Annotated in this window: 58 protein-coding genes, 2 pseudogenes and 1 riboswitch (2 of these 61 only partly in view); of the genes and pseudogenes, 37 read left to right on the plus strand and 23 right to left on the minus strand. The window is 38.1% G+C overall.

The window, feature by feature from the left end:
- Positions 1–1,197, plus strand: the 3' portion of a protein-coding gene (locus tag L1999_RS05610) for a SpoVR family protein (RefSeq protein WP_235742655.1). 219 nt of this gene lie to the left of the window's left edge; 1,197 of the gene's 1,416 nt are visible here — the last part of the coding sequence; its start codon lies beyond the left edge, outside the window; it ends in the stop codon at positions 1,195–1,197.
- A 69-nt stretch (positions 1,198–1,266) separates the two neighbouring features.
- Here the strand turns inward: L1999_RS05610 and ald are convergent, their stop codons facing one another.
- Complete coding sequence (gene ald / locus L1999_RS05615; protein WP_235742656.1) at positions 1,267–2,400, minus strand: alanine dehydrogenase; 1,134 nt, start codon at positions 2,398–2,400, stop codon at positions 1,267–1,269.
- Between the two features lie 133 nt (positions 2,401–2,533).
- A complete protein-coding gene (locus L1999_RS05620; protein ID WP_235742657.1) occupies positions 2,534–3,766 on the minus strand; it encodes a PucR family transcriptional regulator in 1,233 nt (410 codons plus the stop codon).
- Positions 3,767–4,077: 311 nt separating this feature from the next.
- Here L1999_RS05620 and alaP point away from each other — a divergent pair, with 311 nt between their 5' ends.
- The 9 genes and pseudogenes from alaP to L1999_RS05665 all read left to right on the plus strand — a co-directional run bounded on the left by alaP (position 4,078) and on the right by L1999_RS05665 (position 11,742).
- Positions 4,078–5,478 (plus strand): alanine permease AlaP, encoded by a 1,401-nt coding sequence (gene alaP / locus L1999_RS05625; RefSeq protein WP_235742658.1) that lies wholly within the window; start codon positions 4,078–4,080, stop codon positions 5,476–5,478.
- Between the two features lie 223 nt (positions 5,479–5,701).
- Positions 5,702–5,980, plus strand: a pseudogene (locus L1999_RS05630) (aldehyde dehydrogenase family protein); the annotation flags it as partial.
- Positions 5,981–6,288: 308 nt separating this feature from the next.
- Entirely contained in the window at positions 6,289–7,338 is a 1,050-nt protein-coding gene (locus tag L1999_RS05635; protein ID WP_235744263.1) for a XylR N-terminal domain-containing protein, read from the plus strand.
- A gap of 9 nt (positions 7,339–7,347) precedes the next feature.
- Positions 7,348–8,175 (plus strand): PucR family transcriptional regulator, encoded by an 828-nt coding sequence (locus tag L1999_RS05640; RefSeq protein ID WP_235742659.1) that lies wholly within the window; start codon positions 7,348–7,350, stop codon positions 8,173–8,175.
- 307 nt (positions 8,176–8,482) lie between these two features.
- Complete coding sequence (locus L1999_RS05645; RefSeq protein WP_235742660.1) at positions 8,483–9,238, plus strand: SDR family NAD(P)-dependent oxidoreductase; 756 nt, start codon at positions 8,483–8,485, stop codon at positions 9,236–9,238.
- Between the two features lie 99 nt (positions 9,239–9,337).
- Complete coding sequence (locus L1999_RS05650) at positions 9,338–10,465, plus strand: acyl-CoA dehydrogenase family protein (protein WP_235742661.1); 1,128 nt, start codon at positions 9,338–9,340, stop codon at positions 10,463–10,465.
- An 88-nt stretch (positions 10,466–10,553) separates the two neighbouring features.
- Positions 10,554–10,841, plus strand: a complete 288-nt coding sequence (locus tag L1999_RS05655) for a hypothetical protein (RefSeq protein ID WP_235742662.1) — start codon at positions 10,554–10,556, stop codon at positions 10,839–10,841.
- Between the two features lie 35 nt (positions 10,842–10,876).
- On the plus strand, positions 10,877–11,365 hold the full coding sequence (locus L1999_RS05660; RefSeq protein WP_235742663.1) for a flavin reductase family protein: 489 nt from the start codon (positions 10,877–10,879) through the stop codon (positions 11,363–11,365).
- A 14-nt stretch (positions 11,366–11,379) separates the two neighbouring features.
- On the plus strand, positions 11,380–11,742 hold the full coding sequence (locus L1999_RS05665; RefSeq protein WP_235742664.1) for a hypothetical protein: 363 nt from the start codon (positions 11,380–11,382) through the stop codon (positions 11,740–11,742).
- Positions 11,743–11,845: 103 nt separating this feature from the next.
- Here L1999_RS05665 and L1999_RS05670 read toward each other — a convergent pair whose 3' ends face one another.
- On the minus strand, positions 11,846–13,777 hold the full coding sequence (locus tag L1999_RS05670; protein ID WP_235742665.1) for a XylR N-terminal domain-containing protein: 1,932 nt from the start codon (positions 13,775–13,777) through the stop codon (positions 11,846–11,848).
- Positions 13,778–14,153: 376 nt separating this feature from the next.
- On the opposite strand from L1999_RS05670, the gene L1999_RS05675 reads away from it, so the two are divergent.
- The 11 genes from L1999_RS05675 (at position 14,154) to L1999_RS05725 (ending at position 25,482) form a co-directional block, all read left to right on the plus strand.
- On the plus strand, positions 14,154–15,389 hold the full coding sequence (locus L1999_RS05675) for a dipeptidase (protein WP_235742666.1): 1,236 nt from the start codon (positions 14,154–14,156) through the stop codon (positions 15,387–15,389).
- Positions 15,390–15,765: 376 nt separating this feature from the next.
- Positions 15,766–17,043: a Rieske 2Fe-2S domain-containing protein gene (locus L1999_RS05680; protein WP_235742667.1), complete on the plus strand. Its 1,278-nt coding sequence runs from the start codon at positions 15,766–15,768 to the stop codon at positions 17,041–17,043.
- Between the two features lie 137 nt (positions 17,044–17,180).
- Positions 17,181–18,590: an amidase gene (locus L1999_RS05685; RefSeq protein ID WP_235742668.1), complete on the plus strand. Its 1,410-nt coding sequence runs from the start codon at positions 17,181–17,183 to the stop codon at positions 18,588–18,590.
- A 72-nt stretch (positions 18,591–18,662) separates the two neighbouring features.
- A complete protein-coding gene (locus L1999_RS05690; RefSeq protein WP_235742669.1) occupies positions 18,663–19,046 on the plus strand; it encodes a VOC family protein in 384 nt (127 codons plus the stop codon).
- Between the two features lie 84 nt (positions 19,047–19,130).
- Complete coding sequence (locus L1999_RS05695) at positions 19,131–20,045, plus strand: catechol 2,3-dioxygenase (RefSeq protein WP_235742670.1); 915 nt, start codon at positions 19,131–19,133, stop codon at positions 20,043–20,045.
- Between the two features lie 48 nt (positions 20,046–20,093).
- The gene (locus tag L1999_RS05700) at positions 20,094–20,420 is read left to right on the plus strand and encodes a 2Fe-2S iron-sulfur cluster-binding protein (protein WP_235742671.1); all 327 of its coding nucleotides are present in this window, start codon (positions 20,094–20,096) and stop codon (positions 20,418–20,420) included.
- A 2-nt stretch (positions 20,421–20,422) separates the two neighbouring features.
- Positions 20,423–20,896, plus strand: coding sequence for a GlcG/HbpS family heme-binding protein (locus L1999_RS05705; RefSeq protein ID WP_235742672.1), 474 nt, complete (start codon positions 20,423–20,425; stop codon positions 20,894–20,896).
- Positions 20,893–22,002: an NAD/NADP octopine/nopaline dehydrogenase family protein gene (locus L1999_RS05710; protein ID WP_235742673.1), complete on the plus strand. Its 1,110-nt coding sequence runs from the start codon at positions 20,893–20,895 to the stop codon at positions 22,000–22,002. The genes L1999_RS05705 and L1999_RS05710 overlap by 4 nt, the downstream gene beginning before the upstream one ends.
- Positions 21,989–22,984 carry a 3-hydroxybutyryl-CoA dehydrogenase gene (locus L1999_RS05715; RefSeq protein ID WP_235742674.1) on the plus strand — a complete coding sequence of 332 codons (996 nt, stop codon included), beginning with the start codon at positions 21,989–21,991 and terminating at the stop codon, positions 22,982–22,984. The genes L1999_RS05710 and L1999_RS05715 overlap by 14 nt, the downstream gene beginning before the upstream one ends.
- An 84-nt stretch (positions 22,985–23,068) precedes the next feature.
- Positions 23,069–24,388 carry an MFS transporter gene (locus L1999_RS05720; protein ID WP_235742675.1) on the plus strand — a complete coding sequence of 440 codons (1,320 nt, stop codon included), beginning with the start codon at positions 23,069–23,071 and terminating at the stop codon, positions 24,386–24,388.
- A 275-nt stretch (positions 24,389–24,663) separates the two neighbouring features.
- A complete protein-coding gene (locus L1999_RS05725) occupies positions 24,664–25,482 on the plus strand; it encodes a 5'-nucleotidase, lipoprotein e(P4) family (RefSeq protein WP_235742676.1) in 819 nt (272 codons plus the stop codon).
- A gap of 159 nt (positions 25,483–25,641) precedes the next feature.
- Here the strand turns inward: L1999_RS05725 and L1999_RS05730 are convergent, their stop codons facing one another.
- The 3 genes from L1999_RS05730 to L1999_RS05740 form a co-directional block, all read right to left on the minus strand.
- Positions 25,642–26,007 carry a cytochrome-c oxidase gene (locus L1999_RS05730; RefSeq protein WP_235742677.1) on the minus strand — a complete coding sequence of 122 codons (366 nt, stop codon included), beginning with the start codon at positions 26,005–26,007 and terminating at the stop codon, positions 25,642–25,644.
- A 123-nt stretch (positions 26,008–26,130) separates the two neighbouring features.
- On the minus strand, positions 26,131–27,387 hold the full coding sequence (locus L1999_RS05735; protein WP_235742678.1) for a DUF445 domain-containing protein: 1,257 nt from the start codon (positions 27,385–27,387) through the stop codon (positions 26,131–26,133).
- 104 nt (positions 27,388–27,491) lie between these two features.
- The gene (locus L1999_RS05740; RefSeq protein ID WP_235742679.1) at positions 27,492–28,013 is read right to left on the minus strand and encodes a DUF3939 domain-containing protein; all 522 of its coding nucleotides are present in this window, start codon (positions 28,011–28,013) and stop codon (positions 27,492–27,494) included.
- A 365-nt stretch (positions 28,014–28,378) separates the two neighbouring features.
- Here L1999_RS05740 and L1999_RS05745 point away from each other — a divergent pair, with 365 nt between their 5' ends.
- The gene (locus L1999_RS05745) at positions 28,379–28,912 is read left to right on the plus strand and encodes a hypothetical protein (protein WP_235742680.1); all 534 of its coding nucleotides are present in this window, start codon (positions 28,379–28,381) and stop codon (positions 28,910–28,912) included.
- Between the two features lie 47 nt (positions 28,913–28,959).
- On the opposite strand, the gene L1999_RS05750 is transcribed toward L1999_RS05745, so the two are convergent.
- Positions 28,960–29,265: a HesB/YadR/YfhF family protein gene (locus L1999_RS05750; protein WP_235742681.1), complete on the minus strand. Its 306-nt coding sequence runs from the start codon at positions 29,263–29,265 to the stop codon at positions 28,960–28,962.
- A 280-nt stretch (positions 29,266–29,545) separates the two neighbouring features.
- Here L1999_RS05750 and L1999_RS05755 point away from each other — a divergent pair, with 280 nt between their 5' ends.
- Positions 29,546–29,842, plus strand: a complete 297-nt coding sequence (locus L1999_RS05755; RefSeq protein ID WP_235742682.1) for a hypothetical protein — start codon at positions 29,546–29,548, stop codon at positions 29,840–29,842.
- A gap of 87 nt (positions 29,843–29,929) precedes the next feature.
- Here the strand turns inward: L1999_RS05755 and L1999_RS05760 are convergent, their stop codons facing one another.
- The 6 genes and pseudogenes from L1999_RS05760 to L1999_RS05780 form a co-directional block, all read right to left on the minus strand.
- The gene (locus L1999_RS05760) at positions 29,930–31,282 is read right to left on the minus strand and encodes a hemolysin family protein (protein WP_235742683.1); all 1,353 of its coding nucleotides are present in this window, start codon (positions 31,280–31,282) and stop codon (positions 29,930–29,932) included.
- Positions 31,283–31,343: 61 nt separating this feature from the next.
- Positions 31,344–31,550 carry a hypothetical protein gene (locus tag L1999_RS29760; RefSeq protein WP_335498171.1) on the minus strand — a complete coding sequence of 69 codons (207 nt, stop codon included), beginning with the start codon at positions 31,548–31,550 and terminating at the stop codon, positions 31,344–31,346.
- 12 nt (positions 31,551–31,562) lie between these two features.
- Positions 31,563–31,745 (minus strand): annotated as a pseudogene (locus tag L1999_RS29765) (MerR family transcriptional regulator); the annotation flags it as partial.
- Between the two features lie 188 nt (positions 31,746–31,933).
- A complete protein-coding gene (locus tag L1999_RS05770; protein WP_235742684.1) occupies positions 31,934–33,244 on the minus strand; it encodes a hemolysin family protein in 1,311 nt (436 codons plus the stop codon).
- 210 nt (positions 33,245–33,454) lie between these two features.
- Positions 33,455–34,006: a GNAT family N-acetyltransferase gene (locus tag L1999_RS05775; RefSeq protein WP_235742685.1), complete on the minus strand. Its 552-nt coding sequence runs from the start codon at positions 34,004–34,006 to the stop codon at positions 33,455–33,457.
- A gap of 116 nt (positions 34,007–34,122) precedes the next feature.
- Entirely contained in the window at positions 34,123–35,280 is a 1,158-nt protein-coding gene (locus L1999_RS05780) for a histidine kinase N-terminal domain-containing protein (RefSeq protein ID WP_235742686.1), read from the minus strand.
- Positions 35,281–35,491: 211 nt separating this feature from the next.
- A riboswitch (TPP riboswitch) is annotated at positions 35,492–35,600 on the plus strand.
- 115 nt (positions 35,601–35,715) lie between these two features.
- On the opposite strand from L1999_RS05780, the gene thiT reads away from it, so the two are divergent.
- From thiT to fumC, 7 genes are all read left to right on the plus strand, one after another.
- A complete protein-coding gene (thiT, locus tag L1999_RS05785) occupies positions 35,716–36,306 on the plus strand; it encodes an energy-coupled thiamine transporter ThiT (protein ID WP_235742687.1) in 591 nt (196 codons plus the stop codon).
- Between the two features lie 150 nt (positions 36,307–36,456).
- Entirely contained in the window at positions 36,457–36,681 is a 225-nt protein-coding gene (locus L1999_RS05790) for a FeoA family protein (RefSeq protein ID WP_235742688.1), read from the plus strand.
- The gene (gene feoB / locus L1999_RS05795; protein WP_235742689.1) at positions 36,681–38,684 is read left to right on the plus strand and encodes a ferrous iron transport protein B; all 2,004 of its coding nucleotides are present in this window, start codon (positions 36,681–36,683) and stop codon (positions 38,682–38,684) included. Before L1999_RS05790 ends, feoB begins: the two co-directional genes overlap by 1 nt.
- A 21-nt stretch (positions 38,685–38,705) precedes the next feature.
- Positions 38,706–38,858, plus strand: coding sequence for a FeoB-associated Cys-rich membrane protein (locus L1999_RS05800; protein WP_235742690.1), 153 nt, complete (start codon positions 38,706–38,708; stop codon positions 38,856–38,858).
- A gap of 171 nt (positions 38,859–39,029) precedes the next feature.
- Positions 39,030–39,485, plus strand: coding sequence for a helix-turn-helix transcriptional regulator (locus tag L1999_RS05805; RefSeq protein ID WP_235742691.1), 456 nt, complete (start codon positions 39,030–39,032; stop codon positions 39,483–39,485).
- A 136-nt stretch (positions 39,486–39,621) separates the two neighbouring features.
- Positions 39,622–41,646 carry a transglycosylase domain-containing protein gene (locus L1999_RS05810; protein ID WP_235742692.1) on the plus strand — a complete coding sequence of 675 codons (2,025 nt, stop codon included), beginning with the start codon at positions 39,622–39,624 and terminating at the stop codon, positions 41,644–41,646.
- 312 nt (positions 41,647–41,958) lie between these two features.
- Positions 41,959–43,338, plus strand: a complete 1,380-nt coding sequence (gene fumC, locus L1999_RS05815) for a class II fumarate hydratase (protein WP_235742693.1) — start codon at positions 41,959–41,961, stop codon at positions 43,336–43,338.
- Positions 43,339–43,417: 79 nt separating this feature from the next.
- Here fumC and L1999_RS05820 read toward each other — a convergent pair whose 3' ends face one another.
- The gene (locus L1999_RS05820) at positions 43,418–43,624 is read right to left on the minus strand and encodes an alpha/beta-type small acid-soluble spore protein (protein ID WP_098529737.1); all 207 of its coding nucleotides are present in this window, start codon (positions 43,622–43,624) and stop codon (positions 43,418–43,420) included.
- 326 nt (positions 43,625–43,950) lie between these two features.
- Here L1999_RS05820 and L1999_RS05825 point away from each other — a divergent pair, with 326 nt between their 5' ends.
- Positions 43,951–44,193, plus strand: a complete 243-nt coding sequence (locus L1999_RS05825; RefSeq protein WP_235742694.1) for a hypothetical protein — start codon at positions 43,951–43,953, stop codon at positions 44,191–44,193.
- 40 nt (positions 44,194–44,233) lie between these two features.
- Here L1999_RS05825 and L1999_RS05830 read toward each other — a convergent pair whose 3' ends face one another.
- From L1999_RS05830 to L1999_RS05865, 8 genes are all read right to left on the minus strand, one after another.
- Positions 44,234–45,346, minus strand: a complete 1,113-nt coding sequence (locus L1999_RS05830; RefSeq protein WP_215040073.1) for an ABC transporter ATP-binding protein — start codon at positions 45,344–45,346, stop codon at positions 44,234–44,236.
- 106 nt (positions 45,347–45,452) lie between these two features.
- Complete coding sequence (locus L1999_RS05835) at positions 45,453–46,355, minus strand: PucR family transcriptional regulator (protein ID WP_235742695.1); 903 nt, start codon at positions 46,353–46,355, stop codon at positions 45,453–45,455.
- 121 nt (positions 46,356–46,476) lie between these two features.
- The gene (locus tag L1999_RS05840; protein WP_235744265.1) at positions 46,477–46,662 is read right to left on the minus strand and encodes a hypothetical protein; all 186 of its coding nucleotides are present in this window, start codon (positions 46,660–46,662) and stop codon (positions 46,477–46,479) included.
- 132 nt (positions 46,663–46,794) lie between these two features.
- Positions 46,795–47,004, minus strand: a complete 210-nt coding sequence (locus L1999_RS05845) for a YheE family protein (protein ID WP_235742696.1) — start codon at positions 47,002–47,004, stop codon at positions 46,795–46,797.
- An 80-nt stretch (positions 47,005–47,084) separates the two neighbouring features.
- Complete coding sequence (locus tag L1999_RS05850; RefSeq protein WP_235742697.1) at positions 47,085–48,128, minus strand: YheC/YheD family endospore coat-associated protein; 1,044 nt, start codon at positions 48,126–48,128, stop codon at positions 47,085–47,087.
- A complete protein-coding gene (locus tag L1999_RS05855; protein ID WP_235742698.1) occupies positions 48,125–49,489 on the minus strand; it encodes a YheC/YheD family endospore coat-associated protein in 1,365 nt (454 codons plus the stop codon). The genes L1999_RS05850 and L1999_RS05855 overlap by 4 nt, the downstream gene beginning before the upstream one ends.
- Positions 49,467–50,570 (minus strand): YheC/YheD family endospore coat-associated protein, encoded by a 1,104-nt coding sequence (locus L1999_RS05860; RefSeq protein WP_235742699.1) that lies wholly within the window; start codon positions 50,568–50,570, stop codon positions 49,467–49,469. Before L1999_RS05860 ends, L1999_RS05855 begins: the two co-directional genes overlap by 23 nt.
- Before the next feature lies 1 nt (position 50,571).
- The gene (locus tag L1999_RS05865) at positions 50,572–51,951 is read right to left on the minus strand and encodes a YheC/YheD family endospore coat-associated protein (RefSeq protein ID WP_235742700.1); all 1,380 of its coding nucleotides are present in this window, start codon (positions 51,949–51,951) and stop codon (positions 50,572–50,574) included.
- 151 nt (positions 51,952–52,102) lie between these two features.
- Between L1999_RS05865 and L1999_RS05870 the strand changes: the two genes are divergently transcribed.
- The 4 genes from L1999_RS05870 (at position 52,103) to L1999_RS05885 (ending at position 56,122) form a co-directional block, all read left to right on the plus strand.
- Positions 52,103–52,450 carry a YlbF/YmcA family competence regulator gene (locus tag L1999_RS05870; protein WP_215040089.1) on the plus strand — a complete coding sequence of 116 codons (348 nt, stop codon included), beginning with the start codon at positions 52,103–52,105 and terminating at the stop codon, positions 52,448–52,450.
- A 117-nt stretch (positions 52,451–52,567) separates the two neighbouring features.
- Positions 52,568–53,437, plus strand: coding sequence for a Cof-type HAD-IIB family hydrolase (locus L1999_RS05875; RefSeq protein ID WP_235742701.1), 870 nt, complete (start codon positions 52,568–52,570; stop codon positions 53,435–53,437).
- Between the two features lie 217 nt (positions 53,438–53,654).
- Positions 53,655–55,166: a coproporphyrinogen III oxidase gene (locus L1999_RS05880; RefSeq protein ID WP_235742702.1), complete on the plus strand. Its 1,512-nt coding sequence runs from the start codon at positions 53,655–53,657 to the stop codon at positions 55,164–55,166.
- A gap of 164 nt (positions 55,167–55,330) precedes the next feature.
- On the plus strand, positions 55,331–56,122 hold the full coding sequence (locus tag L1999_RS05885; RefSeq protein WP_235742703.1) for an enoyl-CoA hydratase: 792 nt from the start codon (positions 55,331–55,333) through the stop codon (positions 56,120–56,122).
- 36 nt (positions 56,123–56,158) lie between these two features.
- On the opposite strand, the gene L1999_RS05890 is transcribed toward L1999_RS05885, so the two are convergent.
- Positions 56,159–56,344 (minus strand): YhzD family protein, encoded by a 186-nt coding sequence (locus tag L1999_RS05890; protein ID WP_235742704.1) that lies wholly within the window; start codon positions 56,342–56,344, stop codon positions 56,159–56,161.
- Positions 56,345–56,510: 166 nt separating this feature from the next.
- Between L1999_RS05890 and L1999_RS05895 the strand changes: the two genes are divergently transcribed.
- Positions 56,511–57,410 carry an ABC transporter ATP-binding protein gene (locus L1999_RS05895; protein WP_235742705.1) on the plus strand — a complete coding sequence of 300 codons (900 nt, stop codon included), beginning with the start codon at positions 56,511–56,513 and terminating at the stop codon, positions 57,408–57,410.
- Positions 57,403–57,671: the beginning of an ABC transporter permease gene (locus L1999_RS05900; protein ID WP_235742706.1), read on the plus strand. It continues 985 nt past the right edge of the window; 269 of the gene's 1,254 nt are visible here — the first part of the coding sequence; its start codon is at positions 57,403–57,405; the stop codon falls past the right edge of the window. Before L1999_RS05895 ends, L1999_RS05900 begins: the two co-directional genes overlap by 8 nt.

The raw sequence follows: 57,671 nt of genomic DNA on the forward strand, positions 1-57,671 counted from the left end.
AAAATTTATGAGCTCGTTATAAACTCAAACCCTTGTTATGCATTCTTGCTTGATTCAAACACACTGATACAAAATAAGTTAATCGTTGCGCACGTGTTGGCTCACTGTGATTTCTTTAAAAACAATGTCCGTTTTCAAAACACCAAGCGGGATATGGTGGAAAGCATGGCTGCTACTGCTGAACGAATCCATAGATATGAGATTCAATATGGGAAAAAGGAAGTCGAAACCTTTTTAGATGCCATCCTGGCTATTGATGAACATATTGATCCTTCGCTTATGCGGCCAAAGCTTTCTTGGTCCATTGGCGATGATGAGGAGGACGAAGAATTAGATCCAATTGCTGTAACGCCTTACGACGATCTCTGGAAATTGGACGAAAAAGATCAAAAGGTAAACAACCAACCGAAGAAAAAGAAATTCCCGCCACGGCCTGAAAAGGATCTTTTGTTATTTATTGAAACTTACTCTAGAGAGCTGGAAGATTGGCAGAGGGATATCTTAACGATGATGCGTGAGGAGATGTTATACTTCTGGCCTCAGCTTGAAACGAAAATCATGAACGAAGGCTGGGCTTCCTTTTGGCATCAACGAATCTTAAGGGAACTGGACTTAACTAGTGGTGAAGCAATTGAATTTGCTAAGTTAAATGCTGGGGTAGTCCAACCATCAAAAACAGGAATAAATCCTTATTATCTCGGTATTAAAATTTTTGAGGATATTGAAGAGCGATATAATAATCCAACAGAGGAAATGAAACGAAGAGGAGTTCAACCTGGCTCAGGCAGGGAAAAGATGTTTGAGGTTCGTGAAGTGGAATCGGATATATCCTTCCTGCGTAATTACTTAAATAAGGACCTTGTTATGAGAGAAGATATGTATCTTTTCCAAAAGCAAGGGAGGGATTACAAAGTCGTTGATAAAGAGTGGGAGCATATTCGGGATCAGCTTGTAAATATGCGGGTTAACGGGGGATTTCCATATATTACTGTTAATGATGGCGACTTCTTGAAAAACGGTGAACTGTACTTAAAGCACTGGTATGAGGGTGTTGAATTAGATGTGAAATACCTCGAAAAAGTACTTCCCTATATTCACCAGCTTTGGGGTAGACCGGTCCATATAGAAACCACGATTGAAGAAAGAAAAATGCTGTTTTCCTATGATGGGAAGGGTGTTCATCGGAAGTACTTATAAAGCAAAGGCAGCTATCGATTGATAGCTGCCCTTTGTTTTATCTATATTACGTCGTTTGATAATTTGTATTTAGATGGAAGCAAGTTCCTTTACCAATGCTTCTTCTACCGGTACATATGGATAATCTAAATCCTTTGCCACTGCTTCATAAGTAATTTCTCCGTTTGCCACATTTACGCCAAGTTTTAAAGCGGCATTTTCTGAAATGGCTTTTAATACCCCTTTATTAGCAATTTGTAATGCGTAGGGAACGGTTACATTTGTCAGGGCAATGGTAGATGTTCTAGGAACCGCACCAGGCATGTTAGCCACTGAATAGTGAACCACACCATGTTTTACAAAAGTAGGGTTATCATGTGTTGTTACATGGTCACTAGTTTCGACAATTCCACCTTGGTCAATCGCAACATCGACAATAACAGAACCTGGCTTCATTGATTTCACCATGTCTTCTGTTACTAGTTTTGGAGCCTTAGCACCTGGGATTAACACAGCTCCAATGAAAAGATCGGCTTCCGCAACCGCCTCTGCGATATTAAATGGATTAGACATGAGCGTTTTAACTTGATTTCCAAAGATATCATCCAGCTGGCGTAAACGGTCCGCACTTAAATCGATGATTGTCACATCTGCACCTAGACCAATGGCCATCTTTGCTGCATTGGTTCCGACAATACCACCGCCGAGAATGGTTACCTTACCACGATTAACACCTGGAACACCAGCTAAAAGGATTCCTTGACCCCCGTTATTCTTTTGTAAAAATTGTGCACCAATTTGTGCAGCCATACGTCCTGCAACTTCACTCATTGGAGTTAACAGCGGCAGGGTGTTATTCACGGAGACTGTTTCATAGGCAATGGCAAGTACACCTTTATCTTTTAGTGCTTGTGCAAGTGCAGGTTCAGCAGCAAGGTGTAAATAAGTAAATAAGATTAATCCTTCGCGGAAATACTGATATTCGCTTTCTAAAGGCTCTTTTACCTTCATTATCATTTCTGATTTTGACCAGACATCTTTACGATCTTCGATAATTTTCGCGCCAGCCTCTAAATATTGTTCATTAGTGAAACCGCTTCCATTTCCAGCGTCCTTTTCGATTAATACCGTATGACCAGCTTTAACTAATGTAACCACACCGGCTGGAGTAAGTGCTACACGACTTTCGTTATTTTTAATCTCTTTAGGTACACCAATAAACATATCTAAATTCCTCCCTAATACTGTAAAATATCCTTGCTATGGGTATAGTATAAGACGTTTTTTGCAAAAATACTTTGTTTAGAAAGGAAAAAATTTTTTATCCTTTTTGGGGATTTTCACAAAATGTTCATATCTATTTGTATTTCAAAAGCTTTAGGTCAAGATACAGAAGCATTTTCTGGTTTGGATCTTTGAGATTCACATCGCCAATTTCAGAGATACGCTTTAGCCGATAATTAAGGGTGTTGGCATGAACATTTAGTTCCTTAGCGGCATCATTTATATTGTTATCTTTATTTAAGAAGACTTCTAGCGTTTCAACTAAATTACTATGATGTTTCTGGTCGTATTCTTGCAGTTTTTTTAATGAATCATTTTCATATGCTTCACTTTGTCTTTTTTCCAAAATGAGTTCAAATAATTGGTAAATCCCCAGCTTGTGATAATTAAAAATATTTTCTGTCTCGAAAGGGAATTTTTCTTTAATTGTTAAAACTCTTAATGTTTCCTGATAGGCTTGGCCGATTTTTTGATAATCTTCATAAATGCTGCTGTAAACAGGGGTGATTCCCTTGAGATCGTACCGCTCGTTCATGGTTAATACAAAAGTTTGAACGAAGCGATTAAATTCCTGATAAGGCTCTTTAATATTATCAGCAGAGAGTAAGATGATTAATTGATTACAGTCAATGGTATAAAGCAGGATTTTCATTAGTTGGCCTGTTTTTAATAAATACGAGATGTTTTGTTCTACTTTATTTGTTATGTTTTCAGGAAATTGAAATACTGCAATGGCAAAGGAAGCTGAGGGTGTAATTTTCAGCGCATGAAATCGTTCATATATTTCCCTTTCACCTTTCAAATGTCCTGTTAGTAGTTTCCAAAAGAATTCCTGCGAATGTTCTTCCTTTTTATTTTTTCTGGTTTGAAGCTGTAAAAGTTTATTTTTCGCCGAATCTGCTGCTTTTTTGAGTAGGTCAAAATCTTTTTCTGTTAAGATCTTGTCAATCTCAATTGCCCAAATAAAGCCTAATACTTCATCCTGTTTCCAAATAGAGATAGCAACTCGATTATGAAGTCCGATCTCATCTATATTTTTAACACGGACTGGTTCACGAGTTTGCAGCAGTGCAGGAATGGTACCTTCTTTCCATAATTGATTGATCACTTTTTCAGGCACTCTTCTTCCAATGATGGTATAGATCCTTGCGGGATCTGTCCGTTCATCATGTGTGCTATAGGCAAGTAGTCGATGGTTTGCATCCTCAATTGTAATCGGGCAATTTAAAACTTGGCTTATCAGATCAACAAATTCTTCTAAACTATCAAAAGCTGCTTTAAATGGATCATGGTGTCTAGTATTCAAAATAATGACCTCCAAAATATCTGTCACGAAAAGATGGTATGCTTTAGTTTAATTCTACAAAAAGTTACGGTAAATTTCTCGTTTTTCTACAAAAAAAGTTTGTTCACAAAAATGTTAAAATAATGTTAGAAAATGTTCAAAAAAAAAATTAAATAAATTTGAAAACGCTAACAATCTGAAAAAGGGAAGATGTGCAGTCGCATTATTTGCGGATAAGTAGTATCATATTTATTCGTAAATTATTTTTATTTAAAGTCATGAACAAGTGGATGCATGGGAAATTGAAGTTTTGATCAGGAGGAGATTCATAGATGAGTAAAGGCACTCAGGACAAAGAACTTCATCGCGGTTTAGAGGAAAGACATATAACGTTAATGTCTCTCGGCGCAGCTATTGGGGTAGGATTATTTCTTGGTTCAGCGTCAGCTATTAAAATGGCGGGACCAGGTATCTTAGTTGGTTACGCATTTAGTGGGTTAATCATGTTTTTCATAATGAGAGCCTTGGGGGAAATGGCCATACAAAAGCCGGTAGCAGGGTCATTTAGTAAATATGCGCGCGATTATTTAGGACCGCTGGCTGGGTACATAACAGGTTGGAATTATTGGTTTTTATGGGTTGTTACCTGTATGGCGGAAATTACAGCCATTGGTATTTATATGGAGTACTGGTTTCCGTCTGTTCCAAGATGGGTTTGGGCGTTGGCGGCACTTGTCATCATGGCTGGAGTAAACTTTCTTGCTGTTAAAGCATATGGGGAATTAGAATTTTGGTTTGCTTTAATTAAGATCGTTACGATCATCGCCATGATTCTCATCGGGGCCGGGATGATTATCTTTGGACTTGGTAATGGTGGAATGGCAACGGGTATCAAGAATCTATGGGAACATGGAGGTTTCTTCCCAAATGGGATAAAAGGTGTGTTATTATCTTTGCAAATGGTTATGTTTGCCTACCTGGGAATTGAAATGATTGGCGTTACAGCAGGAGAAGTGAAAAATCCTCAAAAGTCGCTTGCACGTGCAATTGATACAGTATTTTGGCGGATTCTTCTCTTTTATGTGGGGGCCTTGTTTGTGATTATGGCGATTTATCCATGGGAAGAAATTGGTACAAAAGGCAGTCCGTTTGTGCTTACTTTTGAAAAAATTGGTATCCCAGGGGCAGCGGGAATTATAAACTTTGTTGTTCTAACTGCTGCTCTTTCATCTTGTAATAGTGGTATTTTTAGTACTGCACGGATGCTATTTAACCTTGCAGAGCATGGGGAGGCCCCTAAAAACTTTGGGCAAATTACAAAAAGCGGGGTTCCTGGAATCGCCGTCCTTGCTTCGGCAGCTGCTCTTTTAATTGGTGTGGTCCTTAACTATATTGTTCCTGCAAAGGTCTTTACTTGGGTGACGAGTATTGCTACATTTGGAGCCATTTGGACTTGGGGAGTCATTCTTTTATCACAAATTCGCTATCGTAAAACCCTAGATATGCGGGAAGTAAAGGCTCTTAAATATAAAATGCCGCTATTCCCCTTTACATCTTATCTAGCTCTAGCCTTTTTAGCGTTTGTAATTGGTTTAATGGCTTATAATTCTGATACGAGAATTGCCATAGTTATTGGTCCATTATTTCTTGTCTTCCTAGTGGCTGTTTATTATATAAAAGGCTTCCATAAAAGAGATAATATAAAAACCACCGTAAAAAAACGAATTATATAAAGAGAATGGAGCAGCAAGTCTATGATGGACTTGCTGTTTTTTTGCGGAAATCGGAGACTTACAAAAATTTTAACCACCCAAATCAAATTATTAAATGATCCGGTTCTTTAGACAAAAAGGCTCTTCTCCTCACATGGCAAATGATTCGATTGTTGCTGGAGCACATTTATAACAGCTATTAAAAAACAATTATTAGCCGTCGATTAATCCATTTGATGTCGGGGTTGTCACCATCCAGCCATTTGATACAGAAAAAGAAGTATTAGAAAAAGTAAATGATACCAACTACGGATTATCTGCTACTATTTGGACGACTAACTTGAATAAGGCACATATTTTTGCCGGGAAAATCGAAGCAGGTATTGTGTGGATTAATACATGGTTCCTTCGTGACTTACGCACACCATTTGGCGGCATGAAGCAATCTGGAATCGGCCGTGAAGGAGGACATAATAGTTTCGAATTCTACACCGAAAAAACCAATATCACCGTTAAGCTTTAGGGGGAGGCAAAACATACAAAACCTTTGGGTAGATAAATAAGGATCTTCATTGCTATATGTAAATGTGAGCACGGGGACGTTTCTTCAGTTTCCAGAAACAGATGAAACGCCCCTTTGTTTTATTTTCAATGGACTTTAATTGTAAGAAAAGCTCATTGTATGTGGGGGTTGCGTTTTCCAAGGTTTCGTAACTTCCATAAGTCCGGCAATAAGCTGCAAAATGGTATTGTAAAAAAACTTTGTTATTTTGGGGATAATTCAGTAAACTGAAATGATAGAGTCTAAAATAATGGGGTGAAATTGTGAGTATGAAAGCAAGCGATTTAAGTTTAGATCACTTTATGCGTATTTCGGAAAGAACTGGCATGAAAATGCGGGAACTTCAATTATTGCTTACGAGTGCTGATGCTCAGGGAATGCTTTGTAAAGATCTAATTACAGCCCTAGGAATTGAGCGGGCTAAGAGATTTCAACTCCGATATGGTTATCATTGTGGTGTCCATGAGGCACGTTTGCTAAAAGATTCTGTCCAATGGCAAAGCGACCTTGAATGGTTAATTGCCGGTTCCAAAATGCATCAAATTACGGGGAGAGTGTTTTCCTACCCGGAGAAATTTCGTGTGGATATGGAAAAAGGGATCTTTGATGTGGCTGGATACTGGAACGACTCCTTTGAGGCGACGCAATACTTAAAGTACTTTCCGCTGCATAATGAACCCATTTGTTATTATATGGTCGGTTATGCAAGCGGATACAATACTGAGTGTATGGGGAAAAAGGTTATTTTCAGAGAGACGAAATGCAGGGGTAAAGGTGATGATCACTGCTGCTATGTCGGAAAAACGTTGGAACAATGGGGAGACGAAATCAAAGAAGATCTTCTGTTCTTTGAGGATGATGATATGTCTGCCGAGCTGGATCAGATGTATAGAAAAGTAGAGCAGGAAAAAGAAAAATTAAAGATTGGTTATGCCCTAAGTCGTCATTTAACGCAAGTCATGCTGCAAGGAAAAGGGTTTAAGACCTTTGCGAAGCTTTTAGGAGATAGTCTTAATTGTCCAGTTTTAATAGAAAGTAATAATTTTGAACCCCTTGCGCAGTACGGGGAAATCCCTGGGCTGGTTAATGACATGACTGTTAGAGGCCAGCAAGAGAAGATAGACAAGGTGTTCCGGCGTAAATCAATTTTTAAAAGGGAACCCGAAAATAAACCGATAAAGTTTCTAACAACGGCCATTATGATAAAAGATAAAATACATGGTTATGTAACGATTGCTTCAGTGCAAAGATTTACTGACTTTCATTCTGACCTACTAGAACGAACAGCCACAACAACGGCATTATACATGCAAAACTAACAGGTTGCCTTGGAAACGGAACAACGTTTAAAGGGTGATCTTCTAGAAGAGTTAATTAATAATAAAGAAGCAAAAGCAGAAGATATTCATGCTCGCCTCGCCATCCTTGGATATGATATTAGAGAGCCGCATTATGTAATTCATTTTGAAATGAAAGAGAAAAATAAAGAGAGAGCATCCTCTTTAAATTCTGATTATTTGAAAATATACAATAAATTTACCGATATTTTTAAATTTGTTATTAATAGAAATGGTCCTACCGCACTCATGCTTCCTAAATTAGATACGGTCCAGGCTATCATTTCTAAAAAATATATTGATGCTGAACATATGACCGTCAAAAAGTTCGGTGAAAGGCTACTAAGGGAGCTCGGGGGAAATAATCATAAGGTGTATATCGGGATTAGTGAGGAAACTAGTACCCTATCAGACTTCTATCAAAAAGCAGTAGAAGCAAAGAAAGCTGTCGAATTGGCGAAGGTAAGGTCCTCTGATTCTAAAGTAGTTTTAGCAAGTGAACTGGGACATTTAACATTGTTTTTAAATGCAAGGGCTCCCGAGGAATTGGAAGCGTTTGCTATTGGAAAATTGCAAAGTCTCTTGGATTATGATGAAAAAAAGAATGCGGACCTACTTTTGACACTGTTTTACTATTCTCAAAATGAATTTAATTTACATAAAACAGCGCGAGGTATGACCATTTCTATCAGTGGAATGAGATATCGTCTTCAAAAAATAGAAGATTTACTGAACATTGACCTATCTAATTCAAATGATCGATTTGAAATACAACTTGCACTGCAAATACTTTTATTGTTGGGGAAAATCAATCTATAGGAGAAAAGCACATGGATGAAAAATAAAAGAAAGTGATTTGCATAAAAGGGATAGTCTCTTATTAAAGTATCTGGTATCCGCAAAACACCTATTTAGTAACCATTATGATCAGTTACTAGAAATCGTTCTGCGGTGACAGGTACTTTTTTTTGAGATTTCTTTTTTTACTTTCGGTACTAATAGTACAAAATTTATAGAATATTCAAACCTAACTTGCTGTGGTTAAAGTTTTTTAAATATTCTACTATTATTATAGTGATTATGTGAACTATAGGATTTTTAGTTTTTTGAAAAGGAGAGGAATATAATGCAAATGAGTGATCAAAGAGTCGCAATCGTTACTGGAGCAAATAAAGGGCTCGGGTTAGCTATTGCTGAAAATTTTGTGAATGAAGGAAAAAAAGTCGTTTTCGTGATTAGGAACAAGGAGAACCTTGAACAAACAAAGCAGCGATTTCAACCGGAAGTCGTAGAGGAGCAAATGATGTTCATCCAATTGGATGTATCTAGTATTAACGGTATTAAAGAGGCAGTCAACCAAGTTTTAAACCAATGGGGGAGAATCGATATTCTCGTAAATAATGCAGGAATTCGCTTTGAAACCCCGATAGAAGAAATCAATGAGGAAGAATGGGATCAAGTTTTATCTGTAAATTTAAAAAGCACATTCTTTTTTTCACAAGCTGTCATTCCTGCCATGAAAGAACGAGGGTGGGGACGAATCATTAATTTGTCCTCATTTGGAGGACAGGCTGGTCCATTAACTTCTGGCGCTCATTATTCTGCTTCTAAGGCCGGACAAATTGCCTTGAGTAAATCCTTTGCTAGATCGTTAGCGGCCGATGGCATTACAGTTAATGCCGTTGCGCCAGCGTCTGTTCGCACACCAGAGATGGATAAAATGGATCCGGATAAATTAGCCCAAATGATAGAGACGATTCCACTCAAACGTGTCGGAGAGCCGCAAGAGGTTGCTGACTTAGTTTCCTATTTAGCCTCTGATTCTGGTGGATTTACCACCGGGGCCACGTTTGATATAAATGGCGGCAGGCTTATGAGATAACGCAGCCATACGTTTCATCACTTAGATGAATCGCTTTGTCCTATTATAGAACCACTAATTATTAGATGAAAAATACAAAAGATGTAGGGAGGAAAAAACATGACTGTTGAAATGCAACGTAAAGACCTGCTCAATCAAGTGTTAACTGAAATCCGCACCCGCCGGGACGAATTCGAAGCGAAGCGACACGTGCCTCGGGACATGGTCGAACAACTAAAGCAACTGGGTGTCTATCGTGCTCACTCACCGCGTTGCTTTGGCGGCGATGCCCTCTCGCCTTCTGAGTTTCTCAAACTGATTGAGTCCATCTCCGAAGCTGATGGGTCCGCCGGATGGGTAGCAAGCTTTGGCTCTGCCTCACTCTATCTTGCAGCACTGCCTAAGGATACGCTTGCACGTCTTTACGCAAATGGTCCGGATGTTGCCTTTGCAGGCGGCCTGTTTCCGGTCCAGCCTGCAGAAAAGGTTGAAGGTGGCTGGCTTGTTAACGGTCTCTGGAGGTTCGCAAGTGGCTGTAAGGGTGCAGACATTCTTGGTGTCGGTATTGGCGCCGGAGAAGGTGGCAAACCACTTACCGCTGTGCTAAGACCTGAGGACGTGGAAATCATTGAGAACTGGGAAGTGATCGGGATGCGCGGAACGGGCAGCCATGACTTGCGGGTGAAAGACGCCTTTGTCTCTGACGAATGGACCTTTGTCCGTGGCGGTGTGCCTTCTATTGAAGAACCAATCTACCAATATCCATCTATCGCTTATGCAGCGCAGGTACTTGCAGTGGTCAATCTTGGCATAGCCCGTGCTGCGCTTGATGAAGTGACTCAAATGGCCGGTGGCCGTTCGAGCATTACTGGCGCACCGAAGATGGCTGATCGTGCTTACTTACGAATTTCTTTAGCAAAGGCAGAAGCATCACTAAGATCAGCCCGTGCTTTCTTCTATGAGACCACTGATTCCGTTTGGACTTCGATCCTAAGGGGTGACGGTGTTTCTCCTGAACAAACAAGTATGCTGCGCCTGGCGGCCACTCAAGCTGCCCGTGAAGGCGCAAGCGCTGTGCAGTCAGCCTACCTGCTTTCGGGAACCGCCGCGATCTACGACGGGCACCCAATGCAGCGTTATCTGCGCGACGCGATGGTCGTGACACAGCACGCATTCCTCAATGAAAGCATGTACGAAGGAGCCGGCTCGGTATTCCTGGGTGTGCCGCCAATGCGTGGTTACATCTGATCCTGCTAATCAGCACTGGAGCCCTGATGTCCATTCTGCATAGAACAGCATGTTTTCAAAATTATAGAAACGAGGTGTTTAAAGTAAAATGGAGCGAAATTTAAGCGTTGTGAAAGAACCATTATATTTCAATCTTCCTGATAAAAATTTCTTTGATCTATGTAATGACCGTTATGGGATCAACAGGGGTGTCTATAATGTGATCGATCATTGGTTCTTTCTCAATGGATTTCAAGATATTAAATCAAGAAGGGGTACCATTCTTAAATTTTTAACTTTTTTGCATAAACATCAAATTAAAAAGTTTGGTAAAGGCGGAGTTAAAAATAGTCTGGAATTATTTTTGGCAAATCGAAGGGAAAAAGAGGTAGGTTGACTCTTGGGAAAAATTAATCTATAGGAGGAAAGTACATGGATCCGCGTCAATTTAGAAACACACTTGGACATTTTGCAACTGGGGTAACGGTTATTACAACTAAGAATGAAGAAGAATTAATTGGTTTAACAGCCAATGCATTCTCATCGCTTTCATTAGACCCGCCGTTAATCCTAGTTTGTATTGATAAAAAGGCTGGTAGTTTATCGGCTTTTAAACAGGGGCATTCCTTTGTCGTTAACATTCTTCAGGAAGGACAGGAAGAAGAATGCTGGAGATTCGCAAAAAGATCAGAAGATAAGTTTGCGAATTCAAGTTATACCTTATCAAGTCATGGCATTCCTGTTTTAAATGATAATCTTGCTACGCTTGAATGCACCGTAGCGGAACTGCTTGAAGGAGGAGACCACATTATTGTAACAGGAAAGGTCGAAGCCGTTTCCTATGATGAAGAAAAGAGTCCGCTGTTATTTTTCCGTGGAAAGATTGGCCAAATGAAAAAGGAAGAACAAGTAATCAAATAGAAGGAGGAATATAAATGGGAGAGATTAAGCACGGAGCACCTCAAGTGCCAAGCCCGCTTCGAGTATTCATTACATTTGAATCAACTGGCTGGTTTGATACGACACAACAACAAAAGGAAAAAGAACTTTTACCACAGTTGAAAACTGTTTTAGAAGAGTGGGGAAGCAATGGCTCGGAGTTACTTGGAACCTTCGATCGTGATATTTTAACAGCGGGTCATTCGGGCCCGACATTTTGGCACGCATGCTTTTTATACAATGTGCCTGATTTGCAAACGGTTGCAGATATGACTCATTCTTTCCGAGCAACAGGCCTTGACCGCTATTTTCGACTAGAAGCATCCATTGGACGACCATTTTTCTTGCTGGAACAATAAATAAATATAGAAAAGAAAACGAAGAGAAAAAGTCTTGTTTCTCTTCGTTTATATACGAAAAGAGGGGGCAGTCATGAAAGAGATTGCCCCCTCCTTATCTTTCTTAATCTAAATGAATCGATGTGAGTTTGCCAAATGCTAGATAGATGTCTAAGGCCATTTGGACTTCACGGCGGGTATTAGAATTCATCATATCTATGTTAAATCGCTCTTTTAAACTAGCAAGGCGGTAACGCATTCCGCCAATTGAAAAATTCATGCAACGTGCTGTTTTATGCAAATTACATTCATTATTCAAATAAAAATAAAGAGTTTTTAATAGTTCCGCTGATTTCTCAACATCATAAGCATAAATCGCACCTAGAATTTGATCTGCATAGTTCTCCAATTCTTTTGGATTTCGTGCATCTAATAAAATGGAAATATGTCCAATGGATGAAAATAAAATGACTTGTTGTTTCTGATTATTAAATTGAGTAATTTCCAACGCTTTTTTAGCTTGTTTATACCCTTCATTAATTTCAGTAATTTGGGTGCAAATGTTACTTATTCCGATTAATAATTGGGAAGAAGGAAACTTTTTCTTAACCTCTTTCAAAACGATATCTCCAAATTTTTTAGGATTCCAATTATGTGAAGATAAAAATTCTTCGGAGATTAGTGCCTGAATTTGTTCAAACGAATTGGAAACGAGCATATTTTCTTTTGCAATAGCGGTATATTTTCTCAGGATATTAGTAATAAAATCTTTTTCTGCATCTAAAGATTCGGTTTGTTGATAGTCTTGATTTTGTAAGCGGAAAATAAACAAATAATGAGGTTTATTAAGATTATATCCTAAAAAGGTTAGTTTTTTCATAATGTTAGAATCTAGTTTATTCTGAAGAATGATTTCGTCTAGTAATTCCCCTTTCATTCGTTGTTCTGTATCAATCGCTGTTTTTTCATTTAAGATATGGAGAGCGCAAATATTTGCTGCCCGTTCTATTAAAGAGGATTCAAGTTCTTCAATTTCCTTCGATTTTTTAATTATTGATATATATCCATAAACATCGTTTTGGACAATAATTGGGGTAATTAACGGATAATGTAAAAGACCATGTTCTTCTAAAGAATTTAGCTGAATGGTTATTCGATTCGTAATCATTTCATTGATTTTTTTTCTGTCAGAGGCGTTAAATATATGCTGATTTTCAACCATGTCTTTTAGAGAATAGTCGACCGCTTGTCCATATTCTGTAATCGTTTCAAAATGCTTATTGGATATAACAATGCCGTAGCCAAGGCTTCGTCCAAGTGTTTGAGCAATCGAATCTAGCCCTTTTCCTTGTAAGACAATTTGAGTTAATTGGTTACTTATCAAATTCCCGCGTTTAAGAATTTCACTTTGCCTTTCAATTCGTTTATAAGCCCGGTCTAACTCATCTCCAATATCTTCTCGTGCGTAATCAACCTCTTCGGGAGAAATTTCGTCTCCCCATAAATCCAGTGTCTTTCCTACGAAATGACAATGCGGATCACCCTTACCGATACATTCAACTTCTTTAAAAACAACTTTTTTGCCTAAAGAAGTACTGCAATAACCGCTAGCATACCCTTCTAAAAAATAGCAAACTGGCTCAGAATGAACAGGAAAATGTTGTAAGTATTGTTTGGCTTCATAAGAATTATGCCAGAAACCTTCTACATCAAATTCTTTTGTTTCTGGATTAATATTGGCCTTTATGGGAACGGATGTGGAACGGCCTGATAAACCATGCATGGTAACACCGCCCATGATCCATTCCTTCGTATTTTCCCAATTAAACATATTTTTTAACATCATGGCCTCATGTTTCCCACACTGATATCCATAACGTAATAAAAAATGTTTTGCTCGTTCTATTCCGAGTGCCAAAACTAAATCCTTGATTAAGGCTCCCCAAGCATCTGCACTAGAAATAAACATTCTTTGAGACTGTAGAAAGTTATTCTTCTTGGTATCAACGCCAAATAAATCGCTTAAGGTAATAGTGTTTGCTTTTTTTGTAGACATTGGAAACCTCCCCGTATAAAAAAACAAAACTAGTATAACAAATGAATTAAATCACCTCATTATTATACAACACATTAATACAGAATAATTGAAATTTTCCTACTACAGTATATAAGCAAAGGATTTTTGGCATTGAACATATATGATGAACTTACATTAAAACTTATTGAAATGGTAGGTACTGGATGATTCGGTTGTAAAAAATCAATTTTTCCAACCTGAAAATAAATTGTATTCTTTTCATTTTATTAATAGTATGTACGTGAGAAATGAATCTTCTAAATATTTTAAAAGTTAAAAAGCATGAAGCTTTTGTTGCAGGAAAAGTGTTGAAAATAAAGGTGTTCAAAATACGAAATATCTTGGGGGGAAGAAAATGTATAAGACGCTGCAAAAAAGTGTGTTAAAAAATAGGATTGTAAAAAACTTTGATGGATACAACTCTTTTCAATACTTAATTCCAGGAAAACATTACAAACCTTTCGGATTGCCGCAGTCAGAAAAATATCGACAGACAGAAGAGATAAAACTAAGAGAAGATCAAGAAAGGATTTTTGAAACGTTATTGAAATACTACCCAATTGTGTCCCTTAGAGATCATGGTTTTGTAGTTCCTAAGAACCAAGAAGATATTATTCCGTATTGTCGTCAACTCCATACAGTGTATGATTACGAAGGATTAGCCATATCGGGAATAGATGTACTATTCGAAAACTTCATGGATGGAATCTCTATTTTGACATCATCAAATGGATTAAAGTGGGATGACGTGATTTTAACATTAGGCATTAGATATTGTGATATTACTAAACAAAATACTGCATATATTGCTAAAAATTATCATGATTTAACTGAGGCAAAAAAGACAAAGCGAATCGCGATTCTGCCCGCATTGGAAGCAGCAAGTATTTTAGAGAATGAAGTGGACCGTGTAGATGTTTTATATGGATTAGGGGTTCGCTGCATGGGCATTACCTATAATGAAGCAAATACATTAGGATCAGGTCTAATCGAAAAAAATGACAGCGGATTAACTAAATTTGGTTCCAAAGTAGTGGAAAGAATGAATGTGCTGGGAATGGTAATTGATATCTCTCATTGTGGCGATCAGACAAGCCTGGATGTTATTGAAGCAAGTCGAGCCCCTGTCTTTATTACACATGCGGGTGCGCGTGCAATCTGGAACTCTCCAAGAATGAAATCTGATGAGGTATTAAAGACCTGTGCATCTAAAGGCGGAATAATCGGCGTCTGTGCAGCGCCCAATACTACGCTGTCATCTAAAAATCCTAATGAGCATAGCATTGAGTCCGTTATGGAACATTTAGAATACCTAATTGATCTTGTAGGAATTGACCATGTTGGACTTGGGCCCGATACATTTTTTGGAGATCATGTCGGGCTGCAACACGCATTTGACGACATGTTGTCCCTTAGTGAATCACATGGAGAAAGTTTTGAAGAATCTCCATATGTTAAAGGTTTAGAAAATCCGACAGAAGCAATGAAAAATATGATCAAATGGATGATTAAACATAACTATAAAATTCAAGATATTCAAAAAATTATTGGCGGAAATGCATTGCGGGTTTTAAGAGAAATTTTAAACTAAAGGGTATCAAGTACGAAGATGGGAATAGTCCCGTTTTTAAACAGGAATGATGGTTCCAATTGTCATTTTCGGGGAATGTATGTAATCCTTTCAATCCTAGTAATCTTAATATTATTTGGTATTATTTGCTTCACGGAAAAGATGAATCTTTAATAAATTACTTGAACATCTCTGTTTGGTGGAGATGTTTTTTTTATCAAAAGATTTTAAGGATTTAACCTTTAATATTGAGTGATGATGCCATACTGTACGAATCGGTTGTAATATTGAAAATTTTAGACCTAAACTTAAGTTGTTTTGGTATGCCGAGATTTATTAATATGTCAGTAGTGGAAATTAGAATTTTTGAAAGATTCACAAATAGGGGGATTTTTGCATGTTATCAAAAGAAGATAATCATTTATTAACACGCACGGGACCAGGTACACCAATGGGTGAATTATTTCGTCGATATTGGCTTCCTGCACTAAAGTCAGATGAATTAAAAAGTGATGGTAAACCACAACGGGTCAAACTGCTTGGCGAGGAGCTAATTGCTTTTCGGGATACTGAAGGAACTGTTGGGCTAATTGAAGAAAGTTGTCCTCATCGCGGAACTTCACTTTACTATGGGATTAATGAAGGATGTGGAATCCGCTGTATGTACCACGGTTGGAAATTTGATACGAATGGCGATTGTACAGAAATCCCATCCGAAGAAGGCGATCCAAAGTTTAGGACAAAAATCAAGATAAAAAACTATCCTGTAAAAGAGGTAAAAGGGATTGTCTGGACTTATATGGGGCCGCTTGAGAAACAGCCTCCATTTCCTGAATTTTATTGGGTGGGATTGCCAGATGAAAATACAATGGCTGAACGTGTATGGCAGGAATGTAATTACGCTCAGGTAATGGAAAATGATCTAGACTATGTACATGCCGCTTTTCTTCATAAAGCACATGGAAAACAGGAAACGGGTGAAGGGATTTTAAGTACGGATTTAGGAATTGATCCTGACCATCCACTTGTGAGGAATCCGCCTGTAAAACAAGATGTTGAAGACGCAAATTATGGGAAACGCTGCGTGGCTGTCGGGATTGGGAATGAAACCGAAAATGCATTTATGGAAATTCATTTTATCTTTCCATTTTATACATTTCCCCCTAGATTTGGCGGTGAGGATGGTATGTGGCACGCATTTATTCCGAGAGATGACTACAGTACATGGTCTTGGGATGTACAATTTGCCCACAATCGTCCGATTGATGTAAAAGCAAATTATGAGCGTCGCGGCTTACGGTTAGATGAGAATTTCAAAAAACGAATTAACATTGAAAATGAGTATGAACAAAGCCGTGAGTTACAAAAAACAGGAAACTTTACCGGCATTCGCGGAATAGCCAATCAGGATCATGCTGCAACTGAAACCATGGGAGCCATAGTGGATCGTTCAAAAGAGCATCTTGGAACAAGTGATTTACCGATTATCCATATGCGACGTCTATTGCTTCAACAAGTCAAAGCTTTCCAAGAAGGAATGGAGCCGCTCCAGTTAGATAATGATTCATTAAAAACATTGTTCAGTGACGGTATCTATGATGAAAACCATAAAACTTGGCAAGAAGCCTTTCCAATGAAAGAACAGTTTCAAAAAAGTGCGACAGTAAAATCTTGATAAAACTTATAGCGAAAGCAGGGGTTGGATGTCCTTAGATGAGTATTTGAAAATGATTCTAGATGATGGGGAAATAGATATTGTCAACGTAGAACCTGCCTTTTCTTTTAATCTAGAAAGTTATGAGGTTTCAGACAATGACTGATATTCTCTTTGAGCCGATTGAAACGGTAGTGACTCATATTAAAAATAATCAGTTATCACCAGTCGAATTGACGCAATTAACCATCAACCAAATTCACGAACATGAACCTAGGTTAAATGCCTTCATTACTGTTATGGCGGAAGAGGCAATGGTTCAGGCGAAACAGCTTGAAAGAGAGATGGAGAATGATCAAATTAGGGGACCATTGCATGGGATTCCTATTGCTGTAAAAGATATTTTGCAAACAATGGGTGTTCGAACGACCAGCGGCTCTAAAATTTTTGAAGGATGGATCCCTGACGAAGATGCTGCAGCGGTTCAAAAATTAAGAGAAGCTGGTGCTATTATCATTGGGAAGGCAAACTTGCATGAATTCGCAATGGGGGCAACTACAGAAAATCCGCATTATGGAAGTACCAAAAATCCTTGGGATGGCACTAGAATTCCCGGAGGTTCAAGTGGCGGATCTGCAGTAGCAACTGCAACGGGTATGGCCTTTGGAGCGGTGGGTACTGATACAGCAGGTTCCATTCGCCTCCCAGCAGCAATGTGCGGAACTGTCGGATTAAAACCGACCTATGGTTTGGTTAGCAGGGCTGGCTGTCTACCTTTCAGTTGGTCATTGGACCATGTTGGCCCGATGACAAGGACGGTAAAGGATGCTGCAATTATGCTTGAAGTTATGAAAGGGCACGATCCTAGAGACCCTTCAACGTTAAAAAGAAATGATTCAATATTATTTAAACCATTAACCGATTTAAAAGGCGTAAAGTTTGGTTTTTACGAGCCATATATGTTCTCAGGGATAGATGATGGAGTTAAGAATGTCATTGAACAAGCCTTTCGTCAATTAGAATTGCTTGGAGCAGAAATTGTGCCAATTGATCTGCCTGGAATCGAACAAGCTTTAGATGCTCTTAAGGCTATTGCACAAGCAGAGGTTGTCTCTGTTCATAAGCCAATGTTAAAGAAATTTAGTCATCTATATGGAGATGATTTAAAGTATCGCTTTGAATATGGAAGTGAAGTTTCAGCCGCCACTTATATTCATGCTCAAAGAAGAAGAGATCAGTTCGTTAGAAAAACTCTCAAACAATTGAGTGGTCTTGATGCTTTAATTGGACCGACGAATGTTAAAATACCATTTGAAATCGGTACAATGGTTCCAGAAATGGCTATTAGCAACATGTTTACACTGGGGAAAACTCCGCTTGCAAATATTTTGGGCTTCCCCGCTTTATCGGTTCCATGTGGATTCACAACAGAAAACCTTCCTGTTGGACTGCAATTCATTGGAAAACCTTTCACAGAGCGAAGGCTGTTGCAAGTCGGTGATTGCTATGAGCAGTCAGAGGATTGGTTCAAGGCATTAAAAAACAAATTTACAAGGGAAGCGGTTTAGCTTCCTTCATGCCCTTAAGAATCAGCGACAGTACTAATTCGAAATGTAGATAAGTGGTTAGGAGAACAAACTATGATTAGTAAAATGGAGCATGTAGCTATAATCGTTAAGGACTTGGAGCAGTCCATTCAATTTTATTCGGAAATATTTGGGTTTAGGGTTCGCCTTCGCGGAAGTAAGCCGGATAGAGAAATGGCTTTCTTATTTCTTGAATCACAGTCTGACATAGAGATCGAATTAATACAAGAGATGAACGTAACGATTGAAAATAGCGAAAATGGAATCGTAAATCATCTTGCATTCACGGTAGAAGATATTGAAACGACAATAAACTATTTAAAAGAAAAAAATATAAAATTTACTTCTGATGAAGTTAAATCCACCCTTGAAGGGGGGCGAATGATCTTATTTTGGGGGCCAAACCGAGAATTACTACAACTTGTTGAACGTTTATAGCCCATTTTTGAAAGTGATTTTGATTTAAAAGAATACAAGCTAGATGTTATCTCTTTAAATAACTTTTGAGCAGGAGGAAATAGGATGGGGAGAGTATTACGTATTGGTCGAGTAGAATTAAAAGTCTTGGACTTAGAAAAATCAGTAGACTACTATACAAATATTATTGGTTTAGAAGAAACAGGTCGTATGGGTGACAGTGTCTATTTAAAAGCATGGGATGAGTTTGATCATCATAGTGTTATTTTGACAAAATCAAATTCTCCTGGATTAGCACATATGGCCTTTAAAGTTGAGACAATGGATGATTTAGCTTATTACGAGAAGAAAGTCGAAGAGTTTGGATGTACAACGACAAGAATTTCAAATAATACAAGACTAGCTGAAGGGGAAGCTGTTCATTTTATTTTACCAACAGGCCATCACTGTGAACTTTATCATGAAATTGGTTTCCTTGGAACCGCCGTTGGATTTAGAAATCCTCATCCATGGCCATTAGGCTGGAAAGGAATTGCACCACACCGATTAGATCATATTCTATTAACGGGAAATGATTTGAAAACGGTTACTAGATTCTTTGTGGAAGCGCTTAATTTTGGGCAAAGTGAAAAAGTTGTAACGGAAGGTGAAGAAGAATTACTGGGAAGTTTCTTATTTACAACCAATAAAGCTCATGATATTGCCTTTGTTAAGGGGCCTGATGCTAAACTCCATCATGCAGCATTCCATGTTGATTCTGTTCATGATGTCTTTAAAGCTGCTGATCTTTTGTCTATGTATAATGTTCCATTTGATGTCACCCCTACCCGTCATGGTATTTCAAGAGGGGAAACGATTTATTTCTTTGATCCGTCTGGAAATCGTAACGAAGCCTTTGCCAACGGATATATGAGCTATGCAGATATGCCAACAATTACTTGGGACGCTGCTAAAATTGGAACTGGTATTTTCTATCATGCAAGAGAATTATCAGAATCATTTATGAAGGCGTTGACTTGATATATATTTCGAATTATTGGAAATAGCAAAAACATAGGGGGTAAACGAATGTATAAAGTAACTTTAAAGGCTAGGGGGCAACAATTTGAATATAACACTTTGCCTGAGCAATCGCCTCTTCAAGCAGCTCGAAATGAATTTATACCTTTTCCAACTGGATGCAGGCGAGGGGGGTGTGGCCTATGCAAGGTTAAGGTATTAAGTGGTGAATACAAACAAGAATTGATTCGATCGCATGAGGCGCTTCCCGATGAAGATTTAGAAAATGCCTTTGCCTTAGCATGTTGTATGACTCTTAAGAGCGATGTTGAGCTCGTTACAGTTGAGGACTATCAAAAATCTATACAGCCAGCTGCTTTGATAGAGACTAAATAACAATGTTATATCAAAAATATGCATTAACCCAGTCACTAGCTTTAAGAATTCTCGAGGCCGTTACGAGCGAAGCGGAAAAATTACAAATTACAATCAATGTGGCAGTAGTAGATGAAGGGTCAAATTTAAAGGCATTCATTCGGATGGATGAAGCTCCCTTGCTTAGTGGAACAATTGCGCAAAACAAAGCTTATACATCTGCGGCCTTTGGTAAACCCACCCATGAATGGTATTCGATGATTAAAGACGACCCGGCCTTATTAACCGGAATTGTCCATACAGATAGACTAGTCGTATTTGGGGGAGGAATTCCACTAATTTTCAAAGGGATAATTGTTGGAGGAATAGGGGTTTCAGGCGGTACAGCTGATCAAGATCTCCAATGTGCGCTTATAGGTTTAAAAGTATTTGAGGAAGATTGTCAAAAAGAAGAAATAGTCTTTAACGTAAATAAATCATATCGAGAATGGGGATGAAGTCATTGGAAATTGCTGTACTTGGCGGTGGAAACGGCTCCTATGCAGCCGCAGTAGATTTAACTGAAAAGGGCCATGAGGTAAGGCTGTGGAGAAGGGATGCAGAAGCATTTCAGGAAGTACTGGCAAAACAGCAGATTATTTTAAAAGATCACAACGGTTCTAGAGTGGTTTCCTTAAGTCTGGCAAGCACTGATATAAAGGAGGTTATCCAAGGAGCAAAGCTAATCGTGATCCCACTTCCGGCTTTCGCCCAGCAGGCTTTGGCGAAGCAGCTGGCACCCGTACTTGAAGATGGACAAGTTCTTTTCTTGCCGCCCGGAACATTTGGCAGTTTCCTGATGGCCAAAGTATTGGGCGAAGAAGGTTGTAAAGCAAAGGTAAGTTTTGCCGAGACTGGTACCCTCCCATATCTGGCCAGGAAATACGATGAACAATCGGTTTCGATTTCAGGGAGGGCGACCCGTCTTCCAACAGGTGTATTCCCAAGTAATCAATCAGATGATGCATTGGAAATTTTAAAGATAGCGTTTCCAGCCATTGAGCCGATTCAAGATGCACTAGATGGCGCTTTAATGAATGCCGGTTCGATCATCCACCCTCCGCTCATTTTAATGAATGCCGGCCCAATCGAGCATTTTGATCGGTGGGATATTCATAATGAAGGAACTCAACCATCGATACGAAATGTTCATAAGGTATTAGATGAAGAAAGAGTGAGGGTACGTGAGGCTTTGGGCTATTTAGCGCCGCATTTTCCGCTTGATGATCATTATAATGTAGAGGGAGAAGAATGGATGTATGGGAATGGGGCCCATGATAAACTCGTGGATGGAAAGGATTGGTTTGAGCCGCTGAATTTAAACAAACATCGATATATGAGAGAGGATATTGCCTGCGGATTAGCCTTTCTCGTTTCATTGGGAGAATGGTTAGGTGTTCCTGTTCCAACGGCAGCTGGGCTGTTACAAATCGCATCAGCAGTGATTGGTGAGGATTTGCGAACCACAGGAAGAACATTGGAGAATCTTAACCTGGCATCAAAAACAAAAGAGGAATTGAAAGAGATTCTGAACAAGGGACTGCACCATTATGAAGTCAGCTAAAGATCCCATTTTTATTGCGGGCGCCGGGCGAATGGGCCGAGGAATTGCGGTTGCATTTGCTTATCAAGGGCATCAAGTTAGGCTGATTGATATCAAAAAAAGAAATCGGGAAGAATTTGAGGAATTAACGTCAGCTGTCATGGCTGAAATAAACAACCATTTGCAAATTCTGTCCGTTTCCGATGTAGTACCGAAGGAAATGGTCCCGTATATTACCCAACGGATCAAAGTGTATAGTATGGATGAACAGCCGGGTATTTGGAATAAAGCAAACATCATTTTTGAAGCAGTCCCGGAAGTTGCAGCAATAAAGAAAGAAGTGTTCAGTAGGATTTGTGCAGCAGCTTCAAAAGACGCCTTGATTGCATCGACAACTTCTTCTTTTTTAGTAAATGAATTAGCTGAATTTGTCACCCATAAAGAGCGATTTTTGAATACACATTGGTTAAATCCTGCCTACTTAATCCCGCTCGTGGAAGTAAGTCATGGGAGCGAAACGAGTGAAGAAAAGCTTGATCAGATGGTTCAACTGCTTGAAATCATTGGGAAAGTGCCGGTGAAATGTGGACCATCTCCAGGGTTTATTGTGCCAAGAATACAGGCTCTTGCCATGAATGAGGCAGCACGGCTTGTGGAAGAGGGAGTTGCATCGGCAGAGGATATTGATAAAGCGTCCCGGATTGGCTTTGGGCTTCGGTTTGCAGTGTTAGGACTTTTAGAATTTATTGATTGGGGAGGGGCTGACACACTTTTCCATGCTAGTCATTATTTAAAACAATCATTAAATTCCGACCGTTTTTCACCACCCGCGATTGTCATAGAAAAGATGAAAAGTGGAAATATTGGCTTAAAAACCAAAACAGGTTTTTACCATTTTGATGATACTATGGTAGACGATTACCAACTGGAAACTTTGAAAAAATTTATTGATTTGTTAAAACATCTTGGACTTATTAGCGCTCCTAAAGAACATGTACTTTAATCTTGAAAAAGTCTCAATTTAACTTACAGAGTAGTTAGATATTAAATTATAAGTCTGTGATTAAACCATTTTAGGGGGATATAAATGTCAAGTAAAACAAATCAAAAAATGAGAACAAGAGCAGCTGTTGCTGCAACGATCGGTTCAGTTATTGAATGGTATGACTTCTTTCTTTATGCTACAGCTTCCGCATTGATTTTTCCAAAAATATTCTTTCCTTCGGCTGATCCTTATTTAGCCATGTTGCAATCCTTTGGCGCATTTGCCATCGGTTTTATTGCACGACCGATTGGAGCTGCCATTTTTGGTCATTTTGGAGACCGTATTGGCCGTAAAACAGCCCTTGTGTTAACGATGTTTTTAATGGGATTAAGCAGTTTAGCGATTGGGTTGCTGCCGACCTATGACAAAATTGGATTATGGGCACCAACCTTGATTGTGATATTGCGTTTAATTCAAGGGATAGGCGTAGGCGGCGAGTGGGGCGGTTCTGTCCTCCTTTCAATGGAATGGGGACAAAAGAAAAGACAGGCTCTTATGGCAAGCTGGCCGCAGATGGGTGTTTCCGCTGGACTTTTAGTATCGTCCATTATGGTTTCAGTGTTTATGACTATATCCGGTAACGGATTCTATACGTGGGGATGGCGCATCCCATTTCTGTTTAGTTTTGTCCTTCTCATTGTCGGATTGATTATCCGCGCAAAAATTCCTGAGACTCCATCATTTCAAAAAGTTCAAGAGGGGAACCAAGTTTCCCGCTTACCGGTATTAGAGGTAATCAGGAATCATCCTAAAGAGATTCTTTTAGCCGCTTTAGTAAGACTATCTGAAAACGGTCCATTTTATGTATACACTGTGTTGATAATTAATTATGCAATGGAAAAGTTTACGATGAATAAGCAGTTTCTAGTCAATGCCAATACTGCAGGTGGCGTGGTAATGGCAATTTGTATTCCGCTCTTTGGTTATTTGGCAGATAAATTTGGTATTAGAAGAATGTATTTGATTGGTGTTGTGGCCACTCTTTTATGGGCTTTCCCATACATTCGACTTATTAATACGGGAGTTCCAATGATTGTTTTCCTGGCAACAGCATTGGCAATGATTCCCCACAGTATGCAAGTTGGTCCCCAGGGTGCCTTTGTTGCCAAAAGTTTCCCTGCAAGGCTAAGGTATAGCGGCCTATCCTTAGGGTCCCAGCTAGGATCGATTATTGCCGGAGGGATCGCGCCGTTAATTTGTACGTTTTTGTTGCATCAATTTGGCACTACTTATGCGATTAGCTTCTATATTATTTTCGCTGCGATCATTACCTTTAGCGCTTCTCTTTTAGTCAAATCATACCCTGAGCAGGAAGAGGACAATGCTGTTACTGAACTAAGTGCGGTTTCCTCGACGATATAATCACCAATCGCTTTTTTAATATAAAAGACCTTAAGAATGAAAAATTTTCTAGATTTCAAAGAGAAATTGTTTCTGTTAAAATGGCTGGAAAAAGGAACTGCGTAGCAGCTCCTTTTTTTTTGCTTAACTAACGTTTCATTTAGAAGAATTTACATTCAGATATTAAAGGGACAGCCTTTATTTTTTTAAATGATAATTTTCCAATTTAAAATACGTAGGTTTTATCCTTCTTTCACATACTAATATTGGTCAAACATTCAAGGAGGGTATCATAAATGAAAGGGAAGATTATTTGGATGGTCCTTGTTTTACTAGGACTTTTTATTAACGGTATTACGGTAAAGGCTGAAACACAAGGCAGCCCTTCACAAAACTTGTATGAGCAAAATACCATGTCCGTACTTTGGTTTCAAAACTCAGCAGAGGCAAAAGCATTATATTATCAAGGGTATAACCTGGGCAGAGTGCGATTAGATGAGTTGTTAAAAAACCGTCCCAAAACATCTGTCTTAAAACCTGCCATCGTCCTTGACATTGACGAGACAATACTTGATAACAGTCCTCATCAGGCGTGGTTTGTTCTTTATGGCAAAGGAATCCCGTTCGGCTGGAATGGATGGTTTAACCGTGGAGAAGCAAAGGCCTTGCCAGGAGCAATAGAATTTCTGCAATATGCCAATGCACGGGGAGTAGCTATTTTCTACATATCTAACCGCAACGAAGCACAAAAAGAACCAACCATGAAAAATTTAATAAATGCAGGTGCTCCTCAAGTTAATAGTGAGCATGTATTATTACAACAGCCTGGTGAAAAGGGAAAGGAAACTCGACGAATCCAAGTCGCAAAAACTCACGACGTTCTTTTGTACTTTGGTGACAATTTAGGTGATTTTAGCGGGTTTGAGGGTTTATCGGTTTCTGAGAGATCTCAAGAGGCAGCCAAACGCCAAGCGGAGTTTGGCCGTAAACTGATCGTTTTCCCTAACCCAATGTACGGTGATTGGGAGGGTGCGATTTACCAATACGACTATAGAAAAACAAACGAAGAAAAGGACAAACTAAGAAAACAGCAATTAGAAATTTATAAAAGGTAGAAGCTGACCCAAAAGGTGGATGATGAATAAATTTTGCACACTATGTTGATTGGAGCGGAAATCAACAGACTAGTTTAATGTATAAAAAAAAGAAGGTGCCTCTAAAAGTTATACAAGTGGGACACCTTCGCTTATTTTAGAAGAGAAATATAGAAATGTTTATGGCTTTACATTTTTCAAGATATTTATCGCAAAGACAATAATCGCAATTACCATTAATGTCCCGCCAACAGCAACTACTGGGCCGGCACTCTCTATACCAGAGACCAAAAGGGCAAGGCCAATCATCATAATAGGAAGTGAAATATTATGAAGCCAAAAATGAACCTTCGCAAGTTTGGTTTCAGCTGCACTTGGAAATCCCACATAAATCAATCCAGCTAGTGCTAGTGACATCCATCCTAGTAAATTAATATGCACATGAACAGGTGTGAAATCAAAGGCTTCTGTCATCGACATATACATGCCAATGAGCACTCCAATAACAAAATAAACTACAGAAATCTTAATCAGCTTTACAGCCATTTCTCTGCCCCCTTATGTCGTAAAAAATATGACTATAGTACTAATTATGAAGGGGGAATCTGAAAAAGAACTATTTTTTACTTATGGATGATCACAAAAAAAAGCCTTATTAACTAAGGCAATTTAAAAGAAAGCTCTAATACCTACTAAAATAAGACCAATCAAAAATCCGCACACCGCTCCATTTACTCTTATCCATTGCAGGTCTTTGCCAACATTCGTTTCGACCATGTTAATCAATGTTTTATCATCCAATCTGTCTAAATTCTCTTTGACGAGTTTGCCTATTTTGGAATGATTTTTATCCACAAAGGACGAGAGTTTTGATTTCAACCACGTATCTATTGTCTCTACTTTTTCTTGGTTGTTTTTTAATGCAATTAGATTGACATTTATAAATGGAAGTAAGTAATCATTTAAAAAGGCAGGTTCTCCAACAAAATTAATTACTTTTAGCTGAAATTGTTCTAATATATCATTAATTTGCTCTTGTGGTTCCCATTTAGTAATGGCATGTGATTTCAAATTCGAAAGCTCTTCATAGATCTTTTCGTCTGTTTTGATTGATTCAAGCTTGTTCCCGATATGAATTAATAATGTTTGACGATTTGGATTGTATGGATCGCGGTAACTGGAAACACCTTTTTGAATCAAGTTTTGGATGATATTACCTAATTTTTCCTCGTTAACAAGATTACTAAAAGATTTTAAGGCAAACTGCATAAATCCATCTGCCTTAATGTTTTCCACCGCATCCACAGCCATTCCGCCCAGTTTATATTTAGTGGAATCCTTCGAAGCCCATTCATCAATTTCCTTAAGGATATAATCAAGGGTCTTTTCGTGATATTTTCGTGCTGTTACTTGATCAATAAGTAAAGGAAGATATTTTTTTATATCCCAGTCCATTAATTTAGCTTTTAATTCTTTTTCGATAATTGGTGTTAATTTCCTTACCTCTATTTTTCTAATCAGATGTTGGGCAAACAGAACAATATTTTTTTGTACAGATTCGGAGCTGATTTCAGTCTCAACGATGTCTGCTAACTTATTTGTAAAACCAAACGAATTGATTTTTTTGTGAATACTTTCTTTTGTAAGCCAATCATTTTCAAGCATCGAAATAATTCCTTCAGTAATTCTATGCCGGTTCTTAGGCAGCAATGCAGTATGCGGAATAGGAATGCCAAGCGGATGCCGAAAAAGAGCCGTTACCGCAAACCAATCTGCTAATCCCCCGACAAGACCTGCTTCAAAACCACCTTGGAGGATATTCCCCCAGAATGAATCTTGTAAGGGAAGTGTAGCAATAAATCCGATTCCCATGATTGCGAGAGAAATAGTCGCTAAATGCTGCGATTTATTTTTCTGTTTTATCATCTTTGTACCCCTCATTTTTGAAATATAATTAAATAGTTAGTGCTATTATCTCAATATTGTTGAAAGAAAAGCAAAAATAACCACCCAAAAGAAAAAAATTCCTCTCAGAGTTGAGAGGAGTTTTTATTCTTAGGCTTAACATGTGTGATGAGTCCATCGAGGTCAGTAATGTAAAATTGCGTAACAGGGGATTCTTTTAAGTAGCGTTCTTGTAAAAGCAAATAATAATTTACCCTGCGCTGCGGATCAAATGTTAACATTGGGTACTCTTTATGGTCCTTTACATATTGGTCAACTGCCTTTTGGACCATATCCATTTCAACTGGTATTAGTTTTTCATGTTCTTCGAATAAATCATAGGTTTCCTTCGACATATAGAAATTACTAGAAGGAATTCCGCCAAGATGGGGGGCAAGCTGTTTAAAGTCAATACGGTTATCATCTTGTACTAAAATAGTACGGAAAACACCTTTAGGCAGGTGATCTGAGTATTCTCTTACTGCTTTTCGGACTTGGTCGACTGTAACTTCAACGGTGGGATAGGGCTTGCTTTTATCAGCTTTTGTCATTTTTTTATTCAGTCTGTCTTTTAGAGAAGTAAGGTACTCTATAAACTTGTGTTTCATAACTCCTGCCCCCTTAACCCGCTTGTTCAAATATGTTCTATATCTTTGAGTTTTTTGAAAAATACTAAGAACGTTCAATTGAGTGGGAATTTATGTCATCTTTATTATACATAAAAAATTCATTATTGTAACATATTTCAAACTTTTTACTGTTTATTCTAAAAAACATAGTTTACAGGCTTGGATATAGAGGTAATGTTGGATACATAATAAACATTGTTTTACAAAGTATAGGAATTATTTCAACATATTTTTAAGGATTATTTCAAAAATTATTATTTAAGAAACATATTTTTACTTTTCTCTTAACATGAAATGAGGTAAAATAGTCAAGGCATTAAAAAGAGAAAATGGGGGAAAAACGGATGAAGAAATTTTTATTATCCTTATCTGCCTTAACAATGGCCATAGGGTTAGCTGCTTGTTCAGCAAATGACGAGTCAAAAACAGATAAGAAGGAAACAACGAATGAAACAGCTGCATCTAAAGTGGATGTTAAAAAAGAATTAGTTAAATTTTATATGGAAATTGGCAACAAGGTTAATGCAAAAGATCCTGATTTAAATTCATACATGGCAAAAGCAACTAAGGAAGATGCGACGCCTGAAGAATTGCCAACTGTTGAGGAGAAGACAAAAGCGAGTGCATCTGCTGCTGCCGTTGCCGAAGAATTAAACAATATTAAAGTTCCTGCAGGGCTAAAGGATCAAAAAGCTGGTCTTGAGGCAGCATTAAAGGACTATGCTGCATCCTATCAAGCAAAAGCAGATGAATTGAAAAAAGATACACCTTCACTTACTGCAGGTGATGATCTTTTCGCACAGGGTGAAGAGAAACTTGGAAAAGTTTTTGAAAGCGCAAAATTATTTGCTCCAACCTTAGGTAAGCAAGTAAACTAGCAGGAGAACTAAAAGACCAGCCATGTTAAAAAGGCTGGTCTTTTAGTTTACTGGATGGCTGATGTTTCCTTATAGTTAATTTGAATTTCCTCTATTGCATCATTAAAAGATAAGTATGTCTCGGTATCTTCAAAAAACCAAATGTCATTTCCCTCTACATAAAAGGTTATTCCGTTCAATTCTTGTGTGTAGCCGACATTGCCGGGCTGCTCAGCTGAAAAAGCAAGACTAAATCCCTTATTCTTTTCCCCAAAGCCGGCATATTGGGGAAATAGACGAATATTGATTGGCTTATTCTTTTCAAATTCCCTCATGAACCATAATGCAGCTTTTTCATCGATTGATATGAACATATTTTTACACCAACCTTTTCAAGTTAAAAATCAGTTATAAGGATAGAGAAGTTAAGATAAAAAGGTATGAATCCCTCCGCCTTATAATCTAAGATTACAATATTTATAGTACAAATAATGTGATAATATACACGTTGATATCAGTATTAAATAAATGTTCATTTTTTCGTTGCAGAATGTTCAAAAGTTTAAATGGTACAATGACTGTACTGTTTTTGTAACATTATAATAGTGAAAATGATGTTAAGATATAGGTATTAAAGGAAGGGAGGTTTGTTCAATGGAAAAAGATTTTGTAAAATTACCAGAGAACGAACTGGATTTAAAACGTTTAATTCAAACATTTAACACCACATTGGAAACCATTGAAAAAAGGCTCTCACGATTAGAAAAAATGGATAGTATTGAACATAGAGTGGAAGTTAATCAAATTGATTTGTCAGATATTAAAGATTCACTTCAGCGTATTGAGGAGTCACATAGTAATGAGCTTCAGCATGTTAATAGACGCCTAGATTCTCATTTAGTTAAAATAGCAAAGTTAGAAGAAGAGATGATTATTTCAATAAAAAAATAAACAAAGTGGAGACTGTTTAACCTAAACATCTCCACTTTGATTAAAGCAGCCCCAAAAAAAATAGACCGATAGATTCGGTCTATTTTTCTATGAGAGGACTTCTGAATTTGTTACTGGCACTTGTGGGGATGTTGATTCCTCATTATTTGCATTTTTTGATACCTCAATGTACTTGATATGATGTTCTTCCATATCGAGAATTTTAAAGGTATAGGAATCATGAAGAATGATATCGCCTTCTTTGGCTTCGTAATTCTCAGTTAGAATCCAACCACCGATTGTATCGACATCTTCATCATCAATTTCAACCCCTAGTAAATCATTAATCTCACTCACTAAAACCTTTGAATCGATAATGTAATGGTTTTCCTTAACCTTTCGGATCTCCGGAATCTCATCCATATCAAATTCATCTCGAATTTCACCAACAATTTCCTCGAGGATATCCTCGACCGTAACAACTCCTGAAGTTCCACCATATTCATCCATTAAAACAGCCATATGAACACGGTCTTTTTGCATCTTCACTAATAAGTCATGAATTGGAATTGTTTCTATTACTCTAATAATTGGACGAGTATAACTTTCAAGTGTTTGTGATGAAAGATTTTCATTGCCTATTAAATCAGTCATGACTTCTTTGATATTGATTAAACCGATTATATGGTCTTTATCGCCATCAATAACAGGATATCTAGTAAACTTTTCTTCTCGTAAGACCTGAAGAAATGTTTCTAACGAATCGTCCTTTGATAAAGAAACCATCTCTGTTCGAGGTACCATGATTTCTTTGGCAATTCGATTGTCAAATTCAAAAATTTTATTTACATACTTAAACTCTGATTGGTTAATTTCGCCACTTTTATAGCTTTCAGACAGGATAATTCGAAGTTCTTCCTCAGTATGGGCAATTTCATTTTCCGACACCGGCTTTAGCCCGAAAATACTGGAAACAATCCGTGCAGATTTATTTAATACCCAAATAAAAGGGTACATAATTTTATAAAACATGATAAGCGGACGCGAAACAAGCAAGGTAATTAGCTCTGCCTTTTGAATAGCAAGTGTCTTAGGAGCTAATTCTCCAACAACTACATGCAGGAAGGTAATAAGAGCAAAAGCAATTCCGACCGATAATATTTGTGTCCCGCTCTCAGGGATGTTAAGTTTTAGAAATAGCGGACCTAGAATATGCTCAATGGTCGATTCCCCAATCCAGCCTAATACTAATGCAGTTATGGTAATACCTAATTGACACGCAGATAAATACTCATCTAAATTCGATATTACTTTTTTTGCCGGTACTGCCTTCGAATTTCCTTCCTCAATTAACTGATCAATTCTTGAACTTCTAATTTTGACAATTGCAAATTCAGAAGTTACAAAAAAGGCAGTTAAGGCAATTAAAATGGCTATAATAACCAAGTTAAATATGTCCAAATAAGTTCCCTTATCCCGCTGTTAGACGGGTAAGGTGTCACCTCCCAGTTATTTAAAAAAATTAAGTCGTAACACTTAAAAGTGATTTCATTAGAACTGCTCTAAGCAGACTAAGATTGTTTGTCAGCTTTTCTTTCTGTTCCTCATCCAATTTTTCTAAAATAGGGATGAGGTCAAATAAGTCGCTATGCAGCTGTTTCATTTGCTGCGTTACAGCACTCACATGCTTTTCAACCTCAGATTCACGAAGGTTTTTTTCTTTACGCATCTCTAGTTTTCTTTTAATCTCGTCTAATGGAAAGTGCAGACATTTACATTCCTCTATAAATCTCAAATCATCCAATGCTTCGTCTGAATAAATGCGGTAATTTGATTTAGAGCGTTCTGCCTTTAACAAGCCAATAGACGTATAATAGTCAATCGTGCGTTTTGATAAGTGCGCAATTTCCGCTATTTCACCAATCCGATAAACAGCCCCATCTTACCACCTCAACAATTTACAAATTAATAATAATTATAAAGAAATTAAACCGTACAGTCAAACGTTCTAGTTTAGTTAGTAGTATATACTCATATTTTATGGAAAAAAGCAGTAAATATGAACGAAAAAACGAAGGATTACAAAAATGGATGCATAAAGAAAACGCCCCATTATTCGGAGGCGCTGTTATTATTCTTACTCACTTCAATAAAGACGATATGATGCCCTTCATTTTCTTTTATTTGGAACGTGAAGCCTTCCATATCAATCGAATCCCCTTTTTTGACATCAAATTTTTGTGTTAAAAACCAGCCGCCAATTGTGTCAACTTCCTCTTCTTCAAGTGCTGTTCCCAGGAGATCATTTACCTCGCTAATTAAAACTTTCCCATCCAAAATGTAGTGATTCTCTCCCTTTTTTTGAATAAGGGGGAGCTCATCCATATCAAATTCATCACGAATTTCCCCGACTATTTCCTCGAGAATATCCTCAACGGTAACAATTCCAGCCGTACCACCATATTCATCGGATAAAACCGCCATATGAGAGCGGTTCTTTTGTAATTTCACTAAAAGTTCCTGGATTGGAATATTTTCAATTACATGGATCACGGGTTTGATATAGGGGAGAAGAGGTTGTTCCCCTGTGCATTTCTGCTGAATACAATCGGTAAGGACCTCTTTAATATTGACTACGCCTAGAATATTATCTTTATCTCCATCAATGAGGGGATATCGTGTATATTTCTCCTCGCGGACAATGTCGATAATTTCATCCATAGTGGCATCTTTTGAAAGGGTAATGATTTCAGTTCGTGGCACCATTATTTCTTTTGCGATTCGGTCGTCAAATTCAAAAATATTATTCATATAGCTGTATTCGGAATGATTGATTTCGCCGCTTTCATAGCTTTGGGAGAGGATCATACGCAATTCTTCCTCAGATAAAACAATCTCTTGCTCTGAAGTTGGTTTAATCCCGAAAAGTCCCGTTACAAACCGAGCAGACCGGTTAAGAATCCAAATAAAGGGATACATTAACCGATAAAAAAGGATCAAGGGCTTTGCAAACCGCATAATGATTTGTTCTGACTTTTGAATGGCAAACGTTTTTGGTGCTAATTCACCAATAACAACATTGAAAAAGGTAATGATCGAAAAGGCCAGAATAAATGAGATCACTTGTTTCAATGATTCCGGTAACTCGATCCAAGTGAAAATTGGTTCTAAAATCCCGCGAATGGTTGGCTCTCCCAACCAACCTAGGATGAGAGAAGTAATCGTAATTCCGACCTGTGTGGCGGATAAATACCCATCTAAATTAGAAATGACTTTTTTGGCTGATTCTGCTTTTTTATTACCCTCTGCCATTAATTGATCTATTCTAGTCGTTCTTACCTTTACCATAGCAAATTCAGATGCGACAAAAAATGCGGTAAAGGTAATCAGGATAACAATAATTAAAACGTTCATCCAAATCATTTAGTACCTTACAAAGGGTAAGGCATGCCACCTCACTTACTTTTTACTGTATGTAATAATTATTCCCGATAAATCGAAAATCTAACTTTGTTAAATTGCTCAAGTTTCCTTATATTATTTCAAAGATGATACTTAATAGCAAATAAGCTAACATTTTAACAAAAAAAAACAGCCATTGTGGCTGCTGCTTGATGTTTGTTTTGTTGGGTGTTAAATCTGCACAGGCTTCCATTCCCGTGCCAGCATACTATAAATAATGAGGTCATGAAAATGTCCATTTAAATGTTCTCCATCTCGGACTGTCCCTTCTCTGACAAATCTTAGACGTTCTGGGATGGCCCGGCTTTTTTTATTTTTTACGCCACAGCGAATTTCAATCCGGTTTAAACCTAATTGGAAAAAGCAATAATTCAGTAGTGCTTTAACAGAACGGGTAATGACTCCATGACCTTCCGCTTTTTTAGCTAAATAATAACCGATGCTTGCCATGCTGTTATACCAATCAATTTGGTGTAAACCTAAGGAACCGACAAGTTCCCCCCGATATTGAATGCCCACATTAAGGCCGCTGTTCTCTGCAAACTGATTAAGCCATATGGGGATTACTGCTTCAATTTGATATGGGGTGCTCATACTATCCACCCAGGGCATCCATTCCCGCAAATGCTCGCGATTTTCCTCAATAAGTTGGAATAACGATAAAGAATGGTGCTGTTGAAACAATTGAAGCTCGATTTCATGATCCACTTTTAATGTAAACATAGGCCTATTCTCCCGATGATGATTTTTGGTACATCATATGCGCAGTTGGCCCGGAACGGGAGGAAGAATTTAAAAGAAAAAAATCCCTGCTTTTTAAAAAGGGGGATTTGATGATTTTACGATAGATTAATTTCAGGCTCGTCGATTTGGTCTAAAACTACTGGCAAGAAAATGGAAAAGGTAGTTTTATCTTCAGAAGAATCACAAGTTAATTTTCCTTTGTGTTTTTCAATAATTTCTTTACAGACAAACAACCCTAGACCTGTTCCTAGTTTTTTTGTGGTGAAAAATGGTTCAAAAATGGTTTTATGCAATTCGGAAGGAATGACTGGCCCATTATTTGAAATACTTATTTTAATCGTCGTATCATTTTCTAATGAACTTTTTATCTCAATGGTTGGAAGGGAGACCTCATGATGATTTAAAACATCAATGGCATTGAAAATGATATTGATAAAAACTTGTCTTATTTCATCTGCATAGCCAATCAAGGTAAAATCACCGGTCAAATGATTTTGAATTTTAACTTTGCCATCCAAGATGCTCGGGTAGAGGAAATTTAAAACTTCATCTATTAGGTTATTTAATTTGAAGTATACCTTCTCCTTGCCAATTAACTCTTTTTTTGATAGCAACAAAAACTGTGAGATACGAAAATTTAGCTGATCTAATTCGCTTGATATAATATCTAAATATTTCATATTTGGATAATCAGCCTTAAGTAATTGTATAAATCCTTGTACAGATGTAAGCGGGTTTCTAAATTCATGAATAAAGCTTGAGGTCATTTGGCCGAGAAGTGTTAAGCGATCTTGATGGGTTGAATCAATAAACATCGTCTTTTCTTCAATAATTTTATTTTTTGCTTCAGAGTAATGAGATACAGCAAAATATAAAAATTTATCAAAACAAAAATTAATATCATTAATGGATTTCTGCAGTTCGGACCAGGTGAGTCCGGTTGTACTTAAATAGTTATATAAAACGGTCCTGCCGGTATTGACATTGTAAACAAAATCACCAATGTTAATGTCTGCCAAAACACGTTCCTTTGAAATACCAATGGCAATTTTTTCAATAACAGTTAATAATTCTTCTTTTGAAAGGGTATGCATCGTAAGAATGACATCAAATAGGGCTTCGGCATTTTCACGAATTTTACCTTTAAAAGGATCACCGTCATAAATCAATATTGTTTTTTCCCATTCTTGTACTAATTGCTGCTTGTTCTGAGCAAAAAAGGCGACTAAATCCGTTTGTTCTCCCGTAGACATGTTGTTTCCCCCTATTGGTTTTAACCAAACTGATTACCATGATAATTCGCTGATGATTGTAAAAATCCTTTATAAAATTATAGAAAAATTTTTTAGCCAGTAAAATGTTGTTAATTATCGATCTTTCAGAAGAACATTGATAACATTCGATACAATAAAAACCTTGTTTAATTTAAATAAGAGGAGTATATTTTTTATGGATACAATTGAATACTTCCACAGGGGGAGCTGCTTTTTATGCGGCTGAGAGTGAACGACCGAGTTCTGACCCTATGAACCTGTTAGGTAACACTAGCGTAGGGATGTGGTTTGCTAAATAAAAAAGCAATTCAGACATTCCTTGTCTGGATTGCTTTTTTTCTTATATTTGCAGGGCGCCATATAGTCTTTGGGAAGAAATCAAGAGGTTCCAATTGGATAAAGGGGGAGAAGTTGGTGTATCAAACAAGAAGTAATACATTATTTATCGCAGAGGTTGCTGTATTTACTGCACTTGCTTATTTATTAGATTTTGTAGCAGGGATTGTTTCTTTAAAGATATGGCCGCAGGGTGGGTCCATCTCGATTGCGATGGTACCGATATTTCTGATTGCCTATCGGTGGGGGATAAAAGGCGGCCTTTTAACTGGCTTTTTATTAGGTTTACTTCAGTTTATTATGGGATTTTCACAGGTTTATACGATTGTTCAAGGGATTATTGATTACTTTATTGCTTTCACAGTAGTTGGAGCCTCAGGCATTTTTGCTTCAGCTATCAGAAAAGCTCTGAATCAACAGAACAAAGGGAAATGGATGACGTATGTAATAACTGGGGCATTTTTGGGAAGTGCCTTACGATATATTTGTCATGTAATTTCTGGGATTGCCTTTTTCGGTGAGTATGCTCCTAAAGGTCAGCCTGTAGCTATCTACTCTTTACTTTATAATGGAACCTATATGCTGCCAAATTTTATAATAAGTGCGATCATCACCGTTTTGTTAATCAGTGCACTACCAAAGAAAATGGTTCTGCAAAAAAGTTTATAAGAACAAAAAAAAGGAAAGTATTTACTTTTCCTTTTTTTTCGTGTTTTTTTCGAACTTTTGTCAAATTTATTATGCTTGTTAACTCAAAAAAGTGTTAAAATACATTTAGAAAGATAATCATTCTCAATTAACGTAGATAGGGTGATATACATGTTTAGAGCTTTAAAAGCAGGAGATAAAGGAAAAATAATTGATCTATCTCATGTTGGTCACCTCGTTCAAAGACGCCTACTTGATTTAGGAATTACTGAAGGATCTGAGGTCTGTGTAAAATGTGTTATGCCATTTGGCGGACCGATTATGATAGAATCTTGCGGCCAGTGTGTTGGCCTGCGCCGGAAAGAAGCAGTTCAGATTGAAGTGGAGAGAATATAATGGAAATCGCTCTAATTGGAAACCCGAATACTGGAAAAACCTCATTATTTAATAATTTAACAGGTTCCTATGAGTATGTTGGTAACTGGAGCGGTGTAACAGTTGAAAAGAAAGTCGGCGTTTTTAAGAATAATATTGGCCAATTAATAGATTTACCTGGCGTATATACACTTAACCCTTTATCAAAGGATGAGGGAGTAGTTACCTCGTTCTTTTTGAATGAATCCGTTGATCGTTTATTAAATATTTTAGATGCATCACAATTAGAACGTAATTTACATTTAACGTTGCAATTGCTCGAGTTTGAGAAGCCTGCACTTATCGGTTTAAATATGATTGATGTGGCTAATAAACGGGGTATTCAGATTGACGCCTCTAAGCTTGCCGAGGCCCTGGGCGTTCCAGTTGTGCCTGTGGTGGCCCGAAGCGGAAAAGGTTGTGACAAGCTTGTTGAGGTAGTCTCTACAAAATCAATTCAATCTGTTAATAAACATCTCGTCTATTATGGTAAAGAAGTCGAGGAGGGGATTTCTGCCTTTACCGGGGAGATCATGGGCAAGACCAGCCACTCTACACGTTTTCTAGCCATTCAATATTTTGAAGGAAATCAATACGTTCAAAATTATGTTAACAGTATTGCCAATCCTCTAAGAATAAACGAAATTGTAAACAACTTGGAAAACAAGCTGCAAGCACAGTTGGATAAAAAATCACTCTCCAATTATATTTATTTAAAACGAAGAGAAGTGATTGAAAAAATTGTTGCTGAAGTAGCAAGGAAAAGTAACTCAGGTTTACCACTTTCTGAGAAAATTGATAGTATAGTAACAAATCGCTTTCTAGGGATGCCTATTTTTCTTTTGCTAATGTATTTCATGTTCATGCTGACATTCGATTGGCTCGGAACACCTCTATCAAATATACTTGATGCATTTTTAACAGGACCAATTACTACTGGCTTTGAGGCCGTTTTGAGTGCAATTCATGCCTCAGATTTTATACACGCCTTAATTATTGAAGGATTAGTAGCAGGTGTTGGCGGCGTACTGGTGTTTGTACCGCAAATTTTTATCCTTTTCTTCTTTATTTCCTTATTAGAAGACTCTGGTTACATGGCACGTGTTGCCCTTGTAATGGACCGCATAATGGAATCAGTAGGATTAAATGGCAAAGCGTTTATCCCGATGATGATCGGCTTTGGCTGTAATGTACCAGGGATTATGGCTGCTAGAACGATTGAGACACCTAGGGAGAGACTATTAACCATCCTTTTAACACCACTAATGTCATGTTCAGCACGGTTACCGGTATACGCTTTATTTGTAGGGGCCTTTTTTGCAGGTCATAAGGCATTCGTTGTCCTTAGCCTATACGTGTTGGGAATTGTAGTGGCATTAACGTTGGCTAAAATCTTTTCTAAAACACTACTAAAATCAGAAACATCTTTATTTGTAATTGAACTCCCTCCATACAGACTTCCACAGTTTCAATCATTATGGAGAAGTACGTGGGATAAAGGGAAAGGATTTGTTAGAAAGGCTGGAACCTTTATTTTTGCCGGTTCCGTCTTTATCTGGCTGTTATCATATGCAGGTCCTCAGGGTTTAAAGGTTGATATGGATCATAGTTATTTAGCTGCCATTGGGAATATTATCGCACCTATTTTTGATCCAATTGGCTTTGGTACATGGCAGGCATCTGCTTCCTTAATAACAGGCTTCTTGGCAAAAGAAGCGATTATTTCAACCATGAATATTATTTACTTTGTTCCAAATGACGCAAGCCTGCAGGGGTTATTGGCTCACTATTATACCCCGCTTGCCGCCTATAGCTTCATGGTCTTTATCCTATTGTATATACCTTGTTTGGCAACGACGGCAACGATTTATAAGGAAACAGGTTCTAGAAAATGGACTGCTTTTGCCATGATATATGCGTTTGTGATTGCCTACGTATTATCCTTGGTCATATATCAAGGCGGTAAATTAGTTGGATGGATGTAAAATCTGGAAGGGGTGGGACGAATGATTGCCAGTATCATAATCGGTGTGGCTATTTTTGGATATGCAGCATGGGCTTTAGTGAAGTTTATCAATAAATCCAAAAAGGGAAAATGCGCCGCCTGTGATTTGAAAAATTCTTGTTCAAGTCAGTGCAATATTCCACCACAAATTTAGAAGAGCTCAAGCACCTGGGGCATTGGCGTATGGCCTAGAGCTGGATATTGTAAAATGAATAGGACTTAAAACTGCTATAGTGAATTATAGCAGTTTTTTTTTGTTGAAATTTGAATACTCTTATAATCTTGTGTAAAATTACACTAGAGGAATTTGAAGGAAGGGCTTACTGTGACCAGAGATGAAATTATAATGCAGGTTTCTGAGAAGCTTCGTCTAATCAGGGCAGAAGCAGGTTATACCCAGGATAAGATGGCTGATATTATTGGTGTCTCGAAGAAAACCCTTGTTCAAATCGAAAAAGGGAGGGTTTTAGCTGGCTGGTCGACGGTGGTTTCAATTTGTGCCCTTTTCCGAGAAACGGAGACGGTCCAATTTTTATTTGGAAATGAACCCCTTGAGGTATTAGAGACAGTTGCCTTAAACGGAATTGATCTTCGTAAAACAAAAACGCTTGGAGGCCGAGTTTGGTGGAGGGCTATTTCACAAAAAAACGGCTTTATTCTCCAGCAAAATATTTTAAGTAAGCATTTTCGAATCCTAGATGATCAACACTATCGTATCTTTTCAAGCTTCGATGAAAAGCTTTCCAAACAACGCTTTAAAGAACTGGTAAAAAGTGAATAATAGAAGTAAAAAAAGATGTGGTCCTGACCCATCTTTTTTTAATAAAGATATTACTATCCCCAAGCCTTTATAAAGCCTAATAAATCATCGATAAGTATACCTTTAAAAGAAATTACAACTAAAGGATGTCATCATAATGGTATTTACTAATAAAGTAATCGGGCTCTTTAAACAGCTGAAAAAGTGGCATTTATTTCAAGTGATTGTGTTGTTGATACTGATTCTAATGCTTTCCTTTTTCGGCTTACTTTTCTATTTTACAAAAGATGCAGATATTTCAGGGTTAAAGAATGAGCTGCCGCAGCCAACTGTTTTTTATGATGTTAATGGAAAAGTGGCTAGCAAGGTATCCGCAAATAAGAATGAAGGTATACCCATTAAGGCAGTCCCCGCTTCCTTAAAGAATGCTATTATAGCGATTGAAGACCATCGCTTTTACAAGCATAATGGGGTTGATTTAATCGGAACCACGCGTGCGCTCTTTCGAGACCTGAGGGCAGGCGGGATGGTTGAAGGGGGCAGTACGATAACACAGCAATTAACGAAAAATACCATTCTTACGTCTGAAAAGACCTTAAAAAGAAAGATGCAAGAGGTATTTTTAGCCATTGCAGTTGAACGCAAATATTCTAAATCAGAAATCCTGCAAATGTACATGAATCAAATCTATTTCGGCGATGGAGCCTATGGAATTAAACAAGCAGCCAGCAAATATTTTGCCAAAGATGTACAGGATTTATCCGTAAGTCAATCGGCTTTACTTGCCGGCTTAATCAAAGCACCGTCAGCCCTAAATCCCTATAAGCATATGGAAAAGGCAACGGAAAGACGAAATCTGGTCTTGGCTGCAATGAAGGAACAAGGCTACATCACTAACACTCAGTATCAAAAGGCAAAAACGGAAAAGATTGTCTTAAATAATAACGGTGGTGATCCATTCCGTGGAAAATATCCATATTATGTCGATCAAGTTTTAGATGAGGCCATTAAACGATACGGGTTTACACAGGATGAATTATTAACAGGCGGCTTCCGAATTTATACGGAACTAAATCCAACAATGCAAGCGGCGATAGAAGAAACCTATCAAGATAATTCCCTTTTCCCTAAAGGTACCGACCGCCTTGTCCAGAGCGGCGGGGTATTACTTGACCCAAAAACAGGCGGAGTCAGGGCCATTATTGGCGGAAGAGGAGTGCATACCTTCAGGGGTTATAACCGTGCCTCACAATTAAAGGCACAGCCCGGCTCATCCTTTAAGCCGATAGCTGTTTATACACCAGCGCTAGAGGAAGGCTGGAAAATTACCGATATGCTTAAAGACGAACCAATGAAATTTGGGTCTTATCAGCCTAGTAATTATGACCACCAGTATGCTGGCGAGGTCCCAATGTACGAAGCGGTAAAGGAATCAAAAAATGTTTCTGCCGTGTGGCTCTTAAATGAAATAGGAATGGATAAGGGAGTGGATTCTGTTAAGCGGTTTGGCATTCCATTAGATAAAGAAGATGAAAATTTATCAATGGCACTAGGCGGTTTGCATAATGGGGTTTCTCCTTTAGAAATGGCCGAAGCATTTTCAGTCTTTCCTAATAAAGGAAGCAGAATCAAGGCACATGTGATTAAAAAAATCGTTGATCCAGAGGGGAATGTAGTTTCCGAGTGGAAGGGGAAAAAGGTGAGGGTAACCACGAAGGCTGTATCGGATCATATGACGACTATGCTCCTTGGTGTAGTAGAAGAAGGAACGGGAAAAGAAGCAAAGATTCCTGGAAGGGAAACCGCTGGAAAAACAGGATCTACCCAGGTGCCAATCAAAGGGATAAATGGCTTGAAGGATCAGTGGTTTGTCGGTTATACTCCTCAGTTAGTCGGTTCGTTCTGGGTCGGTTATGATCAAACAGATGCGGACCATTATATGACCCCGACTAGCGGAACTGGTGCTTCTGTTGTCTTTAGTAAGGTGATGGAAAAGTCATTAAGGGGCGCCTCGAACCAAAGTTTTAATGTCCCACATATTGCTCCATTGATTGAAAAAAGAAAAAAAGAAGAAGAAAAAAGTAATTTTCAAGAGCATTTCAACAATGAAGTTCAAAGATGGGAAGACAAGTGGAATAAACAAATCGAAAAATGGAGGAATAAAATAAAAGGCCGGGATTAAAAAAAATATATTCAAAAAGAAATCACATCCAGGTCATAAAAGTGTAATTTTTATCACTTGCTGCATCAGATTTTTATGATATTTTTAAATAAAAATCATAGGGTGGAATGTATATGTCAGAATACTCCATTGTTTTAGCAATTGGCAGTTTTTTAATCCTTTCTTACTTTATCGGTTATACACTCATTAAATCATAAGCTGCAGACAAAGTGTCTGCAGTCTTTTTATTTTTACAAAAGTAATGTGAAGTTTATAAATAAGTCAACAATGGATATATATATTGAAGTAAGCGAAATTGTGAGGTGGATAGTTATGGAGAAGTTTAGGATTGAAAAGGACACGCTCGGAGAAATCCGGGTCCCTGAAGAAAAGTATTGGGGAGCGCAAACCCAGCGAAGCAAGGAAAATTTTAAAATTAGTGAAGAAAAAATGCCGCTTGAAGTGGTCTATGGTTTGGTCTTGATTAAAAAAGCAGCTGCAGTCGTGAATTATCAATTAGGCAAGCTAAGCGAAGTCAAAATGAACGCCATTGTAAAGGTATGTAATGATATAAATAACGGAGATTATGATCAACATTTCCCATTACTAGTCTGGCAAACTGGAAGTGGAACGCAATCCAATATGAATGTGAATGAAGTGATTGCAAATCGGGCAAACCATTGGCTGGCAGAAAAGGGTAGTAAGGAAACGGTTCACCCAAATGATGACGTCAATATGTCTCAAAGCTCAAATGATACGTTCCCAACTGCGATGCATATTTCCTCCTATATCAAAATTACTGAATCACTATTACCAGCGATTGTAGAACTGAAAAAAACATTTCAGGAAAAAGAGAGCGCTTTTGCTGACATTGTAAAAATAGGCAGAACCCATTTACAGGATGCAACACCGCTTACACTCGGCCAGGAAATCAGCGGCTGGAGGGGAATGCTGGATAGAAATGAACAAATGATTAAAGAATCGAGTCAGCATTTATTGAGTTTAGCGATTGGGGGAACAGCGGTAGGGACAGGAATTAACGCGCACCCACAATTCGGACAGATGGCGGCAGAGGAACTTAGAAAGATAACGGGTTATTCCTTCAAATCGTCAGATAATAAATTTCATGCCCTGACAAGTCATGACGAAATTGTTTTTGTTCATGGAGCTCTAAAAGCATTAGCCGCTGATTTAATGAAAATTGCCAATGATGTTCGTTGGCTTGCGAGCGGTCCGCGCAGTGGAATAGGCGAGATTAGTATTCCCGCCAATGAACCAGGAAGTTCAATTATGCCAGGGAAGGTAAATCCTACCCAAAGTGAAGCCTTGACGATGGCAGTTTGTCAGATTTTTGGAAATGATGCCGCTATTAGCTTTGCAGCGAGCCAAGGCAATTTCGAGTTAAATGTTTTTAAACCAGTCATCATTTATAATCTCATTCAATCCATACGACTTCTTGGTGATGGGATTCGTTCCTTTAATGAAAACTGTGCAAAAGGAATAGAAGTGAATGTAGAAAAAATTAAAAACAACCTAGAGCAGTCGTTAATGTTAGTTACAGCACTTAATCCACATATCGGGTATGAAAAAGCGGCGGAAATCGCTAAGCTTGCGTTTAAGGAAAATAGTACCTTAAAAGAAGCGGCCCTTAAAACTGGTTATGTGACGGAAGAACAATTTGCTGACTGGATTCAGCCTGAAAAGATGGTGTAATTGGACAGTGAAAGCCCCCTCCGTTAATAGGAGGGGGCTAAGCCATATTATTAATTTGTCCAATAAAGTTTGTTAAAGATTAGCGTTGGAATCCGCCGCCAAGTTGAGATTCTGCCATAGCTACAAGACGCTTAGTGATTTCTCCTCCGACAGAACCGTTCGCACGTGAAGTAGTATCTGCACCAAGATTCACGCCAAATTCTTGAGCGATTTCATACTTCATTTGGTTAAGTGCTTGCTCGACGCCTGGTACTAAAAGTTGATTAGAGTTGTTGTTACTTGCCATAGTTGAATAACACTCCTCTTATTAATTTTGGGGTCAGTATGGAATTGAACCATAATATTGCCACCTGGCCTAACCCATATTATCAATAGTGTTGATAAAGAATATTAGTAATTGGAGATGCTTCAGTTTGGTTGGATGATCCGGAGTTGCACCGGATACTACCCTTGTTGGCTTCATCCATCGGTGTAATTGTTGCTTTGTAATCTTTATTATGATTAATTTTTAAAGTTCTATTCAAAAAAAACGACTAGAAATTTATTCCATTACATACGAAGTTTAAGTTAACGCAAACTAACAATATCTTATAAATAAAAGGGTGAACTATATTGGCGATATGCCCAGTTTGTAATGGTTTAAGAGAAGTTTATTTAATGTGTACGAATTGCGGGGAACCAATGTTAGAAAGTGGTCGTCTTATTGATTTTTTTGATGATTACAGTCCCTATATGGAAATTGATTTAATGAAACTTGAGGATGGCTATCCTGATACAAATTCAGGCCAAAAGTGTCCACACTTGTATAGATGCCCCAGCTGCCACAGTGATGAAGTGATTTTTATAAAAGAATGACCCCGTTACCTAGATAACGGGGCCGGATCCTCTATAACAATTATCTTTCGTTTACAGTTCTAATACGTGATTCAGATTCAGTATCAAAGAAATGCGCCTTATTTAAGTCAAAAGCAAGTTCAATCGCATCTCCAGGCTGAACTTCTGCACGTGAATCTAAACGGGCAACGAAATCCTGTCCGCCAATGCTAGAATAAACCATCATTTCTGCACCAGTTAACTCGGCAACATCAACATTCGCTTTAATTTTTGTACCAGCTGATGCTTCGATAAAGACAGGTTCATCATGGATATCTTCTGGACGTACACCAAGGATGATTTCTTTTCCAACATAACCTTGTTCACGAAGAAACTTCATTTTTCCTTCTGGAACTGCAATTGAAGTATTGCCAATCACGAATTTTCCATCTTGTAGTTTCCCATTAAAGAAGTTCATAGCAGGAGAGCCGATAAAGCCGCCAACAAAGACATTTTCAGGCTTTTCATAAACTTCTTTAGGTGAACCGACCTGCTGAATGACCCCGTCCTTCATAACAACTAAACGTGTTGCCATTGTCATCGCTTCTGTTTGGTCGTGGGTAACGTAAATAGTAGTAGTATCTAGACGGCGGTGTAGTTTGGCAATCTCAGCACGCATCGCAACACGAAGCTTAGCATCTAAGTTTGATAAAGGCTCGTCCATTAAGAAAACTTTTGCATCACGAACAATTGCACGGCCGAGGGCAACACGCTGACGCTGACCTCCTGATAGTGCTTTTGGTTTACGTGTTAAGTATGCTTCTAAACCAAGGATTTTTGCTGCTTCTTTAACACGGCGGTCGATTTCATCTTTTGGAAATTTACGTAATTTTAATCCAAATGCCATGTTATCATATACAGTCATGTGCGGGTAAAGAGCGTAGTTTTGGAAAACCATCGCGATATCACGATCTTTAGGAGCAACATCGTTTACTCTTTTTCCATCAATGTAAAAGTCACCTTTTGAAATATCTTCAAGTCCTGCAATCATTCGAAGTGTTGTAGATTTACCGCAGCCAGATGGACCTACGAACACGATAAATTCCTTATCTTCGATATGCAAGTTGAAGTCCTGTACAGCTGTTACTTTATTATCGTAAATTTTATAAATATGATCTAATTTTAATTCTGCCATTTGTGTTACCTCCCTGAATAAGTTGTATCTTTAGTGTACAGGGAATGAAAACATTTACATATAGACAGGTTGCACAAAAAGTGAAAACGCTTTTTTGGGCATGTTGTCATTTCTGCTGTTCATAAAGGAGGCAAGCTAGGAAGACAGTAAAAGCTCCATAAAAATCCTTAAGACTGATCCCTGACTTTTCGATAAATTTATCGATTCGATACTGTAGTGTATTTCGATGAATATATAATTTTTTTGCTGTCATACTGGCATTCAAATTGTTTTCAAGAAAGACTTTGATCGTGGCAAACACTTCATGATCTTCTTTGAATAGCTCAACGATTTCTTGGCTAACTTTATTTTTTAATTCGAGCGGCAAGTGAAAAGCTAAATAAGCAGGAAAAACTCGTTCAAAAGTAAAGATATTTGACTGCCCCATCCGTGAAACGGCAAAAGAAAAATACTCCTTTTCTTGAAGAAATTTACTTGGTAATTGCTCGGTAAATCCACTTGGTTTACCAATGTAAAAAGAAATTTTTACATAAAAGTCGCTTTCAAGTGTTTCAGACATGGAAAGAATCTCTTCCTCTGAAAGGGCCATGGTATTCTTTTCTTCAATAACAATCCCTCTGCTTCCGCTTTCCCAAATAATCATTATGTCTTCCGTAAAAAAACCTTTTAAAGCGGATTCTATTTCAGGTTGATTGGTTTCAGCTCCGTTTATATTGAACTGGATAATTCTAAGCGTATTTCCAGCTAGGTGGTTTGGTAACGGACCATTTGAATATAGAAAATCATGCCATACTTTTACAGTCGGAGGGAGGCTCGAGTTCTGGAATTCTACTAAAGAATAGAGTGTTTTAAGGAGGCTCACTTCTCGTTCATTGAGCTCAGTTTTTGGAATCCCAATCCATTCCTCCTCTGCTTCACTGCAGAAATATAGATATCGATCTGATGGATTTTCGGGCTTGCTGGGAAAAAGAATGGAATTTTGGTAGAGTGACATTATTTTTTTTATCATGTATGATTTCCCCGTTTTTAAAGATTTTCAGGCTTTAGGCAATATTATACCAATTGTAGGGCAGAGCATAAAAGATAAATGGCTGCACCCAACTTAATTATTAGGTACAGCCATTTCAAATTTATTCAATTTCAGCTGGTGGTTCTTCTTTAGGAAGGTCACGTGCTTCTTCAATATTCGCCGCATCTTCGCGGGCATGGACTGAACCGCCGGACAAACCTTCATTGATCATACGGTCTACATCTACGAAAGCCTTATCTCTGCCTTCGAAGGCAGATTCCTTAGAAGTGAGATTATCTTTAATCATGTGAGTCACCCTTTCCTCTGACACAAATGAACCAGAGATTTTTCCAATTTGGCCGCGGGTTAATCTCCTCGCATAAGAAGAGATGATGATCTTATTGTGCGGAAAAATGTAAAGTTTCATGCATTTTTTACGCTAATCATAAACATGATAAAGCATTAACTCATGAATCTGGCTCGTTACTACTTCAAGGTCCTCCTGTTCAGGTGCCTCATTCATCCATTCAATGGCTCCCGTTTGGTGGTAGGTTCCCGTATATCGTTTTTTCTTAAAATAAAAGGAAATAGTCCAGCCCGGAATATGTTGATTTGAAAAAAGGGGTTTATATTGAAAGTGTAAAATCATCAGCCATCCTCTCCTCCTTAAAGACTCCTATACGTATAGCTTACCTTGTCTTTAGGAATAGGGAAATCTTTTCTTTCGGCTTAGGAGGATTCTTCAATGAGTTGAAGAAATAAGCAACATAGGTTTTCAATTTTCTTTTTCTCAATCTCTTCTTCATCAAAGCTCATGGGTTTTGAATTTACCTCGTAAATATAATATCTTCCTGTTTTACTTACTCCTGCATCAATGGTAAATTCACCGAAGTATCCATAATAGTTGGATAGCGATTTACCGACACTGGGAATAATCGTCTGAAAAAATACATCATGCTCTTTTGATTTTAACAGCTGATAGGGAAGGAGGCTTCCCCCTGATGAGATATGAGTAGTGATTTCTTGTTCCTGAGAAAGGCGAATTCCTACTCCTGAAAGGGTGTAATCATTATGATTGGCATGTGCTAGAATTCGAAAATCAAAACGTTTGCCTTCATACTCTGCAGATTGAATTTCTTCCTGTGCTATATATCGTTTCTTCAGTAGTTCTTCGTTCCATTCCTCCCAAAAATGAGTAAAGGATGAGTAGGTTTTTTGTTTAAGAATGCCATCCAGTTGTATTCCTGAAGGACCGTCCATCCGTAAACGGACAATACCTTTTCCCTTTGAAGATTGAGTGGGTTTTAAATAAATGCCCCCGAATTCCATGAGATAGTTTAATAATTCGTTATGCCTCTGTACAAGGATGGTTTTCGGCAAATAATTCTGGAGAATGTGATCACCTTTTAATAGTTGATACAGTTCATATTTGTCGATAAAACAAGGATTAAAAAAAGGTATATTCTTTTCCTTTAAACGTGAAAATAACCATTTGCTCTTTTCTTCCTGTTCTGAAGTACGAAACGGGATACGGTTATAGACTAAATCCGGGAAGGGGAAGGACTTCTTTTTCCAACGGTTTTCCTCAGGTGAATAATAATAGCCGTATATAAAATCATCCTCTACATCTTCCGGTGTAAATACAAAGCTTACTCCATTAAGTGAAATAAGTTTTTTTTGGATTTCTATAAATAGTGGACCATTACCGGCAATGGTTCCCTTTGATTTCCTTGCTGTCAAGATACCAATCAATGGGGTGCCATCGGTTTTCATTTAAAGATTTCCTCTGGGTGTAATAAGGCTTGCTCAGTTAGAAAAACGGCAAACGCAATGGATAATTTCCGGGTTAATAAATCAAATTCCTTTAATTCCGGATGACTAAAGATTGACCTTCCTGGTTTAGAATTTGCTTCAAACAGCCAAACATCACCGTTTCGATCAATTCCTAAATCAAAACCAATCTCACCAATAATACCCTCAATAGTATGATCGAGTGCTTTACTTAGCAAAAGAGCGGCCTCTCTTAGTTTTTCACTGAAAGTTTCAGCTTCTTCTTCAGGGAAAATTTCACCAACTGTTTTTATTTCCCCGCCGCTTCTTGCATGGGTGGTGACACTGCCTTGCCCCGCAATTTTTCCGGCAAGGGCTGTTATCTGCCATTTACCATGTTCGTCTTTATTTGTATGGACGCGAAAATCAACTGGGCGCTGGTCGATTCTAAGCAGTTGAATTCCTTGCTGGACTAACATTCTATCGAGTGATTGGTTTGCAAACACCGATTGGAATAATCGTTCCAAGCTGGCGTATTTTCGTAAACGATTAGTCCCTGTATCGTCTTGATACCGGCAATAATAATCGTTCGTGTGTTTGTCGAAGATAACTTGATGAACACCATGACCTAGACTGCCATTCTTGGGCTTTATAACAACATGACCAAACTTGGAAAGCATGGTTTCAATTGAGGAAAAGGATGTAAACGGATGGGTCTCAGGTAAATAGGCTGTAACAGATGAGTCTTGCTGCAGTCTTTCATAAATATCAAGTTTATTAAAGAATCCAGGGTTGTACCAGGGAATCAGATATTCTGTTTGGAGGCGGTTTCTCACTTTAATTAATTTTGGATTTTCCTCACTTTTTCGATTCGGCAGGCGGTCATAGACCACATTGGGGAAAGGGACTTCAACTGTTTGCCAAGCATTATCCTGAAAGAAATACCCTTCCATCGTTCCCTGCTCCCAATTAATATGCTGCTCTCCAAAAACAAAGGCATACGCACCGACAGATCGATTGACAGAAAGCAGCTTCGAAAAAAATAAGGTCCGTTCACCAATTGGCTGTTCTGGGTATGAAGTAAATCCAGCCGTAAAAATCCCAACTAACGGACCAATATAAAGAGCCTCATCCTCTAGAAAGGCATGCAGAGGAACTCTAAAATAGGGGAAATGGATCGTCTCTTGGATTTTCCTGCTGATGACAATTCGGTCATCTTTGTCCGGATGGGGGTAAAATTCAACTTCCATTGATTTTGAGCCAAAAGCGATTTTTTTAATTTCTTTACCCTGAAGCAGCTTAGAAGGACAAAAGACAATTAACTGATCATTTTGTGCCACTTCAATGAGATAATGTTTTCTCATAATAGACCTTCCTTTCCGTTTGATCATGCTCTGAAAGGTACTTTCCGTAAAGGAGCGGTTTGGTGTAGAGGGATTCTTGTAATTCTGGGTTCGTCGATAAAAGAACTTTCCTGCCTGGTTTAGAGTTAATATCAAGTATCCAGATTGACCCGTCTTTGGCAATGCCGATATCTATTCCAATTTCAAATAGAGGCATAAACGCATGTTCTAGAGGAGAAGGGAGACTGGTAAGAATAAAATTTAGCTCCTGCTGTAAATATTCAGCTTTAGCAGGCGGAAGGGAAATGAGCCATTCTTTAAAATTGATTACATTCCCTCCGGCAGCTAAATTTGATAGAATTCCGCCTGTCGTTCCAATCCGAATACCCCGTCCTTGTTCTCCCCATACTCCCCGTTCATTTTTTTGTAAGAGAATCCGGATATCAAAGGGCTTGTGGTCTTTATTTGAAAGTTCCAAATAGGGCTGCAATAAATAACTTCGCTGGTTTAATAGAAGCTTGAGCCATTGAATAAGCTTTGCTTCATTTGGAAAGATTCGGGAAATAATTCTTTTTTGTTTTTCTGTTTTAACATGTATCGTTTTTTCACTTTTCTTTAAATAGTAAATACCGTATCCTTGGGAACCATTAATCGGTTTTAAAATTATTTTTTTCTTTAGTGTAAGTTCCTTCAAGATGCTTTCAACATCTGAAACTGCCTGTGTTGAAGGTAAATAGGAAGCTAGTTTAGTCGTTTTTAAAGTTTGATAAAGTTCCCATTTATTCGGTAATCCATAGCCTAAAAAGGTAATATCATTTCGGCTTTTTAACCATGTGACAATGGTCAAGCATTGTTTAGAATGTTCATCTTCTCCGTAAAAACAACGATCATAAATAATAGTTGGGATTGGAATGGTGCATTCCAACCAAGAAGCTGTACTTGAATCAAACTTTGCCCCTTTAACGTGGAGGTTATGTGGATCTATATCGGAAGGAATAAACCTGAAAACCTCCATCTCCAATGACTCAGCGCGGTTAGCCAATTCATTTATATAGGCATTTTCACTTTCCCTATTTAATGTCATAATTCCAAATGTTAACAATTTATATTTCCTCCTTTATAACGGCTGTATCAAATGCAAGAATGGTACAGAACTGGATAATGGCCTTGGCAGAGGGTCTGATTTTTGTTAAACCATCCTCAAAGTTTTTGGATGGCTTAGAATTCACCTCGATTAACCATGGTTTTCCATCATGATCAACGCCAATGTCGATCCCAAGTTCTCCAATAATGCCTCGTGAATTTCGGTTTAAAATCGAAGCAGTCTCGAGTGCCAATTCTTTCATTTGGGCTAGTACTTCTATAGATTTGTTATCACTTATGCACGTTCTTAATGCATTTAATGGTCGTGTAAGGGTGCCGCCTCTAGCTAGATTTGAGACGAACTCTTGATTTGCTGCAATCCTGGCTACAGTTGAGGTTACCCTCCAACCGTTATCCAAATTTTGATGGCATAGAACTCTGAAATCCATCAAAGCTGACTGATAAGACAACAATGGAATTCCTTGTTGAATAATATAAATCCGATCATGGATAAAGGGCTTGATTTGTTGATATAGTTCATCTAACGAAAAAGGTCCCCCTTTTTTAGCTGCCAAGGATTTTAACGAGGTTTCAAAAGTGTAAAGAGAATCCGGGGTACGTGTTACTTTAAAAATATTTCGGCCTTGGCTTCCATGGATAGGCTTTAGAAAAAGGGTGTGATGTTTTTGTGCCAGGTCATAAAAATGTTCTTTCGAAAATAGTTTTGTTTCAGGTAGATAAGAATCTAGACTTTTTTCACTTTTTAGGTGTTCGTAAACTTCCCACTTCGAAAGAAAGCGGTCGTTAAAGAACGGTATCAATAATTGCGCAACTTTTTCTCGAAAATGTTTAAAGTCCTTTTTATACTCCCGTGCTCTAGAATGGATCCGGTTATAAATAACATCCGGGACAGGCAGCTGTGCAGCAGTCCATTTTCCATCTTCGCAATAATATCCTTGACTTAAAAACTGTTCATAAGAAAAAACGTAGAAAAATCCACCATTCTCACTAAATCCTTGTTGAAGTTCCTCACAAAACAAATGAATGGAGCGAAATTTCGGTCCAGTGTGTTTGTTTTCAATTGAATCTGTCAATAAAGCTGCCACAGGTCCAAGCTTTAAGGTTTGACCCTCAGGAAGAACCATTGCTTGAAATTTAATGGGGTGAATAGGGAGATAAAAGGATTCCATAAAATCCTCGGAAACATGAATTGTATGCTCCGGTAAGTCTTCGGTTTGAACGATCGCAGGAATGGTTTTTCTGCCGATCGAGATGTTTAGCTCACTGTGCTGATTTAATTGTAGCTGCTTGCACAATTGGGCAGACATTTGGATAACATTCTTATCTTTGTCTGTTAATTTTTTCGGTACAATTAGGATCGAGGTTAATGAAAATGACATACTCACTCCTCATTTTCTTGGATATTGGGCATTAGTTGATATAAGTAATTTATGTAAAGGCTTGAGAAATGGTGATTTGAACATTCTCGCAATAAATAGAATAGTTTGTTATAGTTGTGAAGATGTTTATACAAAAAGGAGTGGCTTAAAAATGGCAGTTAATTTATATGATTCAGCCTACGCATTAGAAACAGCAATTCGTCAAAGCAATGAGTATATACAATTACAGCAGGCTTATAGCGAAGTAAATGCAGACCCTCAAGCAAAACAAATGTTTGATCAGTTTAGACAAATGCAGATGAACTTGCAGCAAAAACAAATGATGGGCCAAAATATTTCTGAGCAGGAAATCCAGCAGGCTCAATCAACGGTTGGCCTTGTTCAGCAGAATCAAAAAATAGCCCGTCTAATGGAAGCAGAACAGCGAATGAGCATGGTGATTGGCGAATTAAACAAAGTTATTATGAAGCCATTAGAAGATTTATACGGAAACCTCTAAAATGAATTGAAAGCCTTCGGTCGCAAAACCGAAGGCTTTCTCTTTTTGTTCTATATACCCCCAAAAAATCATAAAAGTGTTATAAAGGTAATTTCACCAAGAACAGGGGGCAACATAATGATTTATCGCTTGCTTGCGCTAAATATTGATGGCACGCTACTCCAATGGAATGGGAAAATCCATAAATCAACTAGGGAAGCAATTGAATATGTTCAGCAAAAAGGGATTTATGTAACATTGGTTACATCGCGAAGCTTCCCCTCAGCTAAGAAGGTGGCGAAGGCGTTAAAAATAACAGCTCCCCTTATTACCCACCAAGGGGCATTTATTGCCAGTACAGTGGAGAAGCCTGTTTATGTTAAAAGAATTGATGAAGACATTACGTATGATGCGATTCGTTTTTTAGAAGCATTGCCGTGTCAAATCAGGCTAGTCCATGAGCAATTTTCATTAGCCAATAAATTAAAGCTTAATAATCAGTTACTGGCTAAAACTGTATTTACTTCAGGAGATCCCGTTTTCTATTCCCAGCAATTTGTGTCTTCTTTAAGCGAGTATTTACATGACCAGCCAGTAACATCTCCTAAAATAGAGGTGTACTTTGAAGATGAGCGGGACCTTAGCGATGCAGTTCAGGCATTAAGAAAAATGTTTACAGAGATTGACGTGATCCAATTGGATTCTTTAAGATTAGATATTGTTCCGGCCGGTGTTTCTAAGCTAGCAGGATTATCATACTTAGGCAACCAACTGGGGATCAAGCGAAGTGAAATGGTTTATATTGGTGATGGGCTAGATGATATCCCATTAATCGCAGCAGCAGGGCTAGGGGTGGCAATGTGGAATGCCGATTTTGAAGTAAAAAAGGCTTCCGATTGGGTAACCAGATCAAAAAATGAACATGGTGTCGCCTACATGGTAAAAGAACACTTCCGCAAGCAGCAGCCAATTGAATTTTTAAAAAAAATGAAGATCATCAAAAATTAAGTAAACAGGGGGATATCATGGCAAATGCTTTGATATCTCTGCTTTTTAGAAGACCTTTTGAGGAATGTCTTGCTCCAGCACCTAGGGGTTCAAGGCGGTTCCTCTTTTCCATTTGACCTTGTTTTCTTGATTTTGTACACTTAAGAGAGTTTAGAAATGTCTAGCATAAGCAGCAGAAGAAGGGTTCTTGTGCTTTTTATATGAAAGGTGATTAACTTTGCGAATTTCGATTATTGGGATAGAGGATGAAAGATTTAACCGGCAATTGCAGCTTATTGCCAATTTGTTTTTTGAGGAATCCGAGATTTTTATGGGGATTCAAAGCGATGCAGATGTTCAAATAAAGTTTACACTACAGGTCCAAGACCTTGTAACTGTAGAAGCTGAATTAAAGGACCAGAATGGAAAAGTACTGTTCACTAATTATCAGAAAAAAATGATTTTATCAGTTACCGTCAAGGAACAGTTTAAACAAATTAAGAATGCAGTAGCTCATGTTTATTTAACATTACTTCAGGACTGGACAGGCATTACGCAAAAATGGGGGGTTTTAACAGGGATTAGACCTACAAAATTACTTCATCGGAAAGTGCAGGAAGGCATACCGCAAAAAGAGGCTCATCAGCAATTAAAAGAGGATTACTTAATTAGCGATGAGAAGATTGAGTTGATGCAGCATATTGTTGACCGCCAGCTTGCTGTTGTTCCTGACCTATATTCGCTGCAAAAAGAAGTCAGTATTTATATCGGTATCCCGTTTTGTCCAACCAAATGCGCTTATTGCACATTTCCTGCTTATGCTATTAATGGCAGGCAAGGGTCTGTCGATTCTTTCTTGGGAGGCCTTCATTATGAAATGCAAAAGGTCGGTGCTTGGCTAAAGGAAAAAGGTGTCAGAATCACAACGGTTTACTATGGTGGAGGCACCCCCACTAGTATTACAGCGGAAGAAATGGATATGCTTTACGAAGAAATGTATACTTCGTTTCCTGATGTTGAAAACATTCGGGAAATTACGGTAGAGGCTGGGCGCCCTGATACGATTACACCTGAAAAATTAGAAATCCTAAAAAAGTGGAATATTGACCGGATTAGTATAAATCCACAATCTTATACTCAAGAGACCTTAAAGGCGATCGGAAGACATCACACCGTTACCGAAACAATTGAAAAATACCATTTGGCTCGTCAAATGGGCATGAACAATATTAATATGGACTTAATTATCGGTTTACCGGGTGAGGGGCTGGATGAATTTACCCATTCCTTAACAGAAACAGAAAAATTAATGCCTGAGTCGCTGACCGTTCATACGCTGTCATTCAAGAGAGCCTCAGAAATGACAAAAAATAAAGACAAGTATAAGGTTGCCCCGCGTCAAGAAGTAGAAAAAATGATGGAGCTTGCTGAAAATTGGACCAAAGCTCATAGCTATGTACCTTATTACTTATACCGTCAAAAAAATATCCTTGGAAATCTTGAGAATGTCGGGTATTCATTCCCTAATCAAGAAAGCATCTATAATATTATGATTATGGAAGAGCAGCAAACCATTATAGGACTTGGCTGTGGTGCTGCAAGTAAATTTATTAATCCGGTAACAGGGAAGATCACTCATTTTGCCAATCCGAAGGACCCTAAATCGTATAATGACAACTTTGAAAAATATACGCAAGATAAACTTACGATATTAGAAGAATTATTCTCAGAAGAAGGTTCCCCTGCTTAAATATAAGCGGGGATTTTTTATATTAGGGAGATGGAGGTTGACTAAGAGTACTGTCAAGATCAAACCTTCATTAAGAAAATTCAATATATTTCGAATGCTTATTTTTATTGTTCTTCATTCCATATATAATGGAATTGGATGAATAAAATGGGAGGAGATGTGGAATGTCTATTAATTTTGTAACGGATAAGGTAAATTTACGAGTGAATGGCCGTGTTGCCACGATTGAATTAAACCGGCCGGAGGCATTAAATGCAATGGACATAGACGTTATAAAGGGGCTAGTTTGCAAGCTGAAGGAGATTAGTGAGTCTGATGAAATCGATATTTTGGTCATAACAGGAAAAGGAAAAGCCTTTTCAGCCGGCGGCGATATAAAAACCATGCTGTCTAATATGAATGAGGCGGATTTCTTTCCAGTGATGGATTACATCAGCGAATTAATTATTACTTTATACAGCCTGCCAAAATTAACGATTAGTGCTGTTTCTGGTGCAGCTGCCGGGTTAGGATTTAGTTTGGCGCTAGCGACTGATTATATTATCGCAGATGAAACTAGTAAGCTAGCAATGAATTTTATTGGTATTGGCTTAATTCCCGATGGCGGAGCACACTTCTTTTTAGAAAAAAGATTAGGAGAAACCAAGGCTAAGCAGGTCATTTGGGACGGAAAAATGTTAAGTGCCGACGAAGCATATAAACTAGGATTAATCCAAGAAGTAGCAGAAGGCAGCCTTCAGGAAACGTTAGAGGAAAGGGTACAAGATTGGTTAAGCCGTCCTGTTCAGGCCATGATTAAAACCAAAAAAATAATGGCTGAGGAGAATCGTCCCCAATTACTTAAAGTACTGGAGTTAGAGAAATACGGGCAGCAAAAAATGCGTGAAACACTGGACCACCGTGAAGGGATTCGGGCTTTTCTCGAAAAAAGGAAACCGAAATTCATAGGAAAATAAAGCAAACAAAGAAGCCCAAGGGCTTCTTTGTTTGCTTTATGAATGAAATAATAAAAGCTTGCCGCTAGGTGAAGTTAATCGATGTGTCTTTTCTAGTAATTTTTTTTCTTGTAATAGTTGTTCCCCTTGTTTCTTTGCAGCCTCATCATTTTCAGCTTGAAGATTTTCTTCTAATAATTTTTCCCCATTTGCCTCGAAAGCTGTTAATTTATAAGTTTTCATCGACAATCCCCCTCATGTATCAATGTTTAGTAGGAGCCGGCGTTTATTCATTAGCCGTTTCTATTATAATTTTATTTTCACACAATTCTTTAAATTTTTCAAAATAAAAAAGTTGAAACCAAAATATGGTATATTCGTATTAAAAAGAAGGAAAGGGGTGCGTAATATGGTACTCAAACTTGAACATGTTACCAAAAGGTTTGGTCAATTTACGGCGGTTAATGATTTATCAATAACGGTACCCGAAAAGGAAATGTTTGGATTCCTAGGGGCAAACGGCGCCGGCAAAACGACAACATTTAGGATGATATTAGGACTACTGGATAGCTCGGGAGGCCGGATTACTTGGGATGACCTCCCCATTGATTATTCCACTAGCCATTTGGTCGGCTATTTGCCTGAGGAAAGAGGCTTATATCCAAAATTAAAAGTACGTGATCAAATAGTCTATTTAGCAAGACTGAGAGGAATGCAAAAGACGGAGGCATTAGTGGAATTAAAATCGTGGTTAAAGCTTTTTAAAATTCCAGACTATGAGAATAAGAAGGTTGAAGAGCTTTCAAAGGGAAACCAGCAGAAAATCCAGTTTATAGCGGCGGTAGTCCATAAACCTAAATTATTAATTTTAGATGAGCCGTTCAGCGGCCTTGACCCTGTTAATGTAGAGATGCTAAAGGAAGCGGTTTTAACCTTAAAGGAAAATGGAGCAACAATCGTGTTCTCGAGTCATCGGATGGAGCATGTGGAGGAGATGTGTGAACACCTATGTATCTTACATAACGGCAGTCCGGTCGTAAGTGGCTCGTTAAAAGAGATCAAACGGGAATTTGGCAAAAAGAATTTAGTGATTCATGCAGATTTTCCCTTAGATTCATTGAAGAATTACCCTGGGGTCGTGAAAGCTAAAGTGACCATGGAGGGCATTCACCTGCAAATTGATGGGGAGGAAGTTGCGGGGAGAATCCTTAAAGACATTGTCGATAAAGGGTTTATACGTAAATTTGCTCTTGAAGAGCCTTCATTAAATGATATCTTTATTGAGAAAGTAGGTAATTCTTATGAATAGTTTCTGGATTATCTTATTTCATACCTATCTTAATAAGCTCAAAACGAAATCGTTTATTATCACGACATTATTAACCATTGTCATTGTCTTAGCGATCACGAATATTAATAATATCATCGATTTATTTGATAAAAATGGCGGAAAGGAAAAGGTTGCGGTAATTGACCAATCCGGCCAGCTTTATGAGCCATATAAACAGCAAATAAAAAGTGTTAATACGGATATTCAACTGACTTTTTACAAAGGCAGTGAAAAGCAGGC

Source organism: Neobacillus drentensis (assembly GCF_021560175.1).
Classification (GTDB): domain Bacteria; phylum Bacillota; class Bacilli; order Bacillales; family Cytobacillaceae; genus Neobacillus; species Neobacillus drentensis_A.

Bases quoted from the DNA above. Each gene is read 5' to 3' on its own strand.
- ald (WP_235742656.1), bottom strand. From the start codon at position 2,400: ATGTTTATTGGTGTACCTAAAGAGATTAAAAATAACGAAAGTCGTGTA.
- alaP (WP_235742658.1), top strand. From the start codon at position 4,078: ATGAGTAAAGGCACTCAGGACAAAGAACTTCATCGCGGTTTAGAGGAA.
- L1999_RS05635 (WP_235744263.1), top strand. From the start codon at position 6,289: ATGAAAGCAAGCGATTTAAGTTTAGATCACTTTATGCGTATTTCGGAA.
- L1999_RS05645 (WP_235742660.1), top strand. From the start codon at position 8,483: ATGCAAATGAGTGATCAAAGAGTCGCAATCGTTACTGGAGCAAATAAA.
- L1999_RS05650 (WP_235742661.1), top strand. From the start codon at position 9,338: ATGACTGTTGAAATGCAACGTAAAGACCTGCTCAATCAAGTGTTAACT.
- L1999_RS05655 (WP_235742662.1), top strand. From the start codon at position 10,554: ATGGAGCGAAATTTAAGCGTTGTGAAAGAACCATTATATTTCAATCTT.
- L1999_RS05660 (WP_235742663.1), top strand. From the start codon at position 10,877: ATGGATCCGCGTCAATTTAGAAACACACTTGGACATTTTGCAACTGGG.
- L1999_RS05665 (WP_235742664.1), top strand. From the start codon at position 11,380: ATGGGAGAGATTAAGCACGGAGCACCTCAAGTGCCAAGCCCGCTTCGA.
- L1999_RS05670 (WP_235742665.1), bottom strand. From the start codon at position 13,777: ATGTCTACAAAAAAAGCAAACACTATTACCTTAAGCGATTTATTTGGC.
- L1999_RS05675 (WP_235742666.1), top strand. From the start codon at position 14,154: ATGTATAAGACGCTGCAAAAAAGTGTGTTAAAAAATAGGATTGTAAAA.
- L1999_RS05680 (WP_235742667.1), top strand. From the start codon at position 15,766: ATGTTATCAAAAGAAGATAATCATTTATTAACACGCACGGGACCAGGT.
- L1999_RS05685 (WP_235742668.1), top strand. From the start codon at position 17,181: ATGACTGATATTCTCTTTGAGCCGATTGAAACGGTAGTGACTCATATT.
- L1999_RS05690 (WP_235742669.1), top strand. From the start codon at position 18,663: ATGATTAGTAAAATGGAGCATGTAGCTATAATCGTTAAGGACTTGGAG.
- L1999_RS05695 (WP_235742670.1), top strand. From the start codon at position 19,131: ATGGGGAGAGTATTACGTATTGGTCGAGTAGAATTAAAAGTCTTGGAC.
- L1999_RS05700 (WP_235742671.1), top strand. From the start codon at position 20,094: ATGTATAAAGTAACTTTAAAGGCTAGGGGGCAACAATTTGAATATAAC.
- L1999_RS05705 (WP_235742672.1), top strand. From the start codon at position 20,423: ATGTTATATCAAAAATATGCATTAACCCAGTCACTAGCTTTAAGAATT.
- L1999_RS05710 (WP_235742673.1), top strand. From the start codon at position 20,893: ATGAAGTCATTGGAAATTGCTGTACTTGGCGGTGGAAACGGCTCCTAT.
- L1999_RS05715 (WP_235742674.1), top strand. From the start codon at position 21,989: ATGAAGTCAGCTAAAGATCCCATTTTTATTGCGGGCGCCGGGCGAATG.
- L1999_RS05720 (WP_235742675.1), top strand. From the start codon at position 23,069: ATGTCAAGTAAAACAAATCAAAAAATGAGAACAAGAGCAGCTGTTGCT.
- L1999_RS05725 (WP_235742676.1), top strand. From the start codon at position 24,664: ATGAAAGGGAAGATTATTTGGATGGTCCTTGTTTTACTAGGACTTTTT.
- L1999_RS05730 (WP_235742677.1), bottom strand. From the start codon at position 26,007: ATGGCTGTAAAGCTGATTAAGATTTCTGTAGTTTATTTTGTTATTGGA.
- L1999_RS05735 (WP_235742678.1), bottom strand. From the start codon at position 27,387: ATGATAAAACAGAAAAATAAATCGCAGCATTTAGCGACTATTTCTCTC.
- L1999_RS05740 (WP_235742679.1), bottom strand. From the start codon at position 28,013: ATGAAACACAAGTTTATAGAGTACCTTACTTCTCTAAAAGACAGACTG.
- L1999_RS05745 (WP_235742680.1), top strand. From the start codon at position 28,379: ATGAAGAAATTTTTATTATCCTTATCTGCCTTAACAATGGCCATAGGG.
- L1999_RS05750 (WP_235742681.1), bottom strand. From the start codon at position 29,265: ATGTTCATATCAATCGATGAAAAAGCTGCATTATGGTTCATGAGGGAA.
- L1999_RS05755 (WP_235742682.1), top strand. From the start codon at position 29,546: ATGGAAAAAGATTTTGTAAAATTACCAGAGAACGAACTGGATTTAAAA.
- L1999_RS29760 (WP_335498171.1), bottom strand. From the start codon at position 31,550: ATGCGTAAAGAAAAAAACCTTCGTGAATCTGAGGTTGAAAAGCATGTG.
- L1999_RS05770 (WP_235742684.1), bottom strand. From the start codon at position 33,244: ATGATTTGGATGAACGTTTTAATTATTGTTATCCTGATTACCTTTACC.
- L1999_RS05775 (WP_235742685.1), bottom strand. From the start codon at position 34,006: ATGTTTACATTAAAAGTGGATCATGAAATCGAGCTTCAATTGTTTCAA.
- L1999_RS05780 (WP_235742686.1), bottom strand. From the start codon at position 35,280: ATGTCTACGGGAGAACAAACGGATTTAGTCGCCTTTTTTGCTCAGAAC.
- L1999_RS05790 (WP_235742688.1), top strand. From the start codon at position 36,457: ATGTTTAGAGCTTTAAAAGCAGGAGATAAAGGAAAAATAATTGATCTA.
- feoB (WP_235742689.1), top strand. From the start codon at position 36,681: ATGGAAATCGCTCTAATTGGAAACCCGAATACTGGAAAAACCTCATTA.
- L1999_RS05800 (WP_235742690.1), top strand. From the start codon at position 38,706: ATGATTGCCAGTATCATAATCGGTGTGGCTATTTTTGGATATGCAGCA.
- L1999_RS05810 (WP_235742692.1), top strand. From the start codon at position 39,622: ATGGTATTTACTAATAAAGTAATCGGGCTCTTTAAACAGCTGAAAAAG.
- fumC (WP_235742693.1), top strand. From the start codon at position 41,959: ATGGAGAAGTTTAGGATTGAAAAGGACACGCTCGGAGAAATCCGGGTC.
- L1999_RS05820 (WP_098529737.1), bottom strand. From the start codon at position 43,624: ATGGCAAGTAACAACAACTCTAATCAACTTTTAGTACCAGGCGTCGAG.
- L1999_RS05830 (WP_215040073.1), bottom strand. From the start codon at position 45,346: ATGGCAGAATTAAAATTAGATCATATTTATAAAATTTACGATAATAAA.
- L1999_RS05835 (WP_235742695.1), bottom strand. From the start codon at position 46,355: ATGATAAAAAAAATAATGTCACTCTACCAAAATTCCATTCTTTTTCCC.
- L1999_RS05840 (WP_235744265.1), bottom strand. From the start codon at position 46,662: ATGATTAAAGATAATCTCACTTCTAAGGAATCTGCCTTCGAAGGCAGA.
- L1999_RS05845 (WP_235742696.1), bottom strand. From the start codon at position 47,004: ATGATTTTACACTTTCAATATAAACCCCTTTTTTCAAATCAACATATT.
- L1999_RS05850 (WP_235742697.1), bottom strand. From the start codon at position 48,128: ATGAAAACCGATGGCACCCCATTGATTGGTATCTTGACAGCAAGGAAA.
- L1999_RS05855 (WP_235742698.1), bottom strand. From the start codon at position 49,489: ATGAGAAAACATTATCTCATTGAAGTGGCACAAAATGATCAGTTAATT.
- L1999_RS05865 (WP_235742700.1), bottom strand. From the start codon at position 51,951: ATGTCATTTTCATTAACCTCGATCCTAATTGTACCGAAAAAATTAACA.
- L1999_RS05870 (WP_215040089.1), top strand. From the start codon at position 52,103: ATGGCAGTTAATTTATATGATTCAGCCTACGCATTAGAAACAGCAATT.
- L1999_RS05875 (WP_235742701.1), top strand. From the start codon at position 52,568: ATGATTTATCGCTTGCTTGCGCTAAATATTGATGGCACGCTACTCCAA.
- L1999_RS05885 (WP_235742703.1), top strand. From the start codon at position 55,331: ATGTCTATTAATTTTGTAACGGATAAGGTAAATTTACGAGTGAATGGC.
- L1999_RS05890 (WP_235742704.1), bottom strand. From the start codon at position 56,344: ATGAAAACTTATAAATTAACAGCTTTCGAGGCAAATGGGGAAAAATTA.
- L1999_RS05895 (WP_235742705.1), top strand. From the start codon at position 56,511: ATGGTACTCAAACTTGAACATGTTACCAAAAGGTTTGGTCAATTTACG.